General features: G+C 41.3%; 41 protein-coding genes (2 of these 41 only partly in view). 26 read left to right on the forward strand and 15 right to left on the reverse strand.

The genetic code is table 11. The features are described from left to right. The 14 genes from ACUNWA_RS05615 to ACUNWA_RS05680 form a co-directional block, all read left to right on the forward strand. Positions 1-759, forward strand: partial view of a RagB/SusD family nutrient uptake outer membrane protein gene (locus tag ACUNWA_RS05615; RefSeq protein ID WP_445590907.1) — the end only. It extends 879 nt beyond the left edge of the window; the window shows 759 of its 1,638 coding nt (coding positions 880-1,638); the start codon falls outside the window, past its left edge; its stop codon occupies positions 757-759. 94 nt (positions 760-853) lie between these two features. Beyond that, on the forward strand, positions 854-4,009 hold the full coding sequence (locus tag ACUNWA_RS05620) for a glycoside hydrolase family 2 protein (RefSeq protein WP_445590908.1): 3,156 nt from the start codon (positions 854-856) through the stop codon (positions 4,007-4,009). Positions 4,010-4,550: 541 nt separating this feature from the next. Next, the gene (locus tag ACUNWA_RS05625; RefSeq protein WP_445590909.1) at positions 4,551-6,773 is read left to right on the forward strand and encodes a hypothetical protein; all 2,223 of its coding nucleotides are present in this window, start codon (positions 4,551-4,553) and stop codon (positions 6,771-6,773) included. Between the two features lie 4 nt (positions 6,774-6,777). Beyond that, positions 6,778-9,909: a DUF5107 domain-containing protein gene (locus ACUNWA_RS05630; RefSeq protein ID WP_445590910.1), complete on the forward strand. Its 3,132-nt coding sequence runs from the start codon at positions 6,778-6,780 to the stop codon at positions 9,907-9,909. 79 nt (positions 9,910-9,988) lie between these two features. After that, entirely contained in the window at positions 9,989-10,879 is an 891-nt protein-coding gene (locus tag ACUNWA_RS05635) for an alkaline phosphatase family protein (protein ID WP_445590911.1), read from the forward strand. 17 nt (positions 10,880-10,896) lie between these two features. Continuing rightward, positions 10,897-13,002, forward strand: a complete 2,106-nt coding sequence (locus ACUNWA_RS05640; RefSeq protein WP_445590912.1) for a right-handed parallel beta-helix repeat-containing protein — start codon at positions 10,897-10,899, stop codon at positions 13,000-13,002. Positions 13,003-13,038: 36 nt separating this feature from the next. Then, positions 13,039-15,393, forward strand: a complete 2,355-nt coding sequence (locus ACUNWA_RS05645; protein ID WP_445590913.1) for a DUF5703 domain-containing protein — start codon at positions 13,039-13,041, stop codon at positions 15,391-15,393. Positions 15,394-15,831: 438 nt separating this feature from the next. Beyond that, the gene (locus tag ACUNWA_RS05650) at positions 15,832-16,389 is read left to right on the forward strand and encodes an RNA polymerase sigma-70 factor (RefSeq protein WP_445590914.1); all 558 of its coding nucleotides are present in this window, start codon (positions 15,832-15,834) and stop codon (positions 16,387-16,389) included. 90 nt (positions 16,390-16,479) lie between these two features. Next, positions 16,480-17,178: an RNA polymerase sigma-70 factor gene (locus tag ACUNWA_RS05655; protein ID WP_445590915.1), complete on the forward strand. Its 699-nt coding sequence runs from the start codon at positions 16,480-16,482 to the stop codon at positions 17,176-17,178. Positions 17,179-17,191: 13 nt separating this feature from the next. Then, positions 17,192-18,289: a FecR family protein gene (locus ACUNWA_RS05660; protein WP_445590916.1), complete on the forward strand. Its 1,098-nt coding sequence runs from the start codon at positions 17,192-17,194 to the stop codon at positions 18,287-18,289. A gap of 15 nt (positions 18,290-18,304) precedes the next feature. Further along, positions 18,305-21,733 (forward strand): SusC/RagA family TonB-linked outer membrane protein, encoded by a 3,429-nt coding sequence (locus ACUNWA_RS05665; RefSeq protein WP_445590917.1) that lies wholly within the window; start codon positions 18,305-18,307, stop codon positions 21,731-21,733. An 18-nt stretch (positions 21,734-21,751) separates the two neighbouring features. Further along, positions 21,752-23,236 (forward strand): SusD/RagB family nutrient-binding outer membrane lipoprotein, encoded by a 1,485-nt coding sequence (locus ACUNWA_RS05670; protein WP_445590918.1) that lies wholly within the window; start codon positions 21,752-21,754, stop codon positions 23,234-23,236. A gap of 82 nt (positions 23,237-23,318) precedes the next feature. After that, a complete protein-coding gene (locus ACUNWA_RS05675) occupies positions 23,319-24,260 on the forward strand; it encodes a PKD domain-containing protein (protein ID WP_445590919.1) in 942 nt (313 codons plus the stop codon). A gap of 82 nt (positions 24,261-24,342) precedes the next feature. Further along, positions 24,343-25,962 carry a cellulase family glycosylhydrolase gene (locus ACUNWA_RS05680; protein WP_445590920.1) on the forward strand — a complete coding sequence of 540 codons (1,620 nt, stop codon included), beginning with the start codon at positions 24,343-24,345 and terminating at the stop codon, positions 25,960-25,962. 180 nt (positions 25,963-26,142) lie between these two features. On the opposite strand, the gene ACUNWA_RS05685 is transcribed toward ACUNWA_RS05680, so the two are convergent. Both ACUNWA_RS05685 and ACUNWA_RS05690 read right to left on the reverse strand, forming a co-directional pair. Further along, positions 26,143-26,793 carry a LolA family protein gene (locus ACUNWA_RS05685; RefSeq protein ID WP_445590921.1) on the reverse strand — a complete coding sequence of 217 codons (651 nt, stop codon included), beginning with the start codon at positions 26,791-26,793 and terminating at the stop codon, positions 26,143-26,145. Between the two features lie 18 nt (positions 26,794-26,811). Continuing rightward, positions 26,812-29,232 (reverse strand): DNA translocase FtsK 4TM domain-containing protein, encoded by a 2,421-nt coding sequence (locus ACUNWA_RS05690; protein WP_445590922.1) that lies wholly within the window; start codon positions 29,230-29,232, stop codon positions 26,812-26,814. 362 nt (positions 29,233-29,594) lie between these two features. On the opposite strand from ACUNWA_RS05690, the gene ACUNWA_RS05695 reads away from it, so the two are divergent. Then, positions 29,595-30,566 (forward strand): carbamate kinase, encoded by a 972-nt coding sequence (locus ACUNWA_RS05695; protein ID WP_445590923.1) that lies wholly within the window; start codon positions 29,595-29,597, stop codon positions 30,564-30,566. Beyond that, positions 30,563-31,561 (forward strand): ornithine carbamoyltransferase, encoded by a 999-nt coding sequence (argF, locus tag ACUNWA_RS05700; protein ID WP_445590924.1) that lies wholly within the window; start codon positions 30,563-30,565, stop codon positions 31,559-31,561. Before ACUNWA_RS05695 ends, argF begins: the two co-directional genes overlap by 4 nt. A gap of 69 nt (positions 31,562-31,630) precedes the next feature. Here argF and ACUNWA_RS05705 read toward each other — a convergent pair whose 3' ends face one another. After that, positions 31,631-33,685, reverse strand: coding sequence for a TonB-dependent receptor plug domain-containing protein (locus tag ACUNWA_RS05705; protein WP_445590925.1), 2,055 nt, complete (start codon positions 33,683-33,685; stop codon positions 31,631-31,633). A gap of 714 nt (positions 33,686-34,399) precedes the next feature. On the opposite strand from ACUNWA_RS05705, the gene ACUNWA_RS05710 reads away from it, so the two are divergent. Both ACUNWA_RS05710 and ACUNWA_RS05715 read left to right on the forward strand, forming a co-directional pair. Further along, the gene (locus ACUNWA_RS05710; RefSeq protein ID WP_445590926.1) at positions 34,400-34,906 is read left to right on the forward strand and encodes an RNA polymerase sigma factor; all 507 of its coding nucleotides are present in this window, start codon (positions 34,400-34,402) and stop codon (positions 34,904-34,906) included. Positions 34,907-35,010: 104 nt separating this feature from the next. After that, on the forward strand, positions 35,011-35,559 hold the full coding sequence (locus ACUNWA_RS05715; RefSeq protein WP_445590927.1) for a DJ-1 family glyoxalase III: 549 nt from the start codon (positions 35,011-35,013) through the stop codon (positions 35,557-35,559). Positions 35,560-35,626: 67 nt separating this feature from the next. Here the strand turns inward: ACUNWA_RS05715 and ACUNWA_RS05720 are convergent, their stop codons facing one another. The 4 genes from ACUNWA_RS05720 to ACUNWA_RS05735 form a co-directional block, all read right to left on the reverse strand. Further along, the gene (locus tag ACUNWA_RS05720; protein ID WP_445590928.1) at positions 35,627-37,672 is read right to left on the reverse strand and encodes a tetratricopeptide repeat protein; all 2,046 of its coding nucleotides are present in this window, start codon (positions 37,670-37,672) and stop codon (positions 35,627-35,629) included. Positions 37,673-37,890: 218 nt separating this feature from the next. Next, positions 37,891-38,631 carry a 3-keto-disaccharide hydrolase gene (locus ACUNWA_RS05725; RefSeq protein WP_445590929.1) on the reverse strand — a complete coding sequence of 247 codons (741 nt, stop codon included), beginning with the start codon at positions 38,629-38,631 and terminating at the stop codon, positions 37,891-37,893. Between the two features lie 162 nt (positions 38,632-38,793). After that, complete coding sequence (gene purL / locus ACUNWA_RS05730) at positions 38,794-42,483, reverse strand: phosphoribosylformylglycinamidine synthase (protein WP_445590930.1); 3,690 nt, start codon at positions 42,481-42,483, stop codon at positions 38,794-38,796. 553 nt (positions 42,484-43,036) lie between these two features. Next, the gene (locus tag ACUNWA_RS05735) at positions 43,037-44,662 is read right to left on the reverse strand and encodes a M20/M25/M40 family metallo-hydrolase (protein ID WP_445590931.1); all 1,626 of its coding nucleotides are present in this window, start codon (positions 44,660-44,662) and stop codon (positions 43,037-43,039) included. 360 nt (positions 44,663-45,022) lie between these two features. On the opposite strand from ACUNWA_RS05735, the gene ACUNWA_RS05740 reads away from it, so the two are divergent. The 4 genes from ACUNWA_RS05740 to prmA all read left to right on the forward strand — a co-directional run bounded on the left by ACUNWA_RS05740 (position 45,023) and on the right by prmA (position 47,825). After that, positions 45,023-45,520: a YkgJ family cysteine cluster protein gene (locus ACUNWA_RS05740; protein WP_445590932.1), complete on the forward strand. Its 498-nt coding sequence runs from the start codon at positions 45,023-45,025 to the stop codon at positions 45,518-45,520. 77 nt (positions 45,521-45,597) lie between these two features. Beyond that, positions 45,598-46,020 (forward strand): DsrE family protein, encoded by a 423-nt coding sequence (locus tag ACUNWA_RS05745; RefSeq protein ID WP_445590933.1) that lies wholly within the window; start codon positions 45,598-45,600, stop codon positions 46,018-46,020. A gap of 129 nt (positions 46,021-46,149) precedes the next feature. Then, the gene (gene tpiA, locus ACUNWA_RS05750) at positions 46,150-46,908 is read left to right on the forward strand and encodes a triose-phosphate isomerase (RefSeq protein WP_445590934.1); all 759 of its coding nucleotides are present in this window, start codon (positions 46,150-46,152) and stop codon (positions 46,906-46,908) included. A gap of 86 nt (positions 46,909-46,994) precedes the next feature. Further along, the gene (gene prmA, locus ACUNWA_RS05755; protein WP_445590935.1) at positions 46,995-47,825 is read left to right on the forward strand and encodes a 50S ribosomal protein L11 methyltransferase; all 831 of its coding nucleotides are present in this window, start codon (positions 46,995-46,997) and stop codon (positions 47,823-47,825) included. 177 nt (positions 47,826-48,002) lie between these two features. On the opposite strand, the gene ACUNWA_RS05760 is transcribed toward prmA, so the two are convergent. The 4 genes from ACUNWA_RS05760 to ACUNWA_RS05775 all read right to left on the reverse strand — a co-directional run bounded on the left by ACUNWA_RS05760 (position 48,003) and on the right by ACUNWA_RS05775 (position 49,938). Continuing rightward, a complete protein-coding gene (locus tag ACUNWA_RS05760; protein ID WP_445590936.1) occupies positions 48,003-48,470 on the reverse strand; it encodes a hypothetical protein in 468 nt (155 codons plus the stop codon). Between the two features lie 157 nt (positions 48,471-48,627). Then, the gene (locus ACUNWA_RS05765) at positions 48,628-48,726 is read right to left on the reverse strand and encodes a DUF3307 domain-containing protein (RefSeq protein ID WP_445590937.1); all 99 of its coding nucleotides are present in this window, start codon (positions 48,724-48,726) and stop codon (positions 48,628-48,630) included. Continuing rightward, a complete protein-coding gene (locus ACUNWA_RS05770; RefSeq protein WP_445590938.1) occupies positions 48,723-49,379 on the reverse strand; it encodes a hypothetical protein in 657 nt (218 codons plus the stop codon). The genes ACUNWA_RS05765 and ACUNWA_RS05770 overlap by 4 nt, the downstream gene beginning before the upstream one ends. Before the next feature lie 58 nt (positions 49,380-49,437). Beyond that, positions 49,438-49,938, reverse strand: a complete 501-nt coding sequence (locus tag ACUNWA_RS05775) for a metallophosphoesterase family protein (RefSeq protein ID WP_445590939.1) — start codon at positions 49,936-49,938, stop codon at positions 49,438-49,440. Between the two features lie 127 nt (positions 49,939-50,065). Between ACUNWA_RS05775 and ACUNWA_RS05780 the strand changes: the two genes are divergently transcribed. The 4 genes from ACUNWA_RS05780 (at position 50,066) to ACUNWA_RS05795 (ending at position 53,187) form a co-directional block, all read left to right on the forward strand. Next, positions 50,066-50,560, forward strand: coding sequence for a SixA phosphatase family protein (locus ACUNWA_RS05780; protein WP_445590940.1), 495 nt, complete (start codon positions 50,066-50,068; stop codon positions 50,558-50,560). 127 nt (positions 50,561-50,687) lie between these two features. Continuing rightward, positions 50,688-51,389, forward strand: coding sequence for a 16S rRNA (uracil(1498)-N(3))-methyltransferase (locus ACUNWA_RS05785; RefSeq protein ID WP_445590941.1), 702 nt, complete (start codon positions 50,688-50,690; stop codon positions 51,387-51,389). Between the two features lie 113 nt (positions 51,390-51,502). Continuing rightward, the gene (locus ACUNWA_RS05790; protein ID WP_445590942.1) at positions 51,503-52,438 is read left to right on the forward strand and encodes a DUF368 domain-containing protein; all 936 of its coding nucleotides are present in this window, start codon (positions 51,503-51,505) and stop codon (positions 52,436-52,438) included. After that, positions 52,435-53,187 (forward strand): shikimate dehydrogenase family protein, encoded by a 753-nt coding sequence (locus ACUNWA_RS05795; protein ID WP_445590943.1) that lies wholly within the window; start codon positions 52,435-52,437, stop codon positions 53,185-53,187. The genes ACUNWA_RS05790 and ACUNWA_RS05795 overlap by 4 nt, the downstream gene beginning before the upstream one ends. 36 nt (positions 53,188-53,223) lie before the next feature. Here ACUNWA_RS05795 and tolA read toward each other — a convergent pair whose 3' ends face one another. The 4 genes from tolA to ACUNWA_RS05815 form a co-directional block, all read right to left on the reverse strand. Further along, positions 53,224-54,231: a cell envelope integrity protein TolA gene (gene tolA / locus ACUNWA_RS05800; protein ID WP_445590944.1), complete on the reverse strand. Its 1,008-nt coding sequence runs from the start codon at positions 54,229-54,231 to the stop codon at positions 53,224-53,226. Further along, a complete protein-coding gene (locus ACUNWA_RS05805) occupies positions 54,231-54,641 on the reverse strand; it encodes an ExbD/TolR family protein (protein ID WP_445590945.1) in 411 nt (136 codons plus the stop codon). Before ACUNWA_RS05805 ends, tolA begins: the two co-directional genes overlap by 1 nt. A gap of 5 nt (positions 54,642-54,646) precedes the next feature. Continuing rightward, a complete protein-coding gene (locus tag ACUNWA_RS05810; protein ID WP_445590946.1) occupies positions 54,647-55,354 on the reverse strand; it encodes a MotA/TolQ/ExbB proton channel family protein in 708 nt (235 codons plus the stop codon). A 148-nt stretch (positions 55,355-55,502) separates the two neighbouring features. Beyond that, positions 55,503-57,671: the 3' portion of a translocation/assembly module TamB domain-containing protein gene (locus tag ACUNWA_RS05815; protein WP_445590947.1), read on the reverse strand. 2,121 nt of this gene lie beyond the right edge of the window; 2,169 of the gene's 4,290 nt are visible here — the last part of the coding sequence; its start codon lies beyond the right edge, outside the window; its stop codon occupies positions 55,503-55,505.

Raw genomic sequence — 57,671 nt, forward strand, 5'->3', positions numbered from 1 at the left:
AACTTGCCAGGAGGAACTGTTAATTATGGTCGTCCAACCATTGAACGCGCCATGTGGAACAGGTATTGGCTGTTTAGTAAAGCAGGTTACAGTGGTGCTGCAACTGATACTACCGGACGTGGAGTTGCTTTTTTAAGAGGTACTGACCATGTTAATTATGGCATTTGGCAAAATACAGAAAACGATATCAGGAATCTTGAATCAAGCGTTAAACGCAAATATTACTTTGCTGCTGATGTAACCGTTGATGGAGTTTCTTATGCCGAAGGTGATCTGATTCCAAAATCATTTCTCACAGCAAAAGAAGATTCAATGTGGTACATTTATCCAAATTTCCAGAAATTCGGAACAGATAAACACAAGGATGGTAAACCCGACAATGGATTTGTTCCCGACTTCTATGTGATGCGCTTGGCCGGAACTTATTTATTGCGTGCCGAAGCCTATTTGGGAAAAGGGCAAAAAGATAAAGCTGCTGATGACATTAATGTAATCAAAGCACGTGCTCAGGCACCTTTAATCTCAGAGTCAGATGTTACTATTGATTATATTCTGGACGAGCGTCTGCGTGAGCTTTATGGTGAAGAATTCAGAACTTTGACACTCGGACGACTAGGTTTGATCTATGATCGTACCAGACGTTTTGGATATCCTCTTTCACAAAGCACAATTAAAGAACACAATAATCTGTTTCCAATTCCCCAGTCAGTTATCGACCGGAATGTTGGCTCAGAATTTAAACAAAACCCGGGATACTAATTTGTAGCATCCTTGAATTTAAAAGGGTAGATGTCATCAGTACACTACTGGTGACATCTACTTTCAATTTTTAGAATTTCAACAAGAGTAGCTCATGTTTATAAAAAGATTATTTCCTCCTGCCTTATTTGTTTTGCTGTTTTGCACATTTGCAAATCCAATAGACTGCATTGCTCAACAAGATTTCTTTGCCGAAATAGGCAATAAAATCCAGAATGAGCGCTACAAGCTGCTCGAAGAAAAAATACCTCCAGTTTTACCCGATATCGTCCTTCCTTTCGACAGGAACGACAAAAATAAATTTGTTGTCCAAACTCCTCAGCGCACTCCAGCACAAGTAAAAGAACAACTTCAGCAAGCTCGTAATACCTACCTCCCTTTCCTGAAAGAGTTAGCACCACAAATTACAAGCTATCGAAAAAGGATACCATTGAAAAACTTTCAATGGAGACAGGAAACAACAGAAGATCAAAAGAACTTTATTGCCATCTTGCAAGGACAAGGAACATGGGAACAAGTAACTGTTCCTCATTTTGATGCTCCATACGGAAGAGCCGTCACCTACTATTTTAAAGAGTTGAACATTCCTGAAGAAACTCTAAACGGACAGGAACTTTTCCTATGTTTTAAAGGAGTAGATTACAAAGCAAGTGTATTTTTGAATGGCACTTATGTTGGCTCCCACGAAGGTTTTTTCGCACCATTCGAATTTAATGTTTCCAAATTTACCCAGACAGGCAAAAATACCTTATTGGTGAAAGTTGAAAACGACTACACTACAACCGGCTTTGTTGCCGCAGGAAAAGAACGAATATTTGGAGATAAAATATACGGTGTTACCGGATTAGGTTATGACAATTTTAACGATGGCGGCCATCAATGCGCTGCCGGCATGGGAATCTATCAGGATTGTTACCTGGAAACACGCAACGCCATCCATATTGAAGATGTTTTTGTCCGCCCACTATATGACGAAGGAATGGCTGAACTAAGGCTTCAAGTGAATAATTTTAATGAAGAACGCCTTCCTGTTACTTTTCAAATTTCAGTTTTTGGGCAAAACTTTGAAGCTACGGTGCTAAAAGACTCCCTCATTATTCCTTCTGCCCTGCATATTCCGGGTATTGGAGATTTGCAGAAACCAACCGATTGGGAACAAAGCAGTATTAAGCTAGGCTATGGCGTTAACTACTTCTTCTATAAAATTCCCATGTCCGACTTCCGTTCGTGGAGTAACGAAACACCTTGGCTTTACCAAGCGCAAGTAAAAGTTCTGAATGAAAATAAGCAGGTAACAGACACCTACAAACAATCTTTTGGTATGCGTTCCTTTAAAATGGATACTGTTTCGATTCCCAAAGGACGACTCTATTTCAACAATGAAAAAATTCGCTTACGAGGGGCAAACTCCATGGGGTTCTTACAACAGGATGTTTACCAAAAAGATTGGGATCAATTAATCGACGACCTATTACTTGCAAAAGTTTGCAATATGAACTTTATCCGCTTAACCCAACGCCCGGTACAACCCGAGATATACGAATATGCCGACAAACTGGGAATCATGCTGCAAACAGATTTCCCTACTTTTGGTGGCATTCGCTATAACCAATGGGAAGAATGTGTTCGGCAAAGTGCTGAAATGGAACGCCTGATCCGAAACCATCCCAGCAATATTCTAGTAACCTACATTAACGAACGCTTCCCCAACGGAGAAGGACACCCCCATCGCAATATGGCTCAACCTGAGGAGTACTTTTCCCTTTTTAGAGCAATGGATGAAGCCATTCATAAAGAGAACCCCGATCGGGTTATCAAGAAAAGCGATGGAGATTATGATCCACCGACGCCCGGGCTACCCGATAACCATTGCTATAATACCTGGTATAACGGACAAGGCTTGGGAATAGGGAAACTGGTACGCGGGTACTGGCAATGGGTAAAACCCGGCTGGTACTATGGCTGTGGTGAGTTTGGAGCTGAAGCACTAGACCCTGTGGAAACCATGTATAAGTATTATCCGAAAGAATGGTTACCAAAAAACAAAGCCGACGAGAAAAACTGGACGGCCAACCGAATTTATGCCGCCCAAACCCATAAGTTTCATTACATGTGGTACAATACCCAATACTCACTAATAGATTGGGTCGAAGCCAGCCATGAACATCAAGCCTGGGCATTGGAAACGGTTACTGAAGCCTTCCGTCGCGATACCAACATGGTCACTTTTGCGATGCACCTGTTTATCGACGCCTGGCCTGCCGGTTGGATGAAAACCATTATGGACGTTGACCGCAACCCCAAAAAAGGCTTTTTTGCTTATCAGGAAGCATTGAAACCAACCATTGTATCGTTACGCACCGACCGACATCACTTTTGGAGTGGCGAACAAACTAAGTTTGAAACCTGGATATGTCACGATCCGAACACAACACCTCAAGATTATGTGCTGAAGTATCAATTGGAACAAAATGGCCGAGTAGTATACTCCGGACAATCCAACACCGATATCCCGGCAAACAGCTCACGTTTTCAGGGCAATATTTCGTTTAAAACTCCAAAAGTAAACAAACGAACAACTTATCAGTTGCGGGCAGCACTTTTTGATGGAAACGGAAAACAAATTGATGCAACCGTGAACAATCTAGATGTTTTTCCAGCCCAAAACTCATCTGCAAGCAAGAAAGTTACAGCAATGGGAAACACAACTGCACAAGCTCAATACATCTTAGAAACATTGCAAATTGAGAATAATAAAGATTTTTATTCTTCCGATATTATTCTGATAAACGACTTTCAGTTATTCAACAATAATAAGGAAGAATTTGAACAGCTTGCCAAATCAGGCAAACGAATCATTCTTTTTGATGTCCCCGTTGGTAAACACCAAATTGGAGACACTGAAATAACAGTACAAAACACCTCAATGGGAAGCTACTATTTTGCATCGCCGCAAACAGGTCACCGCTTCACAAAAGATGCCAGACCATTCGATTTCCGAATGTGGTTTGACGAAAAAGAAGAATATATTATGCCTTTCCTAAACAAAATTGTTATTGCAGAAGGATGGAGTCCTATTTTATCAAGCGGCAATACGAACTGGGTAAAAGACGATGGCAAAGCTGCTGCCGTGGCAGAACTCCCCTTAGGAAAAGGTGAAATTATTATTTGTGAATTGGAGTTCGTTAACAAACTAAAAACAAACCCAACAGCACAAATATTTTTAACAAAACTATTACAACACAAATAGTCTATAACTTAAGTCAAAATCAAATTAACATAAAAGAATCAGACTAATCAAATGAGACACACGCAAATGAGGATAAAGAAAGTCCTATAAATACTGGAAAAGCTACTACAGCAGAAGAGGATCTACTTGAACAAACTCCTAATCCTGCTCGAATCCACCATTACTCCATTTAGAATAACACGTGTTATTCTAAATGGAATTAATGTAGTAAGTAATATCAAAAGAGAAAAGGTATATTTTTGAAGGTGGATCTGATTTTCTTGGTATATAGTCCCTTTGTGGATTCGCCTGCTGAACAGTTAATTATTTTCCCATCTGAAAGAGGTGGCAAAAAAAAACATATAATAACTATAACTTCCTAAATCAAAACAAAATGGATCGATTTAATATACAATTCGGCACTGAAAGCCGCCACAGGCATGGAGGAAAACACCTTATAGTCATACTGTTTATTTTTTTGATAGTAACGGCCTGTAGCAATTCCATTACACAAGAAATTCCATTCTTCCCTGGCAAATACCCGGCTGAAGCTAGGTGTGACTTGACGCAAACAGAATTGATTTTATCCAATGAAGCACTTAACGCGAAATGGAGCATTGAGAATAATTCGATCTTATTTCGTGAGCTCACCAACAAATACGATCAACAATCAGTTAATCTGGAGGATATTACACTTTTCGCTATCGAACTGGAAGATGGCAATCAACTGACCAACCTCGATTTTCAGCTTCAGGAAAGACCAAAAGTAAGTAATATTGTAGCAACCGACAGTCTACCAACGCAGGCACTCCGTTTTGCAGGAAAAGAAATATCTGCATTACTGATTGAAGAGAATGGAAATATTGCTATTCGCTGGAAAGCACAACTACGCAATGGCTCGAATTACATTCGCCAGAACATCGAAATAAAAGCAATGAAGGAAGCTATTGAAATAAGCAAAGTGATTTTTTTCGATGGAAAACTTAGAGGAGCCAGCTATGCCGGATCGGTACTCGGGTCAACCATCGAATTCAAAAACTTTTTCTTTGGATTGGAACACCCTATTGCACACAGCAAAGCATTACTAGCACGAAGTATTGGTAGCATCACCCAAGCTGAAATTAATATTTCGGAAATAATTGATGCCCAAGGCGAATACATAATTTCGGTTGAACACGCTGGTGGAGCCGCCAATTACAATATCGAATCGGTCACCTTACTCAAAAACGGACAGCCCATCGCAAGCGACAAACACCCATTGAACGGTGCCGGAGGAAGTAATTTTTATCGGTTAATGTTGGAACAATTCGACACAACGAAACAATATACACTTCAGGCTGAACTTTCCAATCCGGAAGTAGCAACCGGAACGTTTCACATCCATCGAAAAACGGATGGGTTTCTCAACTTCTATATAAACCGGGAAGATGAACTGGTTCCGGGAAAAACAATTTCCGAATGGTCAGTAATGGGCGTTGCGCCGGAAGGGCAAGAACGCAGAGCATTTCTTTACTACACTGAGCGCGAACGAGCTCGTCCGTATCAACAATTTCTGCACTACAACTGCTGGTGGGATATTACGGATGATGGAGCTTCCAGTTTTACATCGAAACAACTGATAGAGCGCATGCATGCCTGGAATGAAAAATTCATTCAACCATTCGATATTCAACTAAATTCATTTGTCTTCGACGATGGATGGGACAATCTGGACAGTGTGTGGTATTTCGATCCTGCGAAATTTCCAAATGGGTTTGCCCCGCAGGCTGAACTCTGCAAAGAGTATAATTCGGGCATTGGTGTTTGGATGTCGCCCTTTGGTGGTTACCTCGAAGCACAGCGCCGCCGCATTGAATCGGCCCACCGTGAAGAACTGGAGACCAATGATCGCGGACTGAGTTTAGCTGGCCCAAACTACTACAAACGCTTTCAGGAAAGAGCTTTGGATATGCTCAACAATTACAAAGTCAACTATTTCAAATTCGATGGCTTTGGCGGTTCTAATCCAAAATATTTGCCAGATATGGAAGCAGGCGCACGACTGATAAAAACGCTTCGGCAGCACAATCCCGATGTCTTTGTAAATATTACCGTAGGCTCTTGGCCATCGCCGTTTTGGTTGAAATATGCCGATTGTACCTGGCGTGGATCGGGCGACTTACACATGGCTGGCAAAGGTACACGTACGCAGAAATTTATGACTTACCGCGATGGAACACTGCACAATAATATTGTGAATAAAGCTCCGAATTATCCGTTAAACTCTATCATGACTGTCGGAATTGCCTACGCCAATTTGGGACACCCGATCAAATGTATTAATGATAGCATTGATGATTTCAAAGATATGGTGTGGTCTTCTTTTGCCGCAGGCTCAGCTTTGCAGGAGTTGTATATCAGCCACGACCGAATGAAACCCGAATTCTGGCCAGTACTTGCCGAAGCCGCTAAATGGGCCAAAACCAACGAATCAATTCTAAAAGATACGCATTGGATTGGCGGAAGTCCGATTAATATGGAAGTTTATGGCTTTGCATCGTGGTCGCCCGAAAAAGGCATCCTGTCCTTACGTAATCCCAACGATAAATCAGTAGAATATGAACTTAAACTCAATGAGCTTTTTGAACTTCCAGAAAAATATCGAGGCTCCTTTAGTTTAAAAAGCCCTTGGAAAGAAGATGAGAATAACGTGGAATCAATTGTAGGTTCCAGCAGCCGTCACAGAATTATACTTAAGCCTTTTCAAACGATTATCTTAGAGGCTATAAGAATTAAAAACAATTAACCAAATGGATATAAAAGCGATACTCATTTTTCTGTTAGCCGGATTCGCCATGCAACCAGCCAAAGCGCAAAACGCAAGCATTTACGAGGAAAGCCTGAACATGAATACCTATATGTTCTCTGAACCTGACCCGGTTCCCTCCATCAATCGAATATATCCTTACTTCCGGTTTGACGGCTATACCGATGTGGGATCACCTAAGGACTGGAAAATGGTTGTTCTGGAAAATCCATATATTAAGGTGTATGTTTGCCCTGCTGTAGGTGGTAAAATTTGGGGAGCCATCGAAAAATCAACTGGAAAGGAATTTCTATATTTCAACGATGTCGTCAAATTTCGTGATGTCGCTATGCGCGGGGCATGGTCCTCTGGAGGGCTGGAATACAATTTTGGAGATATCGGTCACATACCCACCTGTGCTACACCGGTAGATTACGCCCTTAAAGAAAATTCTGATGGAAGTGTTTCCTGTGTAGTTGGCGCCTTGGATTTGCCTTCGCGCACCAAATGGAACGTGGAAATCAAACTAGAAAAAGACAAGGCCTATTTTGAAACCAAAGTCTCCTGGTTCAACACCAATAAGATTCCGGTAAGCTATTACCACTGGATGAATGCAGCAGCCAAAGCAGATGGCAACCTGGAATTTATTTATCCGGGCAACCAACGGATCGGCCACGGAGGCGAATTGGGCGACTGGCCGATAGACAATGATAGAGACATTTCAAGGTACGAGAACAATGACTTTGGTATCTACAAATCCTACCACGTTTTGGGTACTTATTCTGATTTTTTCGGGGGCTACTGGCATGACGATGATTTTGGCTTTGCCCATCATGCCAGTTATGATGATAAACCGGGAAAAAAAATATGGATTTGGGGGCTTTCGGAACAAGGCATGATATGGGAAGATCTATTGACCGACACCAATGGTCAATATATCGAATATCAAGCAGGAAAACTTTTCAACCAAGCCGCCCACAGCAGTACGTTCACTCCTTTTAAACACCGGGAGTTTACACCTTATGATGCCGATGTAATGCATGAAATTTGGTTTCCACTAAAAGAAACGAAAGGCATGGTAGCTGCGTCAGAGTATGCCGTATTAAATACCGAACGACAGGGAGAAAAACTAATATTGAGATTAAGCCCACTTCGCCCCATGAATGAAGAATTAGTCGTAAAGGTAGGGCAAGAGGAAGTCTTCAGAAAAAAAGTAAAGCTTAGTCCTCTTGAATTAGTTGAGGAAACAATATTACTCCCGAAAGAAAAAGACTTTAGCGTTGAGCTTGGCAATAATTTATTAATGTATCATTCAAACCTTATCGATAATTCAACCGATCGTCCGGTATTGCCAGACGATAAATTCAATTGGGAATCGGCTTATGGTTTGTATTGCAAGGGACTTGAACTAGAGAAGCAACGAAGATATACAGAGGCGCATACAGCTTACATAGCCAGCCTGGAAAAAGAACCAAGCTATGCGCCTGCATTAAATCGGTTGTCATTAAGCTACTACAGAAAGCAAAATCTCTCCAAGGCGCTAGAAAACGTAAAAAGATCACTGGCAATAAATACTTATGACGGATTAGCCAATTACCTCTATGGCTTAATCAATGAAGACTTAGGTAAGATAAACAGGGCAAAAAGCGGCTATTCAATAGCCTCCCAAGACGTTAGCTACCGAACAGCCTCCTATACCTCATTAGCTCGAATATTGATGGCTGAGCAAAAGTGGCAAGAAGCATTAGAATACATCGAAAAGGCCTTGACATTTAATTCTAACAATGTCTCTGCCCTTAAAATAAAGGCTTTGTTGTATCGAAAAATGAACCTGCAAAAGAAAGCCAAGAAAGTATTAGACTGTATTTATAATGCCGACGCAACTAGCCTTTTCTATCATTTTGAACTGTTTAGGTGGGGTATACACCAAGAAAAAGATGTTCAGAAGCAAGTAAGCAACGAACTCCCAGCCGAAAGTTATTTAGAATTAGCCTCAGATTACCTCAGCTATGGAGCAAAACAGGAAGCTCAAGAACTGCTTAAGTTATCACCAAACCAGGCTATCGTATCTTTATGGTTGGCTTTTCTGGATCAAGAACACCAACAGGAAAAGCTGAACGAAGTACTAAAAATGCCTGCTGATATGATATTCCCTCACCGAAGAGAAACGGCAAACATATTACGCTACTTTATAACCAATAACAATCTTTGGAAACTAAAATACTATCTGGCTTTGCAGCAATGGAGTAAAGGAAATATTCAGGAAGCAAAGCAATTATTTCTGCAATGCAATGATGAACCTGATTTTGTCCCTTTTTATCTGGCCAAACTGAAGCTATTCCCCAAGGATGAATCGCTAAAACTGCAAACATTGACGCGTGCCAATACCTTCGATAAAACTAACTGGCGTCTTCAACTTGCTTGGATCAATTATTACAAAGAGATCGGCGATTTGAATACTGCCAGCAAAAAGGCCAAGACCCTATTTGAAAGACACCCGGAAATGTCGTCTTTGGGAATGCTTTATGCCCGCATTTTATTAGACTCCAAAAAATATGAGCAATGTGCGATGTTTTTAAAAGATTTTAAAGTATTACCGTTCGAAGGAGCAACTGAAGGTCGAATTATTTACCATGAAGTTTACATTCGTCAAGCCCTCAAAGCGTATCTCAATAAAGATTATAATTCAGCCATCCAATACGCACAAGATGCTAAAAAATGGCCCAAACATTTAGGAGTTGGTAAACATTACGATGTTGATGAAAGGCTGGACAATTATCTGTTGGCTCTAGCTTATCAAAAACAAGGAGATATCGAAAAAGCCAAGCAATACTTCCATCAAATCATGAAACACCACACCCCCGAATACCTATATGAGAGTTCAAAATTATACCTTCAATTAAAGATTTTGCAAAATTTTGAGAAGCATGAAATGCTTGAAGAATTACTTCAGAAAAACAGAGAAAACAACGCTTACACTGAATGGGCTATTGCAAAATTAAAAGAGAAAAACCACCAAGAAATTATGCATAACATTTTAAATACAGAACTAAAGATACAAGCCTACGATACGAAGTTTGTTGATGAAGAATTTCAATTATTAACAGATGTAATTGAACAGATGGCAAACCATTAATCCAACCTAAAGGATGAAATCAATACACCTGATTATAATACTATTATCTTTTTCGCTAGTATTCATTCTAAAATAAACGATGATGAAAAAACAAGCAACACAGCTGGGCTATCAAGCAACAAGAAGTGTCATTATATTAATGATTTTGTCATTTACAGTAACTCTTGCCACTGCACAAAACAAAGTACTAATTATTGGTATTGATGGTTGCAAACCTGATTGTTTGTTGAAAGCCCACACGCCCAACCTGGATCAGTTATGGAAAAACGGAGCCTATTCTTTTAATGCGAAAACCGACCCAATTAGTAGCAGCGGTATTTGCTGGACCGGAATGCTTACCGGTGTATGGCACGAGAAGCATAAAGTAATATCAAATGAATATAAAAACCCGAACCTGTCAGCATATCCACATTTCTTCCATCGGATAAAAGAACAAAATCCAACGATGAAAACTTATTCGGTGGTGAACTGGAGCCCCATTCATAACATTTTGCAAGAAGGTGATGCCGATATTGCCAACTATCTCCTGACAGATAAAAAAGTAACCCGCAGAGCTGTTGATTTGTTAAAAGATAGCGATCCGGATGTCCTGTTTGTCCAATTGGATGAAGTAGACGGAGCCGGACACAAGCATGACTATACAACAGAAAGTCAGCAATATTTAAAAGCAATCGAAAAAGCAGACCTATTAGTTGGCAAAATGGTTCAGGCCATAAAAGAACGGCCAACTTTCCATACCGAAGATTGGCTAATTTTAGTTTCAACCGATCATGGAGGTAGCAATTTCGGACATGGAAAAGATATCCCGGAACATACCACCATCTTTTATATTGCCAACGGGAATAATGTCAAAAAAGGCCAACTTAATCAACAAGTCAATGTTGTTGACATTGCAGTTACGGCTCTGAAGCACTTAGGCATTCAGGTAAACCCTGAGTGGGATTTGGACGGAAAAAGTGTAGGTATATAACGAAAAAATAAATCCACATGAATCATACATTCAATTTCAGCTTTGTCCTTTTGGGGCTCTTGTTTTTCACATCACTTGCAGCAAAAGAAAATCGTCTTTTTGTCTCCCCTACCGGAAGCGATCAATATTCGGGAAGCCAAACGCAACCATTTGCATCACTCCAAAAAGCATTAAATGTTGTCCAAGCCAATAGAGCAAACGGCGACCAGTCGTTCGTAACCATTCATCTGGAAGGAGGAACCTACCCCATCAATAAAACACTTTCACTCGATGAAAGCTTATCTAATATTGCGATACAAGGACACCCTAATGATCCGGTTTTTTTCACCGGAGGCACCTCTATCCCCCTAAAATTCATCCAAAAAAATTCCGGTGATGACGCTCCCGAAAATTACTACACCGTCAAGCTAAAAAAAGCTGGAATCACCAATTATGGAAGCTTGCGGAACGTTGGATTTGCTCGTCCCTATGGCAATGCCTGGGGCGAAATATTTGTCAATAAAATCCCCATGCACTTATCGCGTTGGCCAAACCAAAAGATGCTTCCTATGGGGAAGGTACTGAAGCAAGGCTCTATTCCTCGAAATGATGATTTTACGAATCGTGGAGGGGTAATCAAATACGAAAATTCGCGCATAGATAAATGGGCAAACGAGAAAGATCCCTGGATGGCCGGATACTTTATGTGGGGCTATGCCGATGATATGGTAAAAATCGCCAACATAAATTCGAAGGAAAATACAATTACAACAGCATCAGCCACTCTTTATGGTTTTGGCTACGATAAATCTTGGCGACAATGGTACGGCGTAAATTTACTATGCGAGTTGGACACTCCGGGAGAATACTATATTGACCGGGAAGAAGGTGTTTTACATTTTATTTCAGATGAACAAGCAATCGAATCATTGGAGTTCTCCATTTTGGAACAACCTTTTTTAATACTCGAATCGACCCAAAATGTAAGTATTTCAGGTATCACTTTTGAATGTTCCCGAGGATTGGGAATAGCCCTAAGCAATACTCAAAATATTACCATCGAAAATTGTACCTTCCGTAACTTAGGCAGCCTGGGTATTACCGTAGGAAAAGGCATTAAACCATTTGCTGACTATCGGCATGAAGGGACAGGAGAGGCACAAGCTGGTATTGTAGGAAGCTTACAGCAACACTTATATGCTAATTCAACGTTTAATCGAGAAGGAGGTAAGAACAACAAAATTATTGGATGCCATTTTTATAACCTTGGAGCAGGAGGTGTAATTCTTGGAGGTGGCAACCTGCTTACTTTAGAAACAGGAAATAACCTCGTCGAAAATTGTTTGTTCCATGATTTAAACCGCATTGAAAAATCCTATCGTCCGGCGGTGTATTTAACAGGAGTGGGCAATGCAGTCCGTCATTGTGAGATATACAATACTCCCAGCATGGCCATCTACCTCATGTTTGGCAATAACAACCTCATTGAGTACAACTACCTGCACGATGTATGTCTTGAAGTTGAAGACCAGGGAGCAATTTATTATGGTCGTAATCCTGCAGAACAAGGCAACATTGTTCGATACAATTATTTCGAAAATATTCCGGATCATTTTAATACTTGCGCCGTTTATCACGACGATGGGGCCTGCGGCATGACCGTGTTTGGCAACGTTTTCTACCAAGCCGGAAAATGGAATGTTCTTTTAGGGGGCGGTTCTGATAACATCTACCAAAACAATATTTTCATAGGAAATAAAATCGGAATTCATATCGATAACCGATTGCAAAACTGGTCAAAAGGCTTGCTGGATGAAAACGGTTTATTTGAAAAACGGCTGAAGGCTGTGAATTACAAAAATCCGCCTTACAGCACCCAATATCCTCATTTGGTAAACTATTTTGATAATCCTACTTTGCCGCAACGCAACCTGGTTGAAAACAATGTGTTTGTTGATGTAAAACAATTACTGGATGGCAAAAAAGAATGGCTGGATTATAAGGAAAGCAACTGGGAAACAAATGAGGACCCGGGATTTATTGACATGGGGCAAAAGAATTTTGGGTTAAAAGAAGATGCGCTACTTTTCCTCAAAATAAAGGAATTCAAAAACATTCCTTTCAATAAAATTGGCATCCAATAAAATAACCAATATCATTTTTTTCTTAACATCTTTCATATGTATAAACTAACGGCCTGCCTTTTTTTCTGTCTGCTCCTAGTACAAACAACAGGTACAGAGCTGGAAAAACAACTGAAAAGGTACAATATCAACTGGACTTCACAGAGTAAAAACAGCAGCGAGTCCATGCCTTTAGGTGGTGGCGATATTGGATGTAATGTATGGGTTGAAAATGGGGACATTCTCTTCTACATTTCCCGATCTGGTGCATTTGATGAAAACAACCAACTGCTAAAATTAGGACGGGGACGCTTACGTTTAGAACCCAATATTTTTACTGATTCCGAGTCCGTTTTTTCTCAAGAACTAAAACTGCATGACGGATACATCCAGATCATTGGTCAAAATGGAAAAGAAAAAGTCACCATCAATCTGTGGGTGGATGTTTTTAAACCGCACATCAACGTTTCGCTCACAAGTACATCGGAAGTGAAGCTAACAGCTTTTTACGAAAACTGGCGTACCGCAGACCGTCAACTTCCCATGCAAGAGCGAAGTGCCTGCTTTAGCTATTCAGCTTATGAGGGAGATGTGGTTACTTATCGGGATAGTATTCGCTACCATAAGGATGCCGTTCTTTGGTATCACCGGAATCGCTCGGACAAATTACTGATTGACTTTTGCATCAACCAGCAAGGACTTACAGCGGTCAAAGACCAACTGACTAACCCCCAAAAGAATCTAACTTTTGGAGGATTAATGCTTGGAAAAGGTATGATTCATGCCGGAACCGGATCGGGAAAATACGTAGATACGCCTTTCACGTATTGGTCTCTCACATCAGAAAAGCCAGCTAAAAAACATCAGGTTAAATTTGCACTACATACCGATCAAACAAATACGATAAAGCAATGGGAAAAAGATCTTCTTTCATCCAACTTGTCCTTCAGTAGCAGCGCTGAATGGGCAAAAACTAAAACCTGGTGGCACAACTACTGGGAAAGAAGTTACATCTTTATTAATGCTGAAAAAAATGATCCAACCGATCCGGCCTGGCAAGCAGGACGCAACTACCAGTTATTCCGATACCAATTGGGCTGCAATGCCTATGGCGCTTACCCTACCAAATTTAACGGGGGCCTATTTACGGTTGATCCGTTTTTTGTAAAGCAATATAATCTGCCTAATCACGGAACACCTGACTACCGTACTTGGGGAGGTGGAAGCCATACCGCTCAGAACCAAAGACTGGTTTACTGGCCTATGCTCAAGTCTGGAGACTTTGACATGATGCACTCCCAATTCAAATTTTACTCACGAAGTTTAAAAAATACGGAATTACGAACTAAGGTATATTGGGGACATGAAGGATGCAGTTTTACAGAACATCCGGAAACATTTGGACTGCCAGCTGCGGGAACATGGGGATTTGAAAGTGGCCCCCGAAAGCGATCGGATGATTTGGAACACGGAACACTGACTAACAAATGGGTAAGACTTCACTACACCAACCAGTTAGAATTTGCGTTTATGATTCTGAAATACTATGAATATTCAGGAAAAACAATTCGCGAATACCTTCCTTTTATTAAAAGTTCCCTGAATTTTTTCTTCGAACATTACAAGTACCGGCAAATACAGCGAACAGGAAAGCCGTTTGACGAAAACGACAAACTGGTGATCTATCCCTCAACAGCTTGCGAGACATTTAAGGACATTAAAAACCCGACCGACATTAGTGCAGCATTAATCGCAGTAATTCAGGCTATGCAAACCTTGCCCGACGAACTACTTGCTGCAGAGGAAAAGGACTACTGGCAAAATCAGCTTAAGTATGTTCCGGACATGACTTATACCAATCACAAAGGAAAGAAGATCATCGTTGCTGCCCAAAAACTCCCAGAGCGAATTAATTCAGATATACCTGAAATGTACCCAGTCTTTCCTTATGGGTTCTATGGCGTGGGTCTTCCAGGTCTGACTGTTGCCGTTAACACTTGGAATAGCGGACTGCTGGATGATCGGAAAAATTTCATATCCTGGCATCAGGATGCCATTTTTTGTGCCCGGATGGGACTGACTGAGGAAGCTAAAAAAGTAAGCATCTTAAAGATGCAAGATTCCGGAAGACGTTTTCCAAGCTTCTGGGGGCCAGGACACGACTATGTTCCTGATCATAACTGGGGAGGATCAGGCATGATTGGCCTTCAGGAAATGCTTCTACAAGCAGTTGACGACAAAATTTATCTGCTCCCTGCCTGGCCTAAAGATTGGGACGTAGAATTCAGACTACATGCGCCCAATAAGGCAATTATCGATTGTAAGGCCAGCAATGGTGAAATTACCCAACTCAAGCTTAGCCCTCAAAAACGCCTGAAAGACATCGTTCAACCAAACAATCAAAGTGAATAAAAGCAATAAAAAAATCCTGCAAATAGACTATCCTCGCGAAAGGTCTACAAGAAAAAGCAGACAAACATCTGTTTAACTGAAACTTGGACTATCGATACTGTGCAGATCACACAAATTCACCCCATTACGAACAATAAACCCATGAAGGCGATCGGAAACAATAGTATTCAAAAGTTTTCTATCGCCTTCATCTACCTTTATCAGCTTGAAAGCTTAATCGTCCTCTTGAAAATTCGCTCCAATATAGCATCTGAGTTTCCTTTTAGTCAAACTAAACTTGTATCTAAATAACCACAAAAAGCCAACCGAACCAATGCGGTCGTGTTTTTCCGACTGGACTTATTCTCCAACGAAATAACTTTCCACCCAACTATTGGGATGGAAGTAATTTTGTCCTTAACTTAAGGTTTTTTAAAAACAGAAATCATCATCATCTAGTTGGGACAGGACAAATACATATCTCTTCCCGAAAAGGAGTTGATTGCGAAGTTAAATCGTGGAGACGTAAAAACTTTCAATCTATTTTTTCGCTCCTACTACAAGCCGCTGTTCTTTTATGCCTTGCGTATCACCCAAGAGCAGGAGGCCAGCAAAGATATTATTCAGGAAACATTCTCGCAGTTTTGGCAAGAACGAAAAAACGTGCCTATTCGTTATTCGCTGGCTGCTTACCTGTATCGCATGGTGCGTAACAAGAGTCTGAACTACATTCAAAAACAGAAGAGACAAGCTTTGGGGAATACGCGATATGCTTACATGCTACTCCAGAGTAGCGACTCCACCAATAACCTCGACCATAAAGAAATACTTTATCTTATCGATCAGCAGGTATCGCTTTTTCCTCCACGACAAAAACAGGTATTTCTTCTTAGCCGGCAACAAGGCTTGAGTCACAAAGAAATAGCAGAGCAGTTGAACCTCTCAACCAAAACCGTTGAAACCTTCATCTTTCGGAGTTTGAAACGACTTAAAGTTGGCTTAAAACAATTTCTTTAGTCAAAAAAACAGAAAATAATCAGTTTGCTTGTAAGTGATCTTTTGGTTTGAATTGCCTTAGAAACAGAATACCAAAGAAGATTATTTACAATGAAAGCTGAAAACCGCTCTGTTTCATTCTTAAGTTCATCTGTTCCTGCCTGGGCCATACCGCCTTTTCAGGAGGCTGAATTGAACCACACCTCAAAGGTATTGTCGGTTTTGCGTCCGAAGGAAGATCCGTCGCAAGAGTCGGATGTTGAATGTTTGGATCGACTTGTGTGCGAAGACCGAACAGCCTTCCGCAAATTGTTCGAAAAATATTACAAGGAACTGTATGGTTTTGCCCGAAAGTATGTTGATTCAGGAGAAGCGTGCAAAGATATCCTTCAGGATGTTTTCTCCTACCTCTGGGAAAAACGCGAGCAATTGGAAATCAATCAGTCGGTAAAAGCCTATTTGTACCGCGCGGTTCACCATCAATGTATTAATTACTTAAAGAAAACGAACACCAATCACCTTCACTTGAACAGCTTCCATTTGCAACAACAACGAAATCATTTTTATCAGCAAAATGCTCACGACCAACTTCAGGAAAAAGAATTGCAGGAAACAATTCGCCAAGCCATCGAATCATTACCCGAGAAATGTCGAAAGATTTTCTCTCTGAGTCGTGAAAAAGGATTGAAGCACAAAGAAATTGCCAGGCAGCTTTCCATCTCGCCCAAAACGGTTGAGGTGCAAATTTACCGGGCTTTGAAATACCTTAAACAACAATTACATTCTGTAGAAAAACAGAACAATAAATAAGAAACATTCAAAAATGAAGACACATAAAAATACCGATCAATTAATTCTGAACTATCTTGAAGGCCTTTTAACTGAGGATGAATGGACAGAGCTGGACACTTGGCTTCAGGAAAGTTCGGAGAATCAAACGCACTTTAATGAACTGCAAAAAATTTGGTTTGCTGCCGAAGCTGAGTTACAAATTACTGACGATGTGATTGATCAGGAATGGGAAAAACTTGAAAAGCGGCACTTTCCTAAAGATACAACGTTTATCAATTGGCAGCGCTGGACCCAAATTGCGGCTGTCTTCGTTCTGGGTGCTATGCTCTCCTGGGGGATTAGTAACTACCGAATCAATCGCTATTTTGCCGAATTGGAAGAAAGTGTAATCACCGCTCCTATGGGTGCCAAATCAAGCATTTCACTTCCTGATGGCTCGACGGTGATTCTTAATGCAGGAAGTGTTTTGAAATATTCGGGAGACTTTGGCAAAGATATCCGGGAAGTATCGTTGGAGGGAGAAGCTTTCTTTGAGGTGGCTAAGGATAAATCGAAACGCTTTCAAGTTCGCACTTCCGATATTACCGTGAAAGCCTATGGTACCAAATTCAATGTAAAGAGCTACGGCGATGAAAAAACCATTGAGACCACTCTGGTCGAGGGATCAATCAGTATTGTCAAAAACCGAGAGCAAAAAACCAAGCAAAATGAGTTGTTTTTAAAACCCCAGGAGCAACTGGTATTTTACAAAGCAAGCAACCAAATGCAACAAGTTGAATCGAAAACAGAAGCAGCTACTCAACCCAAAGAAATCCGAGAACGAAAGAGTGAAAAGATTCTGATTTCCAAAGGAATTGATCCGAATCTATTTACTTCCTGGACTGAAGACCGCCTCATTATGAAGAGCGAGCCCATGCAAAAAATGGTTGTGAAAATTGAGCGTAAATACAATGTGAAAATTCATTTTGAAGATGTTGACTTAAAAGATTTCCGCTTCTCTGGAATTATCGAAAATGAAACCCTCGAAAATGTATTGGCAGCCATTAGTATTGCTTCACCTATCGACTATACCCTGAAAGACAGAGATGTCTGGTTACGCAAAAAGGAAGACAAAAAAAACAAAGACTAATCAACACAAACTCGTATGAAAATCAAACCTGACTTTTTGATGAGAGCTCCGATGTTACTCATCCTGCTATTGATGACTCTGCTTTGCACGCAGCCACTGTCGGCACAACCTAAGGAATTATCGGTCAATCTGACCAATAAAACCATTAAGGATGTTTTTAATGCCATTCAGGAACAAAGTGATTATCGCTTTTTTTACAGCGATGATGTGATTGATCTGAATGCGCTGTACTCCATTTCATTTAGTAATAAGTCCATCCAGGAAGCACTTGATATCTTGCAATCAAAAACCCGACTTTCATTTAAGATTGTCGAAGAGAAACTGATCGTAGTATCCAACGTACAGATGGATTCTTCTTCGTTTCGGGTGCAGGGACGTATCGTTTCAGCTACAAACAAGGAGTCGCTGCCTGGTGTAAATATTGTGATTCAAGGAACAACAATAGGACAAGTCTGTAATATGGATGGGAACTACTCCATTGAAGTGCCATCGAAAGACGCCGTACTTGAGTACTCATTCATTGGTTTTAAAAAACAAGAAGTGCCGGTTAATGGAAGATCGGTAATCAATATTAGTTTAGAAGAAGATGTTGGCGCAATTGCTGAGGTTGTAGTAACAGCCTTGAACATTTCGCGTGATAAAAATTCACTGGGGTACTCCGTTTCCCAAATACAAGCATCTGATTTTAACCAGGCAAAAGAGAACAATCCAATCAACTCGCTAACAGGCAAAGTCGCAGGATTGCAAATCACCAAATCGCCAACAGGCGTTGATGGTTCATCGCGTGTAGTACTGCGCGGGATAGCCTCTTTGCAGGGAAATAACCGCCCCCTGTTTGTAATCGATGGGATACCGATGGATGCCGGTTACGGCGGAGCAGGACGATGGGGAGGAAAAGACGGTGGTGATGCCCTTTCTGATTTGAATCCTGAAAATATAGCCTCTATCAGCGTGCTGAAAGGAGCCGGAGCAGCCGCAGCTTATGGTTCACGCGGAGCCAATGGTGTTATTCTGATTATGACCAAGAAAGGCAAAGAGCGCGACGGAATCGGGATTTCGTTTTCATCAGGCTTTACCCTTGAAAACCCGATGGTTGTTCCTGACCTTCAGAATAAATATGGACAAGGAGCTTTTGGTATTTATCCCAATATCATTGATGGCAATCCCCCTCATCCCTTGAAAGATTATCCGTGGATTTGGAGTTATGGCCCCCGAATGGATGATGAACCAAGAATTGGATGGAATGGAGAGGAAGTTCCGTTTAGCAGCCAGGGAAATTCGTATCGTGATTTTTTTCGAACAGGTTCAAGCTTTACCAACACCGTGGCTTTTGATGCAGGAAATGAGACAACCACATTTCGCGCATCAATCACCAACCAGGACTCGAAAGGAATCATGCCAAACAACGATCTAAGCCGGCAAACCATAAATCTTCGGGGCGCTTCCAAATTTGGCAAAAACATTGATTTAGACAGCAAAATTACCTACATCCGGTCGGTCGTGAATAATCGGCCTTACTTGGCTGAAGATGGAGCCAACATTGTCCAAACTCTAGGAATTATGCCGCGGAATATTTCCCTCGAATCGCTGAAAAACAACATTACAGATACTGCAGGAAACGAAATGAAGTGGAATACCGATAACACCTTCAGCAATCCATATTGGATCTTGGATAAAATAAGTAACGAGGATGAAAAACACCGTTTGCAGTCCATGTTTTCGGTGAATTGGAAGTTGTCGGATCAACTGAATTTGCTGGCCCGTTCCGGCTTCGACTTTTATTCGAAAACAGCCAAAGACCAAGAGGCTCCCGGGCGTCCGAACCTGGAAGTTGGGCGAGGCTCACTCAGCCAGAGCATGAGTCAGGGAATGGAGTGGAACACGGATGTGATGGCGACTTACAATCAGGCTGTCGGAGCCTTTAATCTAAGCCTTAGTGCTGGGGGTAACTACCGTTATAACCAAGGAAAAAGTCTATCACAATGGGGGAACGTAATGCGTGTTCCTGACTTTTACAACATCAAGAACTTTAAGAACTACGGAACCGGCGAATGGTTTTCGGAGAAAGAAGTGTTTTCACTTTACGGACTGGGACAGTTCTCATTTCAAAACTACCTCTACCTCGATGTTACTTTTCGTAACGACTGGTCGTCCACACTCCCTTTGCAGAACAATTCATACAGCTATCATTCCGAAAACCTTAGTTTCTTGTTTACTGAAGCATTTGGGCTGAAATCATCCATCTTATCATCCGGAAAACTAAGAACCTCTTATGCCAAAGTTGGAAATGATACTGGTCCTTACCAGATTAATCAATACTACAGTGTTTATCAAACACAAACCGATCTTCCACTGGGAGGTATTGGTGGTCAACTGCCTCACTACGATCTGCAACCTGAAGATACTTACTCGTGGGAAGTAGGTACCAACCTCGGCTTTTTCAATAATCGTCTCAGCCTCGATGTGACCTACTACAACAGTTTGTCCGTCAATCAAATCATGCCGATTACGTTAACCCCATCAACCGGTTATGTCAGCAAATTCATGAATGCCGGGAAAATTGAGAATACCGGCTTTGAAGCCCAGATCAATGCCAGTCCGGTCGTCTCAGATGGGCTGAACTGGGACATTATCCTTACCTGGTCAAAAAACAATTCGACAGTTAAAGAACTTTACGAAGACATGCAGACACTCCCCCTGGCTGATGAGTTCCATATGACCATTGAAGCACGTCCGGGGCAACCCTACGGGGTCATTTACACAACTGATTACAAACGCGACTCATTTGGCAATGTACTCATTGATAAGGATGGCTATACGCAAGCAGGTGAGAAAAAAGCGATGGGGAATATCAACCCCGATTGGATTGGTGGCATTTCCAATAGCCTGTCCTACAAAAATCTGAAGATGAGCTTCTTGGTTGACGTTCAGATGGGAGGCGATGTATACTCCTGGGGTAAAGCTTATTACTGTCTCTTTGGAACCGGAGCCGAAACGCTTGAGGGACGCGAAGAATGGTACGCAACCCATGATCCGGCCACTTATTATACAACCCCTCTTCGGGACGTTGAACCAAAAGGTTTTATCGAAGAAGGAATTATGGAATCCACAGGCCAGCCCAATTCAATCCCTATTGATCCGCAGGTTCACTGGTACAGCCTTTTCAATCAGCAAATCGGCACGGAGTGGATACAGGACGCGACCAATGTACGCTTGCGTGAAGTGGTTCTGGGATACAACCTTCCTAAAAGATGGCTGGAACGAACACCGCTCAGTAATTTAAGTTTGTCGTTGGTGGGCCGCAACCTTCTCTTCCTTTACAGAGCAATGGATCATGTTGATCCGGAATCGGGCTACAGTAGTGGAAATACAGGAAATGGAATCGAACACATGTCCCTACCCTCTACCTCAAGCTATGGGTTTAACCTGACTGTCAACTTCTAATTTTAAAAGATGAATACGATGAGAAATATAAACATGCAAGGTCGATGGTTTTTAGTGGCTGCCTTAATTCTGATATTTGCTTCCTGCGATGATCGCTTTGAAGAAATCAACACCAGCCCGAATGATATAACGGATATTCCGAGCGAATACCTTTTTGCCAATGCGGTGCGTCAAACGTTTCTGAGTAGTACCTATATACACTTTACTTTTGGAGGTCAATATTCACACATGTACGTGGGAATTAACGACTCGCGCTACATCGACAGCTATTTCGATCATTTCACGGGAGCCGAATACCGCTATGTCTTTGAAAGCTTCTTCCACGGCCCAATTCGAAACATCAACAAAGTGATTCAGCTTACGGAAAGTGGCGGTATGCAGGAAAATGAGGTACAACATGCCATGGCACAAGTGATCGCCTCTGTTAATTTCTTACGACTGGCTGATGGCTATGGAAGTGTCCCCTACCAAAATGGAGGCTATGGTCAAAAAGACATCCTTTATCCGGAATACGACAGTGTTGAGTCCATATACATAGCGATGCTGGAGCAACTAAAAACGAACCTGGAGCTACTTAAAAATGCGCAAGCCCAAAATGCCTATCCAGACGCCGATCCTTTATTCTTCAACGACCTATCAAAGTGGGTACGGTTTACAAACTCATTACGCTTGCGCATGGCCATGCGTATTCGTTTTGTGGCTCCTCAGTTGGCTGAAACCGTAATCGGCGAGTGCCTTACCGAGCCTTTAATCGAAGAAAATACTCAAAATGCCGAGATAGAAACCCAGGACAGTGACATTGGTGAATTTCAGAATCCGCTGTACGGCTCTTACAATTATTGGAAGTGGAAAATGAGCGAACTACTGGTTGATCAGCTAAAAACAACAAATGATCCCCGCCTGGAGGTTTTTGTTGCACCAAACTCCAACGGCGAGTATATAGGAATTCCTAATGGACTGGCAGATAGCTATTTTTCGGAATGGGATTGGGCCGGCACATCAAATCCATCGGACAACTTGGTCGGACGAGGTGCCCCGATCTATTTTATGTCGGCTGCTGAAATTTGGTTGCTACAAGCCGAAGCAGCCTTGGCCGGAATAATTCCCGGTAATGCAAACGACTATTACCAAGCCGGTATTCGCAAAGCAATGGAACAATGGAACGTGTCGCAAGCCGATACTGATGAATTTCTGGCATCAGCCTTAGGAACATTAGCTGGCACCGAAGAACAGCAGCTTGAACAAATATGCACTCAGCAATGGATTGCATATTTACCAGAAACCTATGAAGCTTGGTGTAACCTGCGGCGAACCGGCTATCCCAAAATTGACACCAGAACCGCTCCAGTTTATGAACCCGGAGTGAGCGAAGGAATACTGCCCTCGCGCTTCCGATATCCAGCCATTGAAGCCAATATCAACCAGTCCAATTACTTGAAAGCGGTTGAACAGCAAGGCCCCGATGAAATCACAACTCCCTTGTGGTGGGATGTCCGTGATTAATAAACCATTTGGGGTTGATGCTCTAACCAAAATAAGAATGAATAAATGCAAAGATTATCAATAACCTTAAACAAGAAACAAGATGAAAAAACAAATTAGTTTATTATTCAGTTTTTCCGCTTTAGTTTTTCTACTTGCCTTTACCTCATGTAAAGACGATCCGGAACCACCAATGGCCGAAATATTTTTTGAAGTAGATGAAAACGATCCTTATTCAATCCAGTTTTCCGCAATGACGCAAAATGCATCAAGCTACTCCTGGGATTTTGGTGACCAAGATGGAACAAGTACTTCAAAAGACCCCCAATACACCTATGCCATGTCAGGTGATTACACCGTCAAACTGACTGCTATGGGTGAAGGAGGAGAAGTACAGGTTACCAAACAGGTAAGCATTGCTGCTTCAGTACTCGAAATGCTTACTGGCGGACCGGAAGCAAGCAATGGAAAAACCTGGGTAATGAGTAAAACAGCTTCCAATAGCGATGGAGCCTTCTCATTCTCCGGAACGGTTTACCAGGCAGCCCCCAGCGATGTACTAACCATGTTTGGGATTGGCAGTGAATATGACAATGAATACACATTTCATTACGATGGAAAATATTCGGTAGCGCCAAAAAATGGGCAGGTTTTGGCCAGTGTGATCCACGCCTATGTAAACAATACAATTGTTGGTGAACCGGTTTGGGATTTAGGTTTAGCTGTTGAGACTTATACTGCACCAGCGAGTTCAACATTTACGCTAAATGAAGGGGATTTTTCATTTAGTGCCCGTCAGGAAAACCCACAAACACAAACAGTATCAGAGGTTGAAACCATCGACGTTAATGATGCAAACTGGATTTCATTTTCTGAGAATGCGTACTTTGGAATTCTTACCTACGATACAAAGGTTATTATCCGGGATATTACGGCCAATCGAATGATTGTTTCCATGCTGGTTTCTACCTTAAGTCCGGAAGTTTATCCCGAGGATTTTATGAAACCGTCCATCATGTACACCCTGAGTTTCGAAAAAAAGTAGATCTGATCGTTCATTTAAACTGTTCGTATCAATTAAAGAGCAGTTTAAATTTATAATTGTTAAATATTAAAATTGTTGATAAATGATACTACGGTATGTAATTGTTTGTTTTATTGCTCTATCCTTTGTTGCTTGTGATAAAGGAGTAAAACCGGCAAAAAAGGACGGTTTCTTAAAAGTGGACGGACAAAATTTTGTTGATTCGAAAGGAAGGCAGGTAATCTTAAGCGGAATCAATTTTATTAGTAAAGATCCGAATGAGAAATACATGCCTTTGCAAGGGAAAGAAACTTTTGAGCAATTTGAAAGCTGGGGGTTTAATTGTATTCGGTTGGGGATCATTTGGGATGGTTTGGAACCCGAGCCCGGACAATACAACGAAGCGTACCTGAAGGAGATTGATAAGAGAATTGAATGGGCCAGCGAACACGGACTTTATGTCTTCCTCGACATGCATCAGGATTTGTATGGTGCTAAATTCTCAGACGGAGCTCCCGACTGGGCAACACTTGACGAAGGAAAGCCTCATCAAAAAGGAGCTGTATGGAGCGATTCCTACCTGATTAGTCCGGCTGTTCAAGCGGCTTTTGACAATTTCTGGAACAATGCTCCGGCTCCTGATGGTATTGGCGTACAAGATCATTACGTCAAGCTATGGCAGCACATTGCCATGCGCTATGCCCACAACACGACAGTGATTGGTTATGACCTGATGAATGAACCGTTCATGGGCACATCAGCGCAAGAAGTCATGCCGCTTATGCTTGGTGCTTATGCACAAGTTTTAGCTGAAGAAACAGGACAGGAACCTCCTTCGGCTGATGAGTTGGGAGCGATGTGGGCTGATGAAGAATCAAGGCTGAAAGCACTGGAGTTAATCGCCACTAAAGAGAAGTATTCAAAAGTGGTAGATGCTGTGTATGATTTGAGTGCTAAGTTTGAACGGACTCATTTGCAGTCGATGTATCAAAAAGTAGCCAATGCTATTCGCCAGGTTGATACCAATCATATCTTATTTTTCAACCATAACTATTTCGTGAACACAGGTGTTTCTACGGCCTTGGAAGCGACAACGCTGCCCGATGGAAGTCGTGACCCTCAAGTAGCCTATGCAGCGCATGGTTATGATTTGGTGGTTGACACCAAAGAGGTGGAAAACCCAAGCTACGAACGTGTGGAGTTTATTTTTGAGCGAATTGCCGAAAGTGGAAAAAGGATGGACATGCCGGTACTACTTGGAGAGTGGGGAGCTTTGCATGGAAAATCGCCTAAAATGGTTGAAACAGCTCAGCACTTGGTAAACCTGATTGAAAAGTATGATTTCAGCAATACCTACTGGGCTTACTATGGCGATATTGCAGATTATCCATATTTTCAGGATGCCATTATCAGGCCTTTTCCTCAAGTCATCTCCGGAAAATTGATTTCGTATGATTTTGATTTTGAAACAGGAGAATTCTTTATGCAGTGGGACGAGGAAGCAGTAAACCAGGCCCCGACAATTATTTACCTGCCTTGGCTCTCCTCTATCAATGAAGAAATTAGCATCAAGCCTGAATCGGAGAAACTTGAAACGGAACAAATCAAGAATTCCGATGCCGGTTGGTTAATGGTTCCTCCTACCGAAAAAGGAGGCACCAGAACTATGACGATTCAGTTTCTTCTGCAGGATAAAGAGGAGTATTTGATTTTAGAGCAGTAATTCTGATTTCAAGATTCTTCACAACTGATCTTATTCATCCTTTGCTAATCTAGCTAGAGAGGAATTAAAGGATATAAGAAAACAGACCGTTTCAATATCCAATTTGAAACGGTCTGTTTTTTAGTATCCTATTTTGATTGCATTGCCAGCTTTTTCGAAGGCATATCAATTGCTTACGGTCTATCTCAAATCAATCACCTCTACTCCCGGATGGTCTTCCGCCTTAAATTCAAAATCGGAATCTTTAACCGGAATATTGGTTTTCAAATCTTCGACTAAAACAATATAACTATTTCCTTCGTGACCAACCATTTCGGCCTGACGAATTAACAACCTCTGTTTGTCAATCTGAATGCGAATTTTGCTATATTCAATCTCTTCGTTTTCAGGAAACAGGTCGATAATATAAACGAGGACTCCCGCTACTGTTTTCTCTTCTACAAACTCGTAGTTGAAGCCTTTTTCATAAATAGTGAACAAGGTTGAAGGATCCATCATCTCATTCATTTCATCATCGGCTTCGGCTACAGTTACCTCGCCAGCGTCCTTCATGTAAGTCCATACGGTTTTTCCATTATTAAATATTTCCATTCCCAACTGCGACAATTGCAGATGGAATTGTTGTCCTTTTAATAAAATTTGACCTTTATTTTCTTCATGAATCCCAACAGCCTCATTATCCATTATATAATTAAAAGAGGCACTTATGGAAGAATAACTTTGCGTAGTACTGGTTACTTTTTCCAAAATATCTTTGGCTTTCTGATCCTGCTGCGCAAATCCAGCACTCCAACACACGATTACGGTCATTAAAACGGCTAATCTCTTCATCTCAATAGTTAAAAATTTTTACAAGCTATTCAATAATTGTTCCAAACTGTATTCATCCTGCATAAGCACTTGACGTGCTTTACTTCCTTCACTTGGTCCGACAATGCCGGCTGCTTCCAGTTGATCCATGATTCTTCCTGCACGATTGTAGCCAATGGAGAACTTACGCTGAATCATAGAGGTCGACCCCATTTGATTCATAACAACCACCTTGGCAGCATCGTTAAACAGTTCATCGCGGTTGCTCAGGTCTGTTTCCAAACCTCCGCCTTCTTCTTCTCCAACATATTCGGGCAACAAAAAGGCAGTCGGATAGCCTTGTTGATTCGCAATATGCTCACAAACTCGTTCAACCTCCGGTGTATCAACAAAAGCACACTGCAAACGTGTGATATTGCTTCCTGTGGCAATCAACATATCTCCTTTTCCAATCAGCTGATTAGCTCCAGGCGTATCCAAAATCGTTCTGGAGTCGATCATCGAAGCTACCTTAAAGGCAATCCGAGTTGGGAAGTTGGCCTTAATTACACCCGTAATGATGTTGGTTGATGGACGCTGTGTAGCAATAATCATATGGATACCAACGGCACGAGCCAGCTGGGCAATACGGGCAATAGGAAGTTCAACTTCTTTTCCGGCAGTCATAATCAGATCAGCAAACTCGTCGACCACAACAACAATGTAAGGTAGGTAGCGGTGTCCCTTCTCAGGATTCAACCGACGCCCAATAAACTTCGCATTGTATTCCTTAATATTTCGGGCATGTGCCTTTTTCAGCAAATCGTACCGGTTATCCATTTCAATATTAACCGAATTCAAGGTGTATTTTACCTTTTGAATATCCGTAATAATCGCCTCCTCCTCATCCGGCAATTTGGCTAAAAAGTGTTTTTCGATCGTCGAATACAAACTCATCTCCACCTTTTTGGGGTCGATTAAAACAAACTTCAGCTGTGACGGGTGTTTTTTATAAAGCAAAGAAGTAATGATGGCATTCAGTCCAACTGATTTACCCTGTCCGGTAGCACCGGCCACCAAAATGTGCGGCATCTTGGTCAAGTCAATCAAAAACGTTTCATTCGAGATGGTTTTTCCCATCACAATGGGTAAGTCTGCACTACTTTCCTGAAACTTCTTGGAAGCAATGATCGAACGCATAGAAACTATCTCGGGATGCTGATTGGGCACTTCGATACCGATAGTGCCACGTCCCGGAATAGGCGCGATAATACGGATCCCCAGCGCCGCTAAACTCAGGGCAATGTCGTCTTCCAGGTTTTTTATTTTGGCAATACGAATACCCGGTGCCGGCACAATTTCATAAAGAGTAATCGTTGGCCCAATGGTTGCCCGGATTTTCGTAATCTCAATTTTATAATGACGAAGCGTCTCAACAATTTTATTCTTATTCGAAACCAACTCATCGTTGCTTACCTCTGCATTGCCCGATGAATGATCATCTAACAGATCAATAGCCGGAAACTGATAATTGGATAAATCCAGAGTGGGATCATAGTCTGAAGCAGCTTCCTGCTCATAGTTTTCATCCGTCTCCTCTTCCACTTTTTCTACAGTCATTTCCAGCTCTTCCTTGGCAACTTCTTCTTGCTTCTGTTGTGATCGCTGTTCTTCTACATTAGCTTGAATCTTTTTCTTATCGATAGACTCATCAAATCCAAGGTCCTCATTGTCCGGATCAAAAATGGTTTCTATCTTATCATTTTCATCGATAACCTTTGAAATACTTTCTTCTGAATCCACTTGAGGTACTTCATCAAACAGCTGCGGCTGTTCTTCATCAGCCACGCTTTCCCTAACTTGCCGTCCAAATAGGTTTTTCGCCCACGGAAGGAAACTTTCAAAAGAAAACAACATGATCAGAAACAAGCCAAAAATCAGCAGAAAAAATGTTCCAACATAGCCCACCAGTGAGCTAAGCCACACAGCCAAAACATAGCCATTAGCACCACCTAGGTATAAAAATCCATCGGTATTTACATCGATCAAAATCAATCCCATAAACAGCGACAGCCAAATCATACTAACAAAGGCTAAAAGCATCGTTCGCCAATAACTGAACAAGGGGCGCTTGAAAAACTGGAATGCAGTAACAACCAGCATGAAAATCAGGATAAAAGAAGCAAGGCCAAATCCTTGATTGATGATAATATGACTTAAATAGGCCCCGGTTTTTCCGGCTTTATTTTCGACTTTGATATCGGTATTGGCAAGTAGCTCCCCCGAGGACAAATCCAGTTTGCTGTGGTCGGCATGACCTGAAAATAAAAAAGAAATAAAGGCGATTAACAAATACAGTCCGAAAACAAAAAGAAATACTCCAATGGTATAGTTGAATTTATCACTTTTCAATAAGGTTTTTACTCGCTTAAACATACTGTCTTTCTTCGGCACTTGCTTTCTTTTGGTCTTTTTAGCCATAGGTATTTTTCAAAATTTGATTGCAAAGTTAACGAAATTTAAACAGCTTATCGTGCCCTGAACCGAGCTTAAATAGTCAAAAAAATGGCTTTGGGGTTGATCTTTCTGATAGTCTTTCCTTCCAAAGGAAAAAAAAAGAAAAGTCAGTCCCCGGATCCAGAATCGCAAATTATAACTAGAACGCACTCCCGCATTAATAAATCATCAGAAGAATGCATGCCTTTGTTTCAATCTAAAACAAAGCAACAAACTACTGTTCTACAACAGATTAAATTGAACAAATCTAATGATTCAATCATACATATTTCACCTATATTTCTCTATGTTTGTTTGTCTGGCAGCTTTAACTTAAACGAATAACCATGCATAAATTAGCTGTTATCGCCATGGGAGGCAATGCCCTACTAAGGGACAATGAAATAGGAACGATTGAAGAGCAGGAACAAAACACCACGGACACGCTGGAAAACCTGGTTCATTTGATCAACGAAGGATACAACTTAGTTATCACCCACGGAAACGGCCCACAGGTTGGAAATATATTAATGCGCAATGCGGCCGGAGAAAGCCTGTATAATATAGCGCCCATGCCACTGGATGTGTGCGTGGCTGATTCGCAAGGTGGCATTGGCTACATGATTGAACGGATGATGCGTAATGTTTTAAACAGATTTGGAATTAATAAAAACATCATTTCGGTTATCAGCATGGTGACGGTTGATCCGGTAGATGTGGCTTTTCAGAATCCGACCAAACGCATTGGTAAAAACTACAACGAAACTGATGCAAACCGACTCAGTCATGAAAAAGGCTGGCAGTTCAAGCCAAACGCCAAACATCCAGGGGGCTGGCGGCGCGTAGTACCCTCTCCCACGCCAATCGATATTCTCAACAAGGAAATAATAGCCCGCATGGTTAACGAGGGCAACATTGTAATCACTGCCGGGGGTGGCGGAATTCCGGTTTACCTCGATGAAAGGCAAAATGTGAGAACCGTTGATGCCGTTATTGACAAGGACATGACTTCAGCCTTGCTGGCCTCCAGTATTCATGCTGATGAGTTTTACATTTTAACGGATGTTCCTTTTGTGTATAAGGACTTTGGGCTAGACAGCCAGGAAAAGCTCGAATTTTTGGACTACACCGATACCCAAAATTATTTAAACAACGGTACCTTTGGCGAAGGAAGCATGGCTCCCAAAATACGAGCCTGCCTGAAATTTATTGAAGAAGGCGGTCAGAAAAGCGTGATTACAGAAGCTACCAAGCTGGCCGATAAATCTTATGGATCAAAAATTACAATGAATTACGATAACCAAACACTTGCAGAATGATACCAAATCTTAAAAACCGCAATTTCTTAAAGCTACTGGATTTTACACCGGATGAAATTCACGAATTGCTGGAGCTAGCCGAGAAATTGAAAATGGCGAAATACAATAAAGATGAAGAACAGCTGTTGAAAGGAAAAAACATTGCCCTGATCTTTGAGAAAACCTCAACACGCACGCGTTGTGCCTTTGAGGTAGCTGCGTTTGACCAAGGTGCACATGTGACCTATTTAGGCCCCAGCGGATCGCAAATTGGCTATAAAGAATCGATGAAAGACACCGCCCGTGTTTTGGGTCGAATGTATGACGGAATTGAATACCGGGGATTTGGTCAGGAAATTGTGGAAGAACTGGGGAAATATGCGGGAGTGCCTGTTTGGAATGGACTAACAAACGAATTTCACCCCACCCAAATTCTGGCCGATTTTCTGACGATGAAAGAACACGCCGACAAGCCGCTCAGCCAAATAACGTTTTGCTACCTGGGCGATGCCCGAAACAATATGGGGAACTCCCTGATGATTGGTGCTGCCAAAATGGGAATGAATTTCAGAGCAGCAGCTCCCCAAAGTTGTCAGCCGGCAGCCGAATTAATAGAAAGAGCCCAGCAAATTGCAGCTAAAACAGGGGCTAAAATTACCATCACCGAAAAGCTGGAAGAGGCAGTTGAAGGTTGTGACTTTTTATACACCGATGTCTGGGTTTCGATGGGCGAGCCACAAGAAGTTTGGGAAGAACGCATCAAGCTGCTCCTACCCTACCAAGTCAATCAAAAAGTGATGCAAATGACCGGAAACCCTGGAGTAAAATTCATGCATTGTCTCCCGGCATTACACAATTGCGAAACTAAAGTGGGCAAAGAAATTTACGATAAATTTGAAATTGAATCAATGGAAGTGAAGGAGGAAGTTTTTGAAAGTCGGGCCTCTATCGTTTTTGATCAGGCAGAAAACCGAATGCATACGATCAAAGCGGTTATGGTTGCGACCTTAGCTTAAACTAAAAAAGCAAAGGGCACTCCAACGAGTGCCCTTTCTTGTTCCGATTACTTATGCTGATTTTCTTTTTTAATTTAATTCAATCTGATACTTTACACCAAAACTGAGCCATCGTCCGGGCTGACGAATATTGCCCAGATCCACATACTTTTGGTCAAATAAATTGGAAGCCGAGGCAGAAACCTGCAGTTTGTTGGTTTTCCAGTACACTTTTAAATCAGTCAACCAAAAGGATTCATAGTCGGCTTCACCAACATAAGCAGCATCCTCAAATTTAGCATAGCTTCCGTTCCGATCCTGAAATCGAAAGTTCCAGGCCCCCATCAAATTCTTCCATAGTTTATGATCCACCGAAAACACAAACTTATGCTTCAGGTTGTCCAAGGCATAATTGGAAAGATACTCACTTTGACTTTTATCCAATTGATTATAGGCATAATTGGTATTGATCCGTTGAATAAAAAACGGCTGTCCCAGCACTTCCGGAACATTCAATGCAGCAATCAATTCCAATCCATTACTTTTAATTTCTGTCAGATTGCGGGTTTCCCATAGAAACTCTTCACTTTCGCGAACCCAGTCAATTAAATCTTTTCCAATCCGGTGATAATAACCGGCCTGGAAATGCAAATAACGGTTATTCAATTTCACCCCACCTTCAATTGTTGTGGACTGTTCTGGTTTCAATGCCGGATTTCCTTTGTTTGTCGGGCCAGTATAATATAAGTCTGTAAAAGTGGGCATGCGCAAAGACTTATTGAATGATCCATAAGCTTTCAGAGCATTAGTTAACTGGTAACTCAAATCCACTCCAGGATAGATGTTCCATTCATAATTCAAATCCGAAATCCAGTTCGCCATGGCTCCTCCCGACGCAGTCAGGTTCCCCAGATAAAAAGTATGTTCGGCAAAATATGAAACAGTTGTCCGCGAATGTGATTTTGTAAATTGCTGCCCCTTTTCACCCGGAACATCAATCGGTTCTTCCATCGCTTCACCCAACACATTGCTCCAAATGTTTTCAGAACGAAATTCAGCTCCAAAAGCGGTTTTCCCCCATTGGCTGGTAAACCAACTGTTGATGGAAGCACCCAATACATCGGTCATATGGTAGTTGTGCCCGCTATACCACGAAGCCGGATTATCACGAAACAATTCAAACCGATCCTGATGCCGGCGCCAGTATAAAGCAGGCGAAAAATGCAATTTATCTCCGGTTTCAAATTTCAGCGATGCAAAGGTGGTTTTTGTCTGTTCAAATTGATTAGGATAGGCTGGCGTATAAAAACTGTTGGCTCCAAAAGACTTATTGGAGTGCCCTGCCTGTAAATCCAGTTTCCCGGCTTCAGCATTTAAAAGACCATGATAGAATACATTATAGCTATCAAAATCCGTATTGTCAATATAGCCATCTGAAGCCATATTGTTGAAAGCAATGAAATTGCTCAACTTCCCAACTTGCGCATTGGCCGAAACATTGAGGTCGCGAAGCTGGTGCTCTCCATAGGTCACATCAATATCGAGCTGATCAGATGCTGAGGGCTCTGTTACAATATTGATAGCACCCGAAAATGCATTGGGACCATAGACCCGCGCAGCCGGACCTTCCAGGATTTCAATACGTTTGATACTTTTAAAACTTACCGGTAAGTTGAGGTTGTGATGACCGGTTTGGGGATCGGAAAGATTAATTCCATTTAAAAGGATGAGTGTTTGATCGAAGGAACCTCCTCGAACGGAAACATCGGCTTGAACGCCATGCGTTCCCCGCTGTCGGATGTCAACACTCAAAGCATACTCCAGCAGGTCTTGAATACTGTTGACCGGAGCCGCATCAATCTGATCTTTCTCAATCACGGAAATAATCCGTGCCACCTGTGAATACGTTACAGGTGCTCGCTGGGCACTGACCTCAATCTCATCAAGATCATACTCCATGCTTACCTCCAAACGCTCAGTTTGAGCAACCGTTTCATTGATTCCAGCCACCATAAAATAGGTCACAGCCAATACAGCAATGCAAACCTGTTTATTTAATGCCTGAAACAACGAATACGCTTGACCACCCCAACGTTTGAAAACAAGCCTGTCGGCCCATTTGTGGTTAAAACTTAAATTTTTCATTAATCTATTATTACTTATATCAGTAATCGGAAGCGGCAAATGTAGAAATATCTTTCGAAAGCGAAAAGCTGTGCAAACCGCGAAATCAAATAACTTCTCAAGCTACTCTGAGCTCGGACTCCACTTCTACCATCCGGTCTAACTTCCGCTCTGATTCAAAGGCTATTTGTAGAGAGCTGACCTCAACTGTGGAACATTAAAGACAGCATGATCTAACAGCGCTAAATGGAAGCTAAAGGAAAAAAAACCGTTCCCCCTTTAACGATCTGCGCACTGCAGCATGGTCACCACCTCATTCCCTATTTAAGCATGGTAGTTGTTACTTGCCACTAAAAAAATCAGATGTGACGAAGAATGAGAAGAAACCCATCCAAAAATGGAAAGAGAAAATGTAAGCACTGGCCTAAGTTTTTTTCAATGAGCGATAAAGTAATTTTACCAGAAAATGGCTAACAATTCTTTTTAAAATACAAAAAGGAAACCCTATTTCATAGACAATCTAAATAAAAATAACTTGTTTAACGACATAGAAAATGGTTCAAACAAACTTATGTAAACTTCGTAGATTCACATTACAGACTAATAATCACCACAATTCAATTTTCTTTATCTCGAATAAATAAAATCGAAGAATAAAAGACGCAGTAATCCTTTTTAATAAGACAACTGTTATTTATATTTGTTCTAAACAATAATCAATAAAAACACGCTGCCATGACACAAGTTCAATTTAACAACGCATTGCTAGGACTGCAAGACAAATTGCTTTACTATGCACTTAGCCTGACAGCTGATCAGGAGAAAGCCCAAGATCTTCTACAAGAGACGTTTTTAAAAGCACTAACGTATCGTGACAAATTTACGCAAAACACAAATTTCAAAGCGTGGATTTATACCATCATGAAGAATACCTTCATTAATAACTATCGCAGAAATGTAAAAGCCAAGAGCACATTTGATGGAGCGAATAACGATTTTCATTTGAAATTCTCAAAAGATAAAATTTACCCTTCGCCAGATTCATTTTATAGTTCAAAAGAGATTATCAAAAACATTAATGCACTTGAGAACGAGTACAAAGTTCCGTTCAAAATGTTTCTTGATGGATATAAATACAAGGAAATTGCAGACAAATTAAGCCTCCCACTGGGGACCGTTAAAAGTCGGATTTTCTTTACACGCAAAAAATTGGAAAAAGCCTTAAAAGAATATGCCATCTAGTTGTTAATTTTCCTTAGTGATTATACAGACCTAGAAAAATGATTCGCAATTGCGGATCATTTTTTTTATTTTTAAGGAGAAATCCATTCGATACAGAAACCGATATGAAACGAATAGCAGTTCATTTAGCCACCGGCTTTGAAGAAACTGAAGCCATCACCATTATTGATGTTTTAAGACGTGCCGGTCTTGAGGTTCAAACCGTCTCCATGACAGACAGTACAACTGTTACAGGCGCACATCAGATTCCAGTGTTAGCCGACATGCTTTTTAGCGAATTAGACTACAGCAGAATTGATGTCATTGTTTTACCGGGAGGGATGCCCGGAGCCAAAAACCTGAATGAGCATAAAGGACTTCGAGAACAAATCCTTCAATTCAATACAGAGAAAAAACTTTTGGGAGCAATCTGCGCCGCTCCACTGGTATTGGGCCATCTTGGAATTTTAGAAGGCAAAGAAGCCGTTTGCTATCCTGGATTTGAACCAGAATTGCATGGAGCAAAAATTTTGAAGGATCCAGCCTGTGTGTCGGAGCACATCGTCACCGGTCGCGGTATTGGAGTAACGTTAACATTTGCCTTAAAGCTGGTTGAAGAATTAATCGATAAAGAAAAAGCGGATCAATTAGCAAAAGCCATGTTGGTTGATTGATTTATCTGCAAACAGAAATTTTTGACTGAGCATCCGAGTTCAAATCCAATAACAGGCAAAAAAATGATTAATTAAGGGAGCCGGCTCCTTTGGGAATAGAGAAGTAAAAACGACTTCCTTCTCCGGGCTGGCTATCCACCCAAATATGGCCTCTGTTTTTCTGAACAAACTCACTACAAACAAGCAATCCCAATCCTGAGCCATCTTCCTTATTGGTCCCTTTTCGTTTAACTTTCGAATCAATCTGAAATAAACAGTCCATTTCATCGCCAGACATTCCCAAGCCAGTGTCTTCCACACAGACAATAACCCGATGCTCATCATTTTGGGCATTTATTTTTACCCAACCATCCTCATGGGTAAACTTGATGGCATTGTTCAATAAATTACGCAAGATAGCTTCCAACATCATCGGGTCAGCAAAAATACTTGTGCCCTCAGGAATATCGTTCAGCAGTCGAATATTTTTTTGTTCGGCATAGGGCTTTAGCAAATTTTCAAGATCCATATAAATATCGCGAAGATTGAGCCTTTGAGGCGCATATTCCAAAACTCCGGTTTGCGAACGAGACCAGTTCAGTAAATTATGAAGTAATCGAAAAATTGAATTTGCCGACTTGTAAATATCACCGGCATACTTCTTCCGTTCTTCCTCTGTAAATTGACTGTACTCCCTGTGCATCAGCGAAGAATATCCCATTACCGTGTGAAACGGATTCTTCAAATCATGAGCAATAATGGAGAAAAATTTATTCTTTGAGGCATTGAGCCTTTCCAACTCCGTTCGCTGCTCTTCAATTCGTTCATTTTTCCGGTGGAGGAGCTCATTTAACCTGCGTTTATTTAAATAGGCCACTGACAACAAAAAAACGACCGCTACTAGTGCCAAAATAGCGACGATCCCTATAGCACGTAATTCCTTGTCGCGCCGTATTTGCAACTGGTCAATCTGTCGGGAAACACTCAATCGCTCAATTTCCGCCATATTTTGCTGACTCTGGTACTTTTGTTCTAATTCAGACACTTGATTCATCCGTTCTTCCTGAAGTAAGCTATCCTTATATTCGCTATACAGTTTGAATGCACTTAAAGCATCACCCGTTCTCCCCATCCGCTCATAGGTTAGCGCCAGGTCATAATAGTTAAGCTGTCGTAAATAATAAACATGAGAGTCAATCAAATTTAAACTTTCATGAAAAGCCTGAATAGCTTTATCGTAGTTTTTCAACTCACGATAAACACTCCCCAAACCTTCCAAAGTAAAGGCCTTATTCCTTAAATCACCCAGTTCGTCAAACACCACTACGGCTTGTTCGTAGTATTCGAGCGCCTTTTGCAGGCTATCTCCTGTATTGACATAGATATTAGCAATATTATTCAGAGCAATGGCCTCCCGCTGCTGATTACCCTGCTGCTGAAATAATTTCAACGCTTGCGTATAATAAATCTTCGCCGAATCATATTGCTCCTTATTATAAAATGCGACGCCAATCCCATTGTAATTCACGCCTAAGCTGTATAAATCAGCAATTGTAGTATTGACTTTTGCTGCATAGCGGTAGTTCTGAATGGCTTTATCGTATTCTCCGATGCGGGAAAAAACCATCCCCAGATTCGAATATACATGAGCTAATGCCTCATTTTCAACTGGCTCACCATACCGAAAAAAGCTTAATGCCTTATAGAATTGAGCCACCGACAAATTATACTCCCCGGTAAAGTAAAAAACCAATCCGATAGCATTATACGTTTCGACAAGGTTGACCGAATCTGCCCGCTGCTTGAAAATATTTTCGGCAACCTTATAGTTGTTTAAGGCAGCCTTGTAGTTATCAAAGTAGTAATAACACTCTGCTTTATTGAAGAAAGCTAAGCCCAACAGCAACGAATCATTCAGTATCCCCGCCAAGCCAATGGCCTCATCGGCCATCGTAATACTCCGAACGCTATCAGTTGCTGAATATTCATAGGCAAGTTCGACCAAAGCTTCCGCCCGCTCGACGCCAGTCAATTGCGGAAGTTTCATCAACAGGCTATCGGTCATATTCTGACCAGTAGCTGAAGCTGATATCCAGACTAGAACAAAAAGAATATTCAGGGTAAACGTTTTCATCTTTCAAAAGCAAAGCAATACAAATATGTTGATTTTTAATGAACTTTTACTCAATTAGTATAGATAATACCTCCAAAACCCGCATATACCAACAAAATTGCCTGCCTTGTTTCTGCCATCCTGAAGAAGGAAAACACCATTCAATCAGCCAATGCCTTTTGATGGTGTTCTCTTATTCTAATTGTATTGTTTGTAATTGCCCAATAGCGGCAATCAATTTACAATTCGCGAATCTTAATATTTCTGAACCAGATAGGGTAGCCATGATCTTGCAGGCCAATATAACCTTCATGTGCAATTCCTTCAGTAAAACCGGGGAAATTTTTGAACTTACTATTCTGTACCAATTCATCCCACTCCGGGGTCCACAACGTATAAGACACTACTTCTTCCCCATTCATGGTATGCGTCGCCTTTCCATCCTTCACTTTAATCACAACCGTATTCCAAGAACCAGTAGGATTTACTGTCGTCGGATCGGCAGCAATCATATCGTAAAGCGAACCAGCCAAATGGCTGTCGATTTTATTGTCCGAAGCATTTTCATTGTCCAGTACCTGCACCTCTGGAGCGGCAAAATAGATAGGTTTACCAGGAACTTCGCGCACATAATAAAAGATACCCGAGTTTCCCTTTTCACTCGCCTTCCAATCGATTGACAGTTCAAAGTCTTTGTACTTTTTATCGCCAAAAAGAATGTCGCCACCAGCTCCGTGTCCCGGCTGCTTTCCTTCACCAATAAGTACTTTCATGGCATCGTCTTCAATGATCCAGTTAGCTGGCATTGCGGCACCATTACATTGACGCCAGCCATCAAAATCATCACCATTGAATAATAAAACCCAGCCTTCTTTCTTCTCTTTTTTTGAAAGTTTGTTTACTTTTTGAGCAGAAGCGGAGATTATCCCCAGCGAGAACACTGCCATCATCAGGATGGCCATTAGATTTTTTCTTTTCATGATTTAAGTTAAAAGTGCACAGAGTTGTGCCATTAATAATTTAGTTATTTAGGTTAAAACGAAACCAAATGTAATAAAATGGGACATTTAAACCTATCAACGAACCAATAAAAAGAAACGACAGGGAACTAAAAAGGCCCTCCTGTGGAGAGCCTTTTCTAATTATAGCTTATGTTTTTTGATCCATTCTCTGGCATTCACAAACGCTTCAACCCATGGAGCCACGTCATCCTTTTTCCGGTCGGCCGGATAATAAGGCCAGTGCCATGGTTTAAAAGCTCGCTCCATATGTGGCATCATAGCCAGATGACGGCCATCTTTCGAACAAATAGAGGCGGTATTGTAATCCGAACCATTTGGGTTTCCTGGATAGAAATCATTGCTGTATTTGTATGGAATGTGGTATTGATCTTCAGCATACGGCAAGCTGAATTTTCCTTCGCCGTGCGCAATCCAAACGCCCAGCTTCATGCCACCCATAGTATTCAACATGACTGAATCATTTTCTGCGACCTCTACATTGACAAAAGCTGATTCAAACTTGTGCGACTCATTGTGCAACATTTTTGGCATTTTGTCATGCTCCGGATAGAGCAAGCCCAATTCAACCATCAACTGGCAACCATTGCAAACACCCAAGCTCAATGTATCTTCACGCTTATAGAAGTTCTCTAATGCGACGCGGGCTTTTTCATTGTATTTGAAAGCGCCGGCCCAACCTTTGGCCGATCCTAAAACGTCGGAGTTAGAGAAACCACCCACGAATACAATCATGTTGACATCTTCCAGTGTTTCGCGCCCGGAAATCAAGTCAGTCATGTGAACATCTTTCACATCCAAGCCCGCCAGATACATCATGTAAGCCATTTCACGATCACCATTCACACCTTTCTCGCGAATGATGGCCGCTCTCAATCCGCTTGGCGTGCGACGATTCAAATCGATACCGTAGTCGGCTGCTTTGCCGGTGAAGTTTTTAAAATCGTATTTCAGCTCGTTACGCTTGTAGTTTTTGAAACGCTCCAAAGCCAGTTCTTCCCCACTTTGCTTGCGATCCATCAAATAAGACGATTTGAACCACAACTCACGCAGCGAGTCAATATCCAAAGCAAATTCAGCATCGAAGTTTTTAAGCGTGAAGGCACGCTTTTCAGCTGGCTGCCCTATTTTCACAAACTGAACACCTGCCGCATTCAATTTAGCTTCCACGGCCTCAACATCAGCCGCCTGAATAACAATCCCAGGGTTCTCGTTGAAGAAAACTTTAGCCGAATCTTGCTCACCCAATCCCGTCAAGTCCAGGTTCAGTCCGGTTTCATTATCACTGAAACACATTTCCAGCAAGGTCGTAATTAAACCACCTGAAGCCACATCATGACCAGCCAGAATCAATTCTTCTTCAATCAAATCCTGAACCGTATTGAACGCTTTTAGGAAGTAAGCCGGATCAGCAACAGTTGGCGCATCCTGCCCCAATTTGTTGATGATTTGCCCAAAGGCACTTCCACCCAAAACCAGTGAAGTAGACGACAGATCGATGTAATAAAGTGCTTTACTGGCATCATTCACGGCAACCGGCTCAATCACTTTTTTCACATCTGTTACTTCACCCGAAGCTGAAATAATTACGGTTCCCGGAGAGTAAACCACATCATCGTTGTATTTCTGAGTCATCGACATAGAGTCTTTTCCGGTAGGAATGTTGATTCCCAAGGCGCAGGCAAAATCGCTGGCAGCTTTCACCGCTTTATAGATACGCGCATTTTCTCCCGCATTTTTCGCTGGCCACATCCAGTTCGCACTCAACGAAACGCTTTTCATTTTATCTGTCATAGGTGCCCAGATAATGTTAGTCAACGATTCGGCAATGGAAAGAACAGAACCACTTTCAGCATTGATCATTCCAGCCACCGGAGCATGCCCGATAGTGGTCGCAAAACCACTTTTACCTTGATAATCGAGTGTAATAACACCAACATTGTTTAAAGGAAGGTGCAATTTCCCGGCACCTTGCTGCTTGGCAATCCGTCCGGTTACCGAGCGATCAACCTTGTTCGTCAACCAGTCTTTACAGGCCACAGCTTCAAGCTGCAGCACATCTTCAAGGTAAGTTTCAATTTTATCCTGATCGTAAGCCAAATCTGCAAAATTGGCTTTCTCTGTCGTGTCGGTCAAAACTGTTTTTGGCGGATTTCCAAACATGTAGGCCAACTGCCAGTCAATCGGTTTTTCACCTGTTTTTGAATTCTCGAAAGTAAACTGCATATCGCCGGTTGTTTCACCAATTACATACATCGGTGCCCGCTCGCGATCAGCAATCTTCTTCAGCAATTCCACATGTTTCTCACTCATCACCAAGCCCATACGCTCCTGCGATTCGTTTCCAATAATTTCTTTTTGTGACAATGTTGGATCACCCACAGGTAATTTGCTGGTATCAATTTTACCACCGGTTTCTTCTACTAATTCAGAAAGGCAGTTTAAGTGACCACCAGCACCGTGGTCGTGAATTGAGATGATTGGATTATCATCCGACTCGGCCAATGCGCGAATAGCATTGTACGCACGTTTTTGCATTTCTGGGTTAGCCCGTTGCACAGCATTCAGCTCAATGGCATTTTCAAACTCACCGGTTGCAACCGATGAAACAGCGCCTCCGCCCATTCCAATGCGATAGTTGTCACCACCCAGCAGCACCACTTTATCGCCAATGCCCGGCTTATCTTTTAAGCTATCTTTTTTAGCTCCAAAGCCAATACCTCCGGCCAACATGATCACTTTGTCGTAACCATATTTTTTATAGTTCTCAAAATGCTCAAATGTCAACACTGAGCCTGTAATTAACGGCTGACCAAACTTATTTCCAAAATCACTGGCTCCGTTTGATGCTTTGATCAAAATTTCTTCCGGCGTTTGATACAACCACGGACGCTCTTCAGTTGCTTGTTCCCAGCTGCGGGCATCCTCAGATCGAGGATAAGATGTCATATAAACAGCAGTTCCAGCAATTGGCAAACTACCTTTTCCTCCGGCAATCCGGTCACGAATTTCACCTCCTGTTCCTGTGGCAGCTCCGTTGAATGGCTCTACAGTAGTTGGGAAATTATGCGTTTCGGCTTTCAAGGAAAGTACGGTTTCAATATCTTTTACTTCGAAATAATCGGGTTTATCCTGTGTTTTTGGAGCGAATTGCTCAACAACTGGCCCTTGCACAAACGAGCAGTTATCTTTATAGGCCGAAACAATTCTATTGGGATTTTCTTTCGAGGTCTTTTTAATCATCTGGAAAAGGGAGAACTCCTGCTCCACCCCATCAATCACAAATGACCCGTTGAAAATTTTATGGCGGCAGTGCTCCGAGTTTACTTGCGAAAAGCCAAACACCTCACCATCGGTCAACTTACGTCCCATTTTCTCTGCAACCGAATTCAGGTAGTTAATTTCTTCTTCACTCAAAGCCAATCCTTCCTGCTCGTTGTAGGCAGTAATATCATCAATCTCAAGGATGGGCTCTGGCTGTTTATTGATGGTGAAAATTCCCTGATCCAAATTTTCATACAGACGCTTCAGCATCGGGTCGTAGCCAGCTGAACGATCAGGAACTTCAACAAACTCTTCCATCCGAACAATACCGTTCAGACCCATATTCTGCGTAATTTCAACCGCATTGGTGCTCCAAGGAGTAATCATTTCTTTGCGGGGTCCTACAAAGAAACCAGTTAACTTGTCTTGCTCAATCAAAATAGCTTCGCCAAACAACCAGCTAAGTTTTTGCACGTCTTCGTCCGAAAAAGAAACAGCGGTTTGAACAGCGACAATACTGTCTTGAAGGGTTTTAAAGAATAAAATCATGTTGAATCGGTTAATGATTAAGTGATATGTTATATAACACCCCGCAAAGATAAAAATTCCTTAGGAAGAAACATTCGAATGATTCCAAAAACCGACCAATGTGAATAATATGGTGGATTTATTAACAGTGATGCCCACTTGATGCCTTAAACTTTAGTCGGTCAACAGTCGATTCGCTTAATTAAGCATAGCTCTGTCGAAGATTCAGCCAATAGGTCAGCTTCAAATTAATTGAACGAAATCGCAAGCTGAAATCATCATTAAAATAATTGTCATTATACATCAGGTACAAATCTGAAAGTAGGGCAAAACGTCATTGCAAACACGAAATTGATTCCCGGTTTTTTGCGTTGATTACAGAACTGAAGCAAATTCGAAGGGGCAGATTGAGTAAAAAAACAAAACCTTAGTATTCTCACTTACAAAAAGCAACAAAGCCCTATCCCAAAGGGGAAATCAAAAAAAATCAATCTGCTTCCCTTTTGGACGTAGGACAAAACAGATTGATTTTACCAATATTTTAATGAATTTGTCAACGTAGAACTAAAGCAGGCTATTCTTTTATCAATTCCGGCTTATTGGCAAACTCCCACATATCGAGATAGGAGAGCTTGATAATATCTTCCAGTTTTTGCCAATTAATCAACTCCACATGATCCGACGCCTGATGATAATCCGTATGCCCTCCGGTGTGGAACCAAAAAATAGGAATATCTCTTTTCGCAAAACCACTGTTATCGCTACCTCCAACAGGGTTCTCTACCGCACTAAAATTCACATCCAAATTTAGCCCAAAGGCTTCAATGTGCTTTGTTGATGTTCCCTTTAAACTCGAAGTAGCTTTTGTATAAATCATGGCCACTTTGTTCCCCGGAGCATCGGGAGAGCCATTTCTGCCTACCATGTCGAAATTAAGATAAAGCATCACCTTGTCCATTTCGTCAAAAGCATGAACAAAATAACGCGATCCAAGCAATCCACGCTCTTCACCATCCCACAGTGCAAAAATTATTGTACATTTTGGCTTTACTCCCGATTCGATAAAAGCTTTGGCGATGGTGGTCACCGCAACAACACCTGAGCCATTATCGTCGGCACCATTCCAAATTTGACCGTTGTATTTACCAAGGTGGTCATAGTGCGCTCCAACAATCATGATTTTATTGGGATTTTCTCCCTCAATACGAGCTAAAATATTGCGGAGCCCCAAAACTTTTGTTTGTGCATTTACGTCGATTTCCAATTCTCCATCTATTGGTTGCGAATTTGATTTGAGCTTGTTAGCCTTTGCAACAGTCTCTCCCAGCATCGGGGCTTTCTCTCCCAGAATTTCTTCCAACATTTGTTTAGAGATGGAAATTACAGGCAAAGCGTGTTTATCGCCCGGAAGCCTCAATTTCTTATCGTAAAAACTCTCCGGCTTCGTATCGCTTTCCAGCATGGCCTCATTATAACGAAAAGCCGAGTTCGCTTTCCAATTGTTTTGCACGTTTTTTAGCGGATCGTACTCCAGTATGGCCATCGCACCTTTATCAAATGCTGCTGTATTTTTTTCCTTGCTGCTTATTTTTATGCTTTTATCTGCAATTAAGCGGGCTGCTTTTGAGTCAGGAGCTCCATCACCCGGGAGTCCGGCAAGTCGAACCACAATTTTGCCCTTCACATCAACATCACTAAAGTCATTCCACCCCAATCCTTTGTTGTCAATACCGTAGCCCACAAAAACAAGCGGCGCTTTTATGAGTCGGCTCTGACTTACAAAAGATACGTCAAAGTCGGTTTTATATTGAAAGCCTACTTTACCAGTTCCTCGCACAAGACTGATACCCTGTCTTTCAGAAGGTTGAACTTCAATAACTGAGAACTCCTGAAAATAAGAAGTTGACTTTTCATCTTTCAACTCAAGTAATTTTTGGTAGCGATTTGGATTAAATGTTTGCTCATCTCCATTTGGCTCCAATGTATAGAGCTTGAACAAACTCGACAAATAATCACCAGCCAAGTAGTTACCTGCTGTTCCCGCTTCTCGACCTTCCATCCAGTCGGATGCTAAAAATTCGAGCTGCGCCTGAATAACAGTTTGATTAATGGTTTTCAACCCCTTCTCCTTACCCCCTTCTTGTGCAAACAATGACAGATAGAAAGTTGATGCTAATACTACAGTCAATAAATGTTTCATAGTTCCTCGCTCACTGAAGTTTTAAAAAAAAATTCATAACCCTTGAATAGATGCGCAAGATAATTAAAAATTACTTTCTCACCTGCCTGATAGAAAAGTCCGCTTTCCCGCATCGCCGGATTTACTTAACTGCAAACATCATCTAACAGAGCCTTCTCTCCCGCATAATGAGCTGCACTTTCATATACATTTAACCATGCCACCACGGCAAACAAAGTAAACTCCAAACAACTTACCTCTTCCACTTCGTTCGACCGAGAAGCAGGCCAAGAGAATCCTTCTTCAGGCAAAAGTTATTTGGGAACTTCCTCAGGTTGACCATCTGCCATCCTTTTCCTACTTTTGTCAAAAATTAAAACAATGACTTCCAAATTTGAAAAGTACCACCAGCTGCGCAACCAGGTTGACCAGCTTTCTGAGCAGCTTTCAGGCTTACACCAAAACCATATGGCCTGCAAAAAAGGCTGCGACCTGTGCTGTATGGACTACGATGTCTTTCCCATCGAGTACGAAGCCATGAAAGAAGCCTTGCAAAACAAGCAGGTTGATATGCAAAAATCCATTGACGGAAGCTGTATTTTTTTGAAAGATCATATGTGCCAAATCTACGAGCAACGACCTATTATTTGCCGCACTCATGGGCTCCCTCTTCTTTTCATGAATGATGAGCAATGGGAATTGTCGGCCTGCGAATTAAATTTCACAGAATTTGATGATGAAGATTTCACTACCGAAAACACCTTCCCTCTGGATAAATTCAACAGCAAACTTTTCTTATTAAATCAGGTTTTCCTGAAAGAAAACAACTTATCTTATTCTGAGTTTGATTTAATCCCAATTCATAACTTAAAAGACTAAGGAATAATATTCAGCCTGATTTTGATTTTCCACCGATTAGTTCTAATTTACCCTGGAACGTTAAAAATCAGGAAATCATGAAAAGGTATCTATTTGTTTTAGTGGCTATTCTGACACTTTCTGTCAGCAGTTTTGCAACCAAAATCGAAACAATGGAAGATAACAGCAATAAATTAGCCGTACTATGGACCAGTGGCGATCCGGAAGTAGCTGAAAAAGTGTGTTTCATGTACACCAACAATGCCAAAAAACAGGGATGGTTCGATGAAGTGGTATTGATCGTCTGGGGACCTTCCTCCAAGCTGCTATCCGAAAATAAGATGCTTCAGGACTACATTAAAACCATGCAGGAGTCGGGAGTAAAAATCGAAGCGTGCTACTATTGTGCTGACATGTATGGCGTTGTAGATAAATTGAAAGCAATGGATATCGAAGTGAAAGGCATGGGAATTCCGCTAAGCAACTATTTAAAAGAGGGTTGGCATACACTTACGTTCTAACCCAGCGGGTTTAACCTAAGGTTAAATTCTACAGTTGAAGAAAGATTCGTTAGGTGGTTTTACCTGCTTTTCCTATTTTTGACTCGATATTTTTGATTCAATATTTACTATTCCACAAAATAAAAAATCATGAGAAAAAAAGTTGTTGCGGGTAACTGGAAATGTAACACAACCGTTCAGGAAGGTGTTGAACTAGCTAAAGCGGTAAACGAACTTGTAGCCAAAGAAGGCGCTGAAGACGTTGTTGTTGTTCTTGGAACTCCCTTCACTCATATTACAAGTGTTGTTGATGCCGTTGACACAAAACGTGTTGGCGTATCGGCTCAAAACTGCGCCGCTGAAGCTAAAGGAGCCTTCACTGGTGAAATTTCTGCAGCGATGGTTAAATCAACCGGTGCTGAATATGTCATTTTAGGTCACTCCGAAAGACGCGAATACTATGGCGAAACAAGCGAAATTCTGAATAAAAAAGTAGCGCTTACATTGGAAAACGGCTTGACTCCGATCTATTGCTGTGGCGAGGCCTTGAACATTCGCGAAGCAGGAACTCAAAACGATTTTGTAAAAACACAATTGGAAGAGACTGTTTTCAACCTTTCAGCTGAAGATTTCTCAAAAATCATTATTGCATACGAACCAATCTGGGCTATCGGAACCGGTGTTACAGCTAGCTCTGAGCAAGCGCAGGAAATGTTGGCTTTCATCCGCGGATTAATTGCTGATAAATTTGGTGCTGAAATAGCTGAAGAAACATCGATCCTTTACGGTGGAAGTTGCAGCCCTAAAAATGCGAACGAACTGTTTGCCAACCCTGATATTGACGGTGGTTTAATTGGTGGTGCTTCTTTAAAAGCTGAAGATTTCCTGGCTATCATCAACGCTTATTAGTCAGCGAATAAAAAGACAAAATAATATTGAGCCATCTGGTTTTTACCGGATGGCTTTTTTTATCTTCGTATAAAATAGATTGCACAATGAAATACACAAAAGCGACCTTTAAGCTTACTCCTGATACGGAAACTAACCGCGAAATTTTAATCGCTTACCTTTCCGAACTTGAATTCGAGAGTTTTGATGAAACGGAGCAAGAAGTCAACGCTTTCTTCCCCATCAATAAAGTTTCATCGGAAGATATTGCTGCTTGTCTTGGTTCACTTCCTTTTCAGGTTGAGTTTAGCGAAGAGCAAATGCCGGATATCAACTGGAATGAAGAATGGGAGAAAAACTATTTCAAACCGTTGCTAATCAACAATCAGGTTTTAATCCGGGCACCGTTTCACAAGGACTATCCGCAAGCTCAATATGAAATCGTCATTGAACCCAACATGGCTTTCGGAACCGGCAACCACGAAACTACCAGCCTGATGATGAGTCACCTTTCGGAAATTAACTTGGAAGGAGAAACCGTTCTGGACATGGGCTGCGGAACTGGTATCCTTGGCATTTATGCTTCAATGCTAGGGGCAAAAAGCATTACAGCCATTGATATTGATAGCTGGTCGTTCGAGGCCGTTGTCGAAAATTCGAGGCTAAATAATGTTTCCAATCTGGAAGCTCTTATTGGAGATGCCGGTTTATTAGGAGAAAAACAGTTTGACGTTATCTTGGCCAACATTCAAAAAAATATCATTCTACAGGATATTGAAAAGTATGTCTCAGTATTAAATGACGAGGGACTGCTAATTGTTAGCGGTTTTTACAACGATGATTTGGAAGATATCCTGGTAAAAGCAACAGAGCTGGGACTTCGGAAGCTTGAAATAAAAGAACAGAATAACTGGATTGCCTGCGCTTTTCAGAAATAGGACACGCAAACCACTTCAATTCCCTGAAAGACAAATCTCAGTACAATAAAAGATGCTTGAAAACGATCGTTTTCAAGCATCTTTTATTTTTATTCAAAGGCATTCTCTCCGATCTAATTTATGGAGACAATCGATAATAAGGGATATAAATCTCAGAGTCCCCGAACTGAAGTCAGCCTACAAAAATAGCCGGACGAATAAGCCGGTTAGAATAGCGAAAGTAAAACTGATGAAGGTTCCGATTAGGACGTATTCAGAAAGCAGACGAGCATGATCTTCACTTTTTACCGAAATACGCAAAATAGATTTGACTGCAATCAAAAAAACTATAGCCTGAAATTGAGCAGTAAGCACAAAAGTCAAAACTAACACGCGCTCCAAAATTCCAATCCATTTGCCTGCATTGGGCAATCCGGGCCCCACCCCGTCATTCATTAGGTTCTGCCACCTTTTAGTTGCCAAGTTAATGATAATCATCGAAGGCCAAATCACAAAAATATAAGCTAAAGTTACAACGAGTATATTGGGGTTGGCAAGCAACTGCGCAAATTTCGTTCTCCAATCGAATGGAATATGATCCGTAATTCCCACAACAGCTATTATCGCAAGCAGGTGAAACAATTGATCAACTAAAAACCATAGCAAATGATTAGTTTTGCTGGCTTAAAGTATATTTTAACAAGGTCAATCACATAATGAAATACAAATATGAAAACGGGAATTTTCCACGAAAAATAATCCAGCGTAAAAACAACTCAAAGCAACGTTACAACAAGCACATGCAAAAATAGCTCAACTGATTTTATGCCACGATCATTTTTTGTTTCACCCAAGAACCTGGTTGAAACAAAAAATATGCAAGAAAATGCGCTATTAACAACCGGAACAGTATGATCATCATTGTTCTAATTTTTCAACAATTTCCAGGAAGCGTCTATTTGTCTTTTCAATCAGCTTCCAGTTGGCAAGCTGAATTCGGTTACTAACTGATGGCTGAGACAAATTCAAAATATCTGCAATCTCAGTTTGTTTATACCCCTGAACAAGATAATAAATAACTTCAGCTTGTGCCAATGTCCAACTATCAAAAAGATGATCTAAAAAGGCACAAACCAATTCAAGGTCCTTATTATAGTCGTCATTACTTGTTGTAATAATAAAGCTTTGCTTCCTTTTTTTCATCTGATCAAGTGCACGTCCAGAAAGCACAAAAGGCTCTTCCATTGATTTACCGATATGATCAGGAATTTCTTTTGCAAACCCAACGGCCAATGATATTCGAATATCGATAGCTCCCTTTTGTTTACCGTCTTTCAACCCAACTTGCTTCTTTCTAAAAAGTGCTTTTAGGTAAATGGCTTTCATAAAACTATGCTGAATATCAGTGGTCATCAACTGAAAGCTGTCTCCCCTACTCGATAAAATAGGTTCACCCTCACTAACCAAATAATTCCCAGCAGGCTCTTCAAGAACATGCATCGTATTCATAAAAGCATGTTCATCAAATTGCGATGAATTTATAATGTCAGATGATATGACAGCTATCTTTTTCACACTTTAAATATAGTATAAATGTACTATATTTAAAACTATTAGATCAATTAATCTATACCTAAAATTTAGTACGCTCAAATTCCAGAACTTCCAAGTCTTTAATATTTTTTCCATCAATTATAAAACGAACTGCAGTGCAGACGTTATGAAACCCACTATTACCGGCTGCTCCTGGATTAATATGCAACGTGTTAATTTTTTTATCATGAATAACTTTAAGAATATGGGAATGACCTGAAATAAAAAGCTGAGGTGGATTGGAATAGACTTCTTTTCGAATCCGGGATTCATATCGACCGGGATAGCCTCCTATGTGAGTCATCATAACATCAACTTCTTCGCAAAAAAAACGCAGATTTTCAGGAAACATCCTCCGAAGCACATGCCCGTCAATATTTCCATAAACTGCACGCAGGGGCTTCAAAACCATCAGCTTATCAGCTAACTCTGCTGTCCCAATATCTCCCGCATGCCAAATTTCATCCACTCCTTCGAAAAAACGGGTCACGCGCACACTTAGTTTTCCATGAGTATCTGATATCAATCCAATTTTTTTCATTGCCTAAATTTATTCGTCAATAGCTGTCAAAAATAGGGCAATTTTGATTGAAAAATCGTTTATTTATGCCGATTTTAGAATCAAATTTAAGTTTTACATTTATGATTAAACATAGAATACTAAACCTATGAAAAGAGTTGTGATTGTTCGCCACGCAAAAGCAGTGCCCTATGGCTACGATGAGGATTTTAGTCGAAAACTTCGGGACCGCGGCAAAAATGATGCGAATCGGATTAGTTTACAATTAATTGGTGATGGCATAAAAGCTGACCTTATAATTTCAAGCCCGGCCAAAAGAGCCTTAAAAACGGCTAAAATATATGCTGAGAATTTTCGCTATCCTGTCAAATCAATCCAACTCGAAGAAGATTTATACGAGGGCATGACAACTCAGGAGTTTATTGATCTTTTACGTGAGATTCCGAATGAGATGCAGACGGTATATGTTTTTGGACATAACCCGCTGGTTTATCATCTAACCAACAACCTGGTCAAATTATTTAATAGTGATATGCCAACTTGTTCTACTGTTGGTGTCGACTTTGATGTTGATACATGGGAAGATATTTCAGCACGCGGAGGCGATTTAGCCTTTCATCTTACGCCGCGAATGCTTAAATAAAAGAAGCCCCGGACTCAAAAGTAACTAAATTAATCCCCGGACTTCAATCTGATTTCCGGGGATTCTAATTTCAATGCATTCCTTCTTCTCGAAGAATATTTCGTTATTTTTGCGAAAAACATCCTATATGCAACTTTTCTATACTCCAGACATCACCGAACCAAATTACTGTTTAGATGAAACAGAATCGAAACATGCTGTACGTGTTCTTCGACTAACTACAGGCAACACCATTCAGCTCATTGATGGTAATGGAAACTTCTTCGAAGCTAAAATAACTGATGCACATCCCAAAAGATGCCAAGTTGAAATCATCAAAAAAACATCTGAATTCAATAAGCGAAATCATTATTTGCATTTAGCAGTTGCACCAACCAAAAATATCGATCGCTTTGAATGGTTTCTTGAAAAAGCCACTGAAATTGGGATTGACGAAATTACGCCTGTACTGTGTGACCATTCAGAACGTAAAGTGATAAAAAATGAGCGACTGGAGAAAGTGATCGTTTCAGCTATGAAACAATCACTAAAGGCCTATCTGCCAAAATTAAATCCATTTACTCCTTTAAAAAACTTATTAGAAGCCAATTTCGAAGGGAAAAAATTTATTGCACACTGCTACGAACAGAATAAAAAAGAGCTTAAAAATGAACTACGCAATAGCCAATCGAACCTGGTCCTTATTGGACCAGAAGGAGATTTCTCCGAAGCTGAAGTCGCATGGGCTATCGAAAGACAGTTCATCCCGGTAAGCTTAGGACAAAGCCGACTTCGAACTGAAACGGCTGCGGTTGTTGCATGCCATACGGTGAATTTGCTAAAATCATAATATCCGCTCATTGATTCTTATTTAAAAGATCAAATTCACCTAAAATATTCATCAAGCCTTTCTTTTTCATAATTCCTGACCTATTTTTGCTTTTCATCAAAAAAAAGAAAAACATGAATCGATCAATAAAGGAATACTTCCTGATTGTGCTGAAAGGAATGGGCATGGGAGCAGCTGATGTGGTTCCGGGGGTTTCCGGTGGCACCATCGCGTTTATTACCGGAATTTACCAGGAATTAATTGACTCCATCAAATCGGTCAACTTTAAAACGTTGCAATTATTCTTCACCGGAAAATTCAAAGATTTCTGGAATGACGTAAACGGCAATTTTTTACTGGCCGTTATTTTCGGTATTGGCATTAGCGTGTTGTCACTAGCTAAAGGGCTTGAGTACTTGCTCAACCACCATCCTATTCTTATCTGGTCTTTCTTTTTCGGTTTGATCATCGCCTCGGCAATCTACGTTGGGAAAGACATTGCCCAATGGAAAGCCGGCACTTTTCTGTCGTTGGCTGCAGGAGCGATAATCGCTTACTTTATAACTGTCATCACACCAGCCGAAGCTCACACCAGCTATGCATTTGTTTTTTTATCGGGATCAATTGCAATATGCGCCATGATTCTACCTGGCATTTCCGGTAGTTTTATCTTGGTTTTGCTAGGCATGTACAAATTCATCCTGGGCGCGGTTTCAAGCCTCAACTTACCGGTTATTGCTATTTTTCTAGGCGGAGCTAGCATTGGAATCATCTTGTTTTCAAATCTCCTTAGCTGGCTGCTCAAACGCTATTATGATCTAACCATCGCTTTACTTGCTGGATTCATGATTGGTTCTTTAAATAAAGTGTGGCCCTGGAAAGAAGTGGTTGAAACATTCATTGACCGTCATGGAGAACTTAAACCACTGATTGAGCAGAACATTTTACCAACCAACTACGAAGCAATTACAGGTAACCCAGCTCAGTTATTGGGAGCTACAAGTCTGGCTGTTGCCGGCTTTGCCCTAATCTTTGCTGTTGAAGGTTTGTCTAAAAGAATTCAAAAATGAAAACCTACGGATTAATCGGCTACCGCTTGGGGCACTCCTTTTCCAGACAGTTTTTTAGTGACAAATTTGAAAAAGAACACTTAAATGACCACGAGTACATTAATTTCGAGCTGGATAACATCAATCAATTTCCAGCCATTTTTCAAGAAAATGATCACATCGCCGGCCTAAATTGCACCATCCCCTACAAGCAGGAAATTATGTCTTTTCTGGATGAAATCGATGAAGAAGCTGCAATAGTTGGGGCGGTCAATACGGTTAAAGTTATCCGAGCAAAGAATAACTTTAAGCTTAAAGGATTTAATACCGACTGTTATGGCTTCGAGCAATCACTCATGCCTCTGTTACAAAAGCAGCATCGAAAAGCGTTGATCTTAGGCACAGGAGGAGCCTCAAAAGCCGTCAAGTTCATTCTGGACAAACATGGTATTGAATACTTGTCGGCAACAACAAAAGAGAAGCTATCAACTAATGAATTGAATTACGAACAAATTGATGGGAACCTAATCAACGAACACCTCATTGTCATCAATGCTACACCGCTGGGAACTTTCCCGGAAGTAGACACTTGCCCTTCAATACCTTATGAATTTATCTCTTCGAATCATGTTCTTTTCGACCTGGTTTACAATCCGGAAGAGACCTTGTTTTTGCAGAAGGGAAAGGTCAAAGGAGCGAGCATAAAAAATGGCCTGGAGATGTTGCATCTTCAAGCCATCAAAGCTTGGGAAATTTGGAATGACAAATAGTCATTTCAAGTTTCTCAGGCCCTCAAAAGATTAAAATCAATCTAAAACAAAACGATAGGTAATTGTTCCCTGCTGAAAAGCCGGAGCTGATTCATCCAAGTTGAACTTAGCCTTAAGAGCTGCCTGCTTGGCTGCACTTAGCAGTTGTGCATTATAGGTTGTCGATCCACGTGCTCCGGGTTCTGCAGTCGTTACCTTTCCGTATTTATCGACCGTTACCTGAACCACAACAACGCCCTCTTCATTCCCTGGATAATAAGGCTTAGGCAAAGACTGAGCAGAACGCCCACCCAAGCTAAATGAAATACCATTTCCTTGTCCACCGCCCTCGCCATAGCTGGATGAGTTGGCCGAACCGTTGGGTGAGCCTTGGTTGCCACCCGGAAAAGAAACTCCCTCACCAGTACTTTTCGAATCCGAACTTCCTGCGCCACCTGAACCAAAGGCATTAGACGCCCGATTATTGATCTCAGCAATCTTTTGCTGCTCGGCTTCTTGTCTCTTGCGTTCTTCTTCCTCCTTGCGCTTGCGTTCAGCCTCTTCTGCCAATCGCTTACGCTCAAGTTCTTCCTGACGCTGGCGCTCCAATTCGACTTGCCGCTGAACTTCTAATTCTTTCTGCCGTTGCTTTTCCAGTTCTTCCTGCTTCCGCTTATTTTCCAACTCCTGCTGCTTTTTCTGTTCCGCTTCCTTCTTCTTTTTGGCCGCCTCAATAGCAACCGTTTCCTCATAATCCTGCGTCAGCATTTCCTTTTTTGCTGCAGGCTGCTTGGCTGCAGGAGTCGCTGGTGGAGCTGGCGTAACAGCAGGAGGTGTTACCTGTTTCTTTTCCTCTTTTACAACAGGAGCGGGTGTTTTCCGGTTTGGAGCGGGTTCACGAGGTCCGGATCCCTGGCTGGAATTTCCAAAATTCACAAGAATGCCCTCCTCTCCCGGTAACGGAAGTGGCGTAAAAAATCCAAACAACAGGAGCAGGATCAAAACAATTGTATGAACAACAATCGTCCCTATAAATCCTCTTTTATGTTTTTCAAAATAACTCATTAACGTCCTTCTGGTGAAGTGGCCAAAATCATTTTATATTTATTTCTTTTGGCAATATTCATCACTTTTACAACTTGTTCAATCGGCACAGTCCGATCAGCATGAAGCGAAACGTAAGCATCAGGACTATCTCCTATCGAAGCTTGCAAAGCTGGTTCAATTTCATGGAAAGCAACCCGTTCCACTTTTCCATCTGTATTGACATAGTATTTTAAGTCAGCCGTAATTGACACAGTCGTTATCGGTTTGGCTGCCGTTTGATTGTTGCTTTGTGGTAACAGCAATTTCAAAGCATTTGGAGCAATCAAAGTGGAGGTCACCATAAAAAAGATAAGCAACAAAAATACAATGTCGGTCATGGAAGACATACTGAAACTGGCATCGACTTTATTTCTTCGTTTTAAGGCCATTGTTCCTATTTTGCTGGTTCATTTAAAAGATCAAGGAATTCGGATGTCGCTGCTTCCATCTTGAAAATTACTTTTTCAACGCTAGCCACCAAAATATTATACGCGAAATAAGCAATAATACCAACCGTCAATCCGGCAACAGTAGTTACCATAGCTTGGTAAATTCCTGATGACAACAAAGTAACATCGATATTACTTCCTGCATTGGCCATATCATAAAACGCCTGAATCATTCCGATTACGGTACCCAAGAAACCAATCATTGGAGCACCTCCGGCAACGCTCGCCAAAACGGGTAATCCTTTTTCCAATTTAGCAATTTCGAGGTTTCCGACAGTCTCAATAGCAGAGTTGACATCCGACATCGGACGACCAATCCGGCTAATACCTTTCTGGATCATTCGTGCTGTTGGATTATCTTGTGAACGGGCCAATGAGAGCGCAGCATCAATATTCCCTTGTGAAATATAATCTTTCACTCGCTCAAGCAAGGTGTTGTCCATCCTCCCCGCTTTTTTTACTGCAAAATAACGATCAAAAAAAATGAACACAGCAATCAGGGAGAGTGCCACGATGGGAATCATGATCCAGCCTCCTTTCAATGCCAAATCAAAGAAGCGGGTAACAATGCCATCCTGCTCTACTGTTTCAGCCAGTGCCTCAGCACTTTCTCCAGCTGCATTTGAAACTTGTAACAAAATATATCCAAACATAAGTCTTTATTTAGAGGAACACATAAAAAACGAGGTATAATAACAATTATTATACCCCTCAAAAATAATGATTATTTACAAAGTTACTACTTAAAGTCGGAACATCAGAAAAGAGATTTTCAGGAATTGCCAGCGAAGCCATTCAGCCTCAATCTTCTTTCTTTTTAACAAACAAATGCTTCAGTTTCCGCCAAAGTTCGCCTAAATTATTATAGTTTTCCCGATACGAAACGCCAATGCCCTGTGTATAAGGCGAAGTCTCATAAATTAAATTATTATTTGAGCGGTTATATGCTTTCAGTTGAAGCTTACCGTTATTGGTTAATTTCACATTCAAATCGAAATCACCCACAATATTACTATTATTTGAACGCGTCGCATTCGCAGTGGCGTTATTCCCAATATTACCATTCAGCGTAACCCGGTCATTAAAAATCTGGGTGCTCAACGCCAACTCAATTTCATCATCCGACATTTGGTTACCGGGACGATAGTTAACTCCAATATCAAAATCATTACTGATTTGGGACAACCAATTACTCAACTGATTAGAGAAGAGCTCACTGGCCGTCGACCCAACCACATTCGAATTTGTTGCCTGATAAGAACCGCGCAAATGGTCGGGAGTATAAAAACGACCTAGCACCAGCAGCGATAGAATTTGTCGGTTCATATCCTCATCAGTACTGAAAAACTGTTGAACCTGATCTTTGATTCGATCCTCAACCGTCGGGAAATTAATATCAAAAGCAATCTCCGGGTTATTCAGATTTTCGGTCAAAAAGATACCGCAAGTGACTGGTATTCGCTGACCGTAGTCGATATCATCTACTGAATTGGGAAACAATTCAGTCAGCGATGCCTTAAGCCTGTAAATCGCCTCCAAGTCAATTATAGCATCGTAAGGGCTTCCATTCCAACTGATCCTTCCGCCACGAGCAATTTCAAATTTTTTATTGATCACATTCTGAAGGGTAAATAAGTAGTCCCCCTGCTCCACCCGATATTCTCCAAACATGTTGATATTGAAGTCCGGGTCAATTCGAACCTGCAAATCTCCGGTTCCGCGCGAGCGAATAACATCACCAATTTGTGAATTATAAATTAGTTGAACCTGTGCATCTGCAGTTATATTAAAGTCGAAATTCATTCGAACATTCGACTTTTGTTCCTCCTGCTTGCCAATCGAGTTGTTAGCACTGATCTGTTGGCTGTTCACAAAATGGATAAAGTCATACTCTTGCGCCTCTTCCTCATAATCCAACGAGATATTGATCAATGTTCCACTTAACGAAGTAGCAGCCGAGCTTAATACGACATCTTTCCCACGTCCACGAATCTGCAAACCACCACGAGCAAAAGCCTTTCCATAGAATCGTTCGTTATCTCTAAATGTCGTGTTCATAGCCATCAATCGCGGCGAGTTTATCCGAAGATCATAATCCATATTCTGGAAATTATCATGGCGAATTGATCCATTAAAAACACCCATATTCCCTTGATAGTCGCTAATTTGAATTTGATCAAAAATGATTGAATCGGAGCGAAAACTAACGGTATCGCTAAAATAATAATCCACCTGCATGCTCTTCATTGCCAAGCCAGCATCCAGACCAAGCACATCTCCATCCATCAGAATCTTTTTGGGAGTACCATGAATCCATACATCGCCGGTTCCACGGCCTCGAACATTCTGGAAACTATTCTGCAAAATAGGTTGTAAAACAGCTAGCGATAAGTCGTTCAGACTTACTAAAAAGTCAATCGAATCACTCGCCGGTGTATAAGAGCCATACCCATACAAAGCCTGATGACTCTTGTTATTAACACTTAACTCTGTTTGAAGCTCTTCCGACTGCCGATCCCACTTGCTAACAACACTCACATCTCCTATCAAGTGATCCCGAAAACTCAAACCATCCACCTTCAAATCCGATAAAAGCAAGGCCCTTTCGTAAACATCGAACACACTAGCCGATCCGTTCAGAACACCCTTTACGGCAATATCCTTCTTTACAAGTAGATTCAGGTTTTCCAAATTGATCTCATCAATCTTCAAGTTCAACCTGGCGCTTTTATCCTTGGAAATGATTCCATCCAAAACAAATTGCTGCTGCTTATTTGAAATTTGAAAATTATCCACTGCAATCCGCGTCGAGTCGACTGTGATCATTGAAGGATGAACAATCCAGAGGGTATCTGAAATATAAATTTTGGAGGGTTGAACCTCAATCTCCACATGTGTTTGATCGTAACCTGTTTTCAAAAAGTCAATTTGAGTTTCCAACTCACCACTATAAGTGGTTTCATGGAAATT

It is taken from the genome of Sunxiuqinia sp. sy24 (assembly GCF_052677165.1).

Bases quoted from the DNA above. Each gene is read 5' to 3' on its own strand.
- prmA (WP_445590935.1), top strand. From the start codon at position 46,995: ATGAAATACACAAAAGCGACCTTTAAGCTTACTCCTGATACGGAAACT.
- ACUNWA_RS05675 (WP_445590919.1), top strand. From the start codon at position 23,319: ATGAAAAAACAAATTAGTTTATTATTCAGTTTTTCCGCTTTAGTTTTT.
- ACUNWA_RS05620 (WP_445590908.1), top strand. From the start codon at position 854: ATGTTTATAAAAAGATTATTTCCTCCTGCCTTATTTGTTTTGCTGTTT.
- ACUNWA_RS05785 (WP_445590941.1), top strand. From the start codon at position 50,688: ATGCAACTTTTCTATACTCCAGACATCACCGAACCAAATTACTGTTTA.
- ACUNWA_RS05685 (WP_445590921.1), bottom strand. From the start codon at position 26,793: ATGAAGAGATTAGCCGTTTTAATGACCGTAATCGTGTGTTGGAGTGCT.
- ACUNWA_RS05720 (WP_445590928.1), bottom strand. From the start codon at position 37,672: ATGAAAACGTTTACCCTGAATATTCTTTTTGTTCTAGTCTGGATATCA.
- ACUNWA_RS05665 (WP_445590917.1), top strand. From the start codon at position 18,305: ATGAAAATCAAACCTGACTTTTTGATGAGAGCTCCGATGTTACTCATC.
- ACUNWA_RS05630 (WP_445590910.1), top strand. From the start codon at position 6,778: ATGGATATAAAAGCGATACTCATTTTTCTGTTAGCCGGATTCGCCATG.
- ACUNWA_RS05745 (WP_445590933.1), top strand. From the start codon at position 45,598: ATGAAAAGGTATCTATTTGTTTTAGTGGCTATTCTGACACTTTCTGTC.
- ACUNWA_RS05680 (WP_445590920.1), top strand. From the start codon at position 24,343: ATGATACTACGGTATGTAATTGTTTGTTTTATTGCTCTATCCTTTGTT.
- ACUNWA_RS05805 (WP_445590945.1), bottom strand. From the start codon at position 54,641: ATGGCCTTAAAACGAAGAAATAAAGTCGATGCCAGTTTCAGTATGTCT.
- ACUNWA_RS05810 (WP_445590946.1), bottom strand. From the start codon at position 55,354: ATGTTTGGATATATTTTGTTACAAGTTTCAAATGCAGCTGGAGAAAGT.
- ACUNWA_RS05710 (WP_445590926.1), top strand. From the start codon at position 34,400: ATGACACAAGTTCAATTTAACAACGCATTGCTAGGACTGCAAGACAAA.
- ACUNWA_RS05635 (WP_445590911.1), top strand. From the start codon at position 9,989: ATGATGAAAAAACAAGCAACACAGCTGGGCTATCAAGCAACAAGAAGT.
- ACUNWA_RS05705 (WP_445590925.1), bottom strand. From the start codon at position 33,685: ATGAAAAATTTAAGTTTTAACCACAAATGGGCCGACAGGCTTGTTTTC.
- argF (WP_445590924.1), top strand. From the start codon at position 30,563: ATGATACCAAATCTTAAAAACCGCAATTTCTTAAAGCTACTGGATTTT.
- tpiA (WP_445590934.1), top strand. From the start codon at position 46,150: ATGAGAAAAAAAGTTGTTGCGGGTAACTGGAAATGTAACACAACCGTT.
- ACUNWA_RS05655 (WP_445590915.1), top strand. From the start codon at position 16,480: ATGAAAGCTGAAAACCGCTCTGTTTCATTCTTAAGTTCATCTGTTCCT.
- ACUNWA_RS05775 (WP_445590939.1), bottom strand. From the start codon at position 49,938: ATGAAAAAAATTGGATTGATATCAGATACTCATGGAAAACTAAGTGTG.
- ACUNWA_RS05715 (WP_445590927.1), top strand. From the start codon at position 35,011: ATGAAACGAATAGCAGTTCATTTAGCCACCGGCTTTGAAGAAACTGAA.
- ACUNWA_RS05660 (WP_445590916.1), top strand. From the start codon at position 17,192: ATGAAGACACATAAAAATACCGATCAATTAATTCTGAACTATCTTGAA.
- ACUNWA_RS05725 (WP_445590929.1), bottom strand. From the start codon at position 38,631: ATGAAAAGAAAAAATCTAATGGCCATCCTGATGATGGCAGTGTTCTCG.
- ACUNWA_RS05640 (WP_445590912.1), top strand. From the start codon at position 10,897: ATGAATCATACATTCAATTTCAGCTTTGTCCTTTTGGGGCTCTTGTTT.
- purL (WP_445590930.1), bottom strand. From the start codon at position 42,483: ATGATTTTATTCTTTAAAACCCTTCAAGACAGTATTGTCGCTGTTCAA.
- ACUNWA_RS05695 (WP_445590923.1), top strand. From the start codon at position 29,595: ATGCATAAATTAGCTGTTATCGCCATGGGAGGCAATGCCCTACTAAGG.
- ACUNWA_RS05740 (WP_445590932.1), top strand. From the start codon at position 45,023: ATGACTTCCAAATTTGAAAAGTACCACCAGCTGCGCAACCAGGTTGAC.
- ACUNWA_RS05795 (WP_445590943.1), top strand. From the start codon at position 52,435: ATGAAAACCTACGGATTAATCGGCTACCGCTTGGGGCACTCCTTTTCC.
- ACUNWA_RS05780 (WP_445590940.1), top strand. From the start codon at position 50,066: ATGAAAAGAGTTGTGATTGTTCGCCACGCAAAAGCAGTGCCCTATGGC.
- tolA (WP_445590944.1), bottom strand. From the start codon at position 54,231: ATGAGTTATTTTGAAAAACATAAAAGAGGATTTATAGGGACGATTGTT.
- ACUNWA_RS05645 (WP_445590913.1), top strand. From the start codon at position 13,039: ATGTATAAACTAACGGCCTGCCTTTTTTTCTGTCTGCTCCTAGTACAA.
- ACUNWA_RS05735 (WP_445590931.1), bottom strand. From the start codon at position 44,662: ATGAAACATTTATTGACTGTAGTATTAGCATCAACTTTCTATCTGTCA.
- ACUNWA_RS05765 (WP_445590937.1), bottom strand. From the start codon at position 48,726: ATGATGATCATACTGTTCCGGTTGTTAATAGCGCATTTTCTTGCATAT.
- ACUNWA_RS05790 (WP_445590942.1), top strand. From the start codon at position 51,503: ATGAATCGATCAATAAAGGAATACTTCCTGATTGTGCTGAAAGGAATG.
- ACUNWA_RS05670 (WP_445590918.1), top strand. From the start codon at position 21,752: ATGAGAAATATAAACATGCAAGGTCGATGGTTTTTAGTGGCTGCCTTA.
- ACUNWA_RS05690 (WP_445590922.1), bottom strand. From the start codon at position 29,232: ATGGCTAAAAAGACCAAAAGAAAGCAAGTGCCGAAGAAAGACAGTATG.